The organism is Deltaproteobacteria bacterium (assembly GCA_019310525.1).
GTDB lineage: Bacteria > Desulfobacterota > DSM-4660 > Desulfatiglandales > HGW-15 > JAFDEE01.
In genome coordinates this window covers 1-57,671 of sequence record JAFDEE010000003.1, presented here as the reverse complement: position 1 = coordinate 57,671, position 57,671 = coordinate 1, and the positions used below count along the sequence as shown (strand labels likewise).

The 57,671-nt window shown below is 53.6% G+C and carries 54 protein-coding genes (1 of these 54 running past the window's edge); 19 read left to right on the top strand and 35 right to left on the bottom strand.

Annotation, left to right across the window (positions count from 1 at the left end; genetic code table 11):
- The 14 genes from smpB to JRF57_00760 all read right to left on the bottom strand — a co-directional run.
- Positions 1-403, bottom strand: partial view of an SsrA-binding protein SmpB gene (smpB, locus tag JRF57_00825; protein MBW2302234.1) — the 5' portion only. 59 nt of this gene lie to the left of the window's left edge; 403 of the gene's 462 nt are visible here — the first part of the coding sequence; the start codon lies at positions 401-403; its stop codon lies off the left edge, out of view.
- Positions 404-466: 63 nt separating this feature from the next.
- Positions 467-2,257, bottom strand: a complete 1,791-nt coding sequence (gene ptsP / locus JRF57_00820) for a phosphoenolpyruvate--protein phosphotransferase (protein ID MBW2302233.1) — start codon at positions 2,255-2,257, stop codon at positions 467-469.
- The gene (locus JRF57_00815; protein MBW2302232.1) at positions 2,254-2,547 is read right to left on the bottom strand and encodes an HPr family phosphocarrier protein; all 294 of its coding nucleotides are present in this window, start codon (positions 2,545-2,547) and stop codon (positions 2,254-2,256) included. The genes ptsP and JRF57_00815 overlap by 4 nt, the downstream gene beginning before the upstream one ends.
- 82 nt (positions 2,548-2,629) lie before the next feature.
- Complete coding sequence (rsmI, locus tag JRF57_00810) at positions 2,630-3,517, bottom strand: 16S rRNA (cytidine(1402)-2'-O)-methyltransferase (protein MBW2302231.1); 888 nt, start codon at positions 3,515-3,517, stop codon at positions 2,630-2,632.
- 78 nt (positions 3,518-3,595) lie between these two features.
- Positions 3,596-3,964 (bottom strand): YraN family protein, encoded by a 369-nt coding sequence (locus JRF57_00805; protein ID MBW2302230.1) that lies wholly within the window; start codon positions 3,962-3,964, stop codon positions 3,596-3,598.
- A 1-nt stretch (position 3,965) separates the two neighbouring features.
- Positions 3,966-4,535 (bottom strand): ribonuclease HII, encoded by a 570-nt coding sequence (locus JRF57_00800; protein ID MBW2302229.1) that lies wholly within the window; start codon positions 4,533-4,535, stop codon positions 3,966-3,968.
- Between the two features lie 100 nt (positions 4,536-4,635).
- A complete protein-coding gene (gene rplS / locus JRF57_00795) occupies positions 4,636-4,986 on the bottom strand; it encodes a 50S ribosomal protein L19 (protein ID MBW2302228.1) in 351 nt (116 codons plus the stop codon).
- A 31-nt stretch (positions 4,987-5,017) separates the two neighbouring features.
- Positions 5,018-5,623 (bottom strand): RNA methyltransferase, encoded by a 606-nt coding sequence (locus JRF57_00790; protein MBW2302227.1) that lies wholly within the window; start codon positions 5,621-5,623, stop codon positions 5,018-5,020.
- 351 nt (positions 5,624-5,974) lie between these two features.
- A complete protein-coding gene (gene trmD, locus JRF57_00785; GenBank protein MBW2302226.1) occupies positions 5,975-6,739 on the bottom strand; it encodes a tRNA (guanosine(37)-N1)-methyltransferase TrmD in 765 nt (254 codons plus the stop codon).
- Entirely contained in the window at positions 6,729-7,265 is a 537-nt protein-coding gene (rimM, locus tag JRF57_00780; GenBank protein ID MBW2302225.1) for a 16S rRNA processing protein RimM, read from the bottom strand. Before rimM ends, trmD begins: the two co-directional genes overlap by 11 nt.
- Before the next feature lie 2 nt (positions 7,266-7,267).
- Entirely contained in the window at positions 7,268-7,498 is a 231-nt protein-coding gene (locus JRF57_00775; protein ID MBW2302224.1) for a KH domain-containing protein, read from the bottom strand.
- Between the two features lie 63 nt (positions 7,499-7,561).
- Entirely contained in the window at positions 7,562-7,804 is a 243-nt protein-coding gene (gene rpsP, locus JRF57_00770; GenBank protein ID MBW2302223.1) for a 30S ribosomal protein S16, read from the bottom strand.
- Positions 7,805-7,841: 37 nt separating this feature from the next.
- Positions 7,842-9,167, bottom strand: a complete 1,326-nt coding sequence (ffh, locus tag JRF57_00765) for a signal recognition particle protein (protein MBW2302222.1) — start codon at positions 9,165-9,167, stop codon at positions 7,842-7,844.
- A gap of 60 nt (positions 9,168-9,227) precedes the next feature.
- Entirely contained in the window at positions 9,228-9,371 is a 144-nt protein-coding gene (locus JRF57_00760) for a hypothetical protein (GenBank protein ID MBW2302221.1), read from the bottom strand.
- A 64-nt stretch (positions 9,372-9,435) separates the two neighbouring features.
- Between JRF57_00760 and JRF57_00755 the strand changes: the two genes are divergently transcribed.
- The 4 genes from JRF57_00755 to JRF57_00740 all read left to right on the top strand — a co-directional run bounded on the left by JRF57_00755 (position 9,436) and on the right by JRF57_00740 (position 13,787).
- Positions 9,436-10,209 (top strand): nucleoside phosphorylase, encoded by a 774-nt coding sequence (locus JRF57_00755; protein MBW2302220.1) that lies wholly within the window; start codon positions 9,436-9,438, stop codon positions 10,207-10,209.
- Positions 10,210-10,250: 41 nt separating this feature from the next.
- Entirely contained in the window at positions 10,251-12,269 is a 2,019-nt protein-coding gene (gene ligA / locus JRF57_00750) for an NAD-dependent DNA ligase LigA (GenBank protein MBW2302219.1), read from the top strand.
- Positions 12,270-12,449: 180 nt separating this feature from the next.
- Positions 12,450-12,728, top strand: a complete 279-nt coding sequence (locus tag JRF57_00745) for an acylphosphatase (GenBank protein ID MBW2302218.1) — start codon at positions 12,450-12,452, stop codon at positions 12,726-12,728.
- An 81-nt stretch (positions 12,729-12,809) separates the two neighbouring features.
- On the top strand, positions 12,810-13,787 hold the full coding sequence (locus JRF57_00740; protein MBW2302217.1) for a hypothetical protein: 978 nt from the start codon (positions 12,810-12,812) through the stop codon (positions 13,785-13,787).
- 78 nt (positions 13,788-13,865) lie between these two features.
- Here JRF57_00740 and recN read toward each other — a convergent pair whose 3' ends face one another.
- The 8 genes from recN to JRF57_00700 all read right to left on the bottom strand — a co-directional run bounded on the left by recN (position 13,866) and on the right by JRF57_00700 (position 24,912).
- The gene (gene recN / locus JRF57_00735; GenBank protein MBW2302216.1) at positions 13,866-15,563 is read right to left on the bottom strand and encodes a DNA repair protein RecN; all 1,698 of its coding nucleotides are present in this window, start codon (positions 15,561-15,563) and stop codon (positions 13,866-13,868) included.
- Positions 15,564-15,865: 302 nt separating this feature from the next.
- The gene (locus JRF57_00730; GenBank protein ID MBW2302215.1) at positions 15,866-17,695 is read right to left on the bottom strand and encodes a type II/IV secretion system protein; all 1,830 of its coding nucleotides are present in this window, start codon (positions 17,693-17,695) and stop codon (positions 15,866-15,868) included.
- 162 nt (positions 17,696-17,857) lie between these two features.
- Positions 17,858-18,241 (bottom strand): hypothetical protein, encoded by a 384-nt coding sequence (locus JRF57_00725; GenBank protein MBW2302214.1) that lies wholly within the window; start codon positions 18,239-18,241, stop codon positions 17,858-17,860.
- Between the two features lie 53 nt (positions 18,242-18,294).
- A complete protein-coding gene (locus JRF57_00720) occupies positions 18,295-22,662 on the bottom strand; it encodes a hypothetical protein (GenBank protein ID MBW2302213.1) in 4,368 nt (1,455 codons plus the stop codon).
- Between the two features lie 2 nt (positions 22,663-22,664).
- Entirely contained in the window at positions 22,665-23,231 is a 567-nt protein-coding gene (locus tag JRF57_00715; GenBank protein MBW2302212.1) for a hypothetical protein, read from the bottom strand.
- Positions 23,232-23,246: 15 nt separating this feature from the next.
- A complete protein-coding gene (locus JRF57_00710; protein ID MBW2302211.1) occupies positions 23,247-23,651 on the bottom strand; it encodes a prepilin-type N-terminal cleavage/methylation domain-containing protein in 405 nt (134 codons plus the stop codon).
- Between the two features lie 32 nt (positions 23,652-23,683).
- The gene (locus JRF57_00705) at positions 23,684-24,328 is read right to left on the bottom strand and encodes a prepilin-type N-terminal cleavage/methylation domain-containing protein (GenBank protein ID MBW2302210.1); all 645 of its coding nucleotides are present in this window, start codon (positions 24,326-24,328) and stop codon (positions 23,684-23,686) included.
- Between the two features lie 56 nt (positions 24,329-24,384).
- Positions 24,385-24,912, bottom strand: a complete 528-nt coding sequence (locus JRF57_00700; GenBank protein MBW2302209.1) for a GspH/FimT family pseudopilin — start codon at positions 24,910-24,912, stop codon at positions 24,385-24,387.
- A 352-nt stretch (positions 24,913-25,264) separates the two neighbouring features.
- On the opposite strand from JRF57_00700, the gene rlmD reads away from it, so the two are divergent.
- The 7 genes from rlmD to JRF57_00665 all read left to right on the top strand — a co-directional run bounded on the left by rlmD (position 25,265) and on the right by JRF57_00665 (position 33,384).
- Positions 25,265-26,659: a 23S rRNA (uracil(1939)-C(5))-methyltransferase RlmD gene (rlmD, locus tag JRF57_00695; protein ID MBW2302208.1), complete on the top strand. Its 1,395-nt coding sequence runs from the start codon at positions 25,265-25,267 to the stop codon at positions 26,657-26,659.
- 577 nt (positions 26,660-27,236) lie between these two features.
- On the top strand, positions 27,237-27,425 hold the full coding sequence (locus tag JRF57_00690; GenBank protein ID MBW2302207.1) for a 30S ribosomal protein S21: 189 nt from the start codon (positions 27,237-27,239) through the stop codon (positions 27,423-27,425).
- A 314-nt stretch (positions 27,426-27,739) separates the two neighbouring features.
- The gene (locus JRF57_00685; protein MBW2302206.1) at positions 27,740-28,465 is read left to right on the top strand and encodes a cytochrome c3 family protein; all 726 of its coding nucleotides are present in this window, start codon (positions 27,740-27,742) and stop codon (positions 28,463-28,465) included.
- A 15-nt stretch (positions 28,466-28,480) separates the two neighbouring features.
- Positions 28,481-30,970: a molybdopterin-dependent oxidoreductase gene (locus JRF57_00680; protein ID MBW2302205.1), complete on the top strand. Its 2,490-nt coding sequence runs from the start codon at positions 28,481-28,483 to the stop codon at positions 30,968-30,970.
- Positions 30,971-31,016: 46 nt separating this feature from the next.
- The gene (locus JRF57_00675) at positions 31,017-31,787 is read left to right on the top strand and encodes a 4Fe-4S dicluster domain-containing protein (protein MBW2302204.1); all 771 of its coding nucleotides are present in this window, start codon (positions 31,017-31,019) and stop codon (positions 31,785-31,787) included.
- A 67-nt stretch (positions 31,788-31,854) separates the two neighbouring features.
- The gene (gene nrfD / locus JRF57_00670; GenBank protein MBW2302203.1) at positions 31,855-33,093 is read left to right on the top strand and encodes a polysulfide reductase NrfD; all 1,239 of its coding nucleotides are present in this window, start codon (positions 31,855-31,857) and stop codon (positions 33,091-33,093) included.
- An 81-nt stretch (positions 33,094-33,174) separates the two neighbouring features.
- Complete coding sequence (locus JRF57_00665) at positions 33,175-33,384, top strand: hypothetical protein (GenBank protein MBW2302202.1); 210 nt, start codon at positions 33,175-33,177, stop codon at positions 33,382-33,384.
- A 42-nt stretch (positions 33,385-33,426) separates the two neighbouring features.
- On the opposite strand, the gene nadB is transcribed toward JRF57_00665, so the two are convergent.
- Positions 33,427-35,067 carry an L-aspartate oxidase gene (gene nadB / locus JRF57_00660; GenBank protein MBW2302201.1) on the bottom strand — a complete coding sequence of 547 codons (1,641 nt, stop codon included), beginning with the start codon at positions 35,065-35,067 and terminating at the stop codon, positions 33,427-33,429.
- 166 nt (positions 35,068-35,233) lie between these two features.
- Here nadB and JRF57_00655 point away from each other — a divergent pair, with 166 nt between their 5' ends.
- On the top strand, positions 35,234-35,884 hold the full coding sequence (locus tag JRF57_00655; GenBank protein ID MBW2302200.1) for an HAD family hydrolase: 651 nt from the start codon (positions 35,234-35,236) through the stop codon (positions 35,882-35,884).
- Here JRF57_00655 and pilQ read toward each other — a convergent pair.
- The 6 genes from pilQ to JRF57_00625 form a co-directional block, all read right to left on the bottom strand.
- Positions 35,868-38,216 carry a type IV pilus secretin PilQ gene (gene pilQ / locus JRF57_00650; protein MBW2302199.1) on the bottom strand — a complete coding sequence of 783 codons (2,349 nt, stop codon included), beginning with the start codon at positions 38,214-38,216 and terminating at the stop codon, positions 35,868-35,870. The two genes, JRF57_00655 and pilQ, sit on opposite strands and share 17 nt — an antisense overlap.
- Positions 38,217-38,305: 89 nt before the next feature.
- Positions 38,306-38,716: a pilus assembly protein PilP gene (locus JRF57_00645; GenBank protein MBW2302198.1), complete on the bottom strand. Its 411-nt coding sequence runs from the start codon at positions 38,714-38,716 to the stop codon at positions 38,306-38,308.
- 82 nt (positions 38,717-38,798) lie between these two features.
- Complete coding sequence (locus JRF57_00640; GenBank protein MBW2302197.1) at positions 38,799-39,395, bottom strand: type 4a pilus biogenesis protein PilO; 597 nt, start codon at positions 39,393-39,395, stop codon at positions 38,799-38,801.
- 36 nt (positions 39,396-39,431) lie between these two features.
- Positions 39,432-40,031: a PilN domain-containing protein gene (locus JRF57_00635; protein ID MBW2302196.1), complete on the bottom strand. Its 600-nt coding sequence runs from the start codon at positions 40,029-40,031 to the stop codon at positions 39,432-39,434.
- Positions 40,028-41,110: a type IV pilus assembly protein PilM gene (pilM, locus tag JRF57_00630; protein MBW2302195.1), complete on the bottom strand. Its 1,083-nt coding sequence runs from the start codon at positions 41,108-41,110 to the stop codon at positions 40,028-40,030. Before pilM ends, JRF57_00635 begins: the two co-directional genes overlap by 4 nt.
- Before the next feature lie 12 nt (positions 41,111-41,122).
- Positions 41,123-41,368 (bottom strand): helix-turn-helix domain-containing protein, encoded by a 246-nt coding sequence (locus tag JRF57_00625; GenBank protein MBW2302194.1) that lies wholly within the window; start codon positions 41,366-41,368, stop codon positions 41,123-41,125.
- A 477-nt stretch (positions 41,369-41,845) separates the two neighbouring features.
- Between JRF57_00625 and lepB the strand changes: the two genes are divergently transcribed.
- Positions 41,846-42,481, top strand: a complete 636-nt coding sequence (lepB, locus tag JRF57_00620) for a signal peptidase I (GenBank protein MBW2302193.1) — start codon at positions 41,846-41,848, stop codon at positions 42,479-42,481.
- Between the two features lie 20 nt (positions 42,482-42,501).
- Here the strand turns inward: lepB and JRF57_00615 are convergent, their stop codons facing one another.
- Positions 42,502-42,957 carry an NUDIX hydrolase gene (locus JRF57_00615; GenBank protein MBW2302192.1) on the bottom strand — a complete coding sequence of 152 codons (456 nt, stop codon included), beginning with the start codon at positions 42,955-42,957 and terminating at the stop codon, positions 42,502-42,504.
- Positions 42,958-43,878: 921 nt separating this feature from the next.
- Between JRF57_00615 and nifJ the strand changes: the two genes are divergently transcribed.
- Positions 43,879-47,403 (top strand): pyruvate:ferredoxin (flavodoxin) oxidoreductase, encoded by a 3,525-nt coding sequence (nifJ, locus tag JRF57_00610; GenBank protein ID MBW2302191.1) that lies wholly within the window; start codon positions 43,879-43,881, stop codon positions 47,401-47,403.
- 130 nt (positions 47,404-47,533) lie between these two features.
- Here nifJ and surE read toward each other — a convergent pair whose 3' ends face one another.
- Complete coding sequence (surE, locus tag JRF57_00605; GenBank protein MBW2302190.1) at positions 47,534-48,319, bottom strand: 5'/3'-nucleotidase SurE; 786 nt, start codon at positions 48,317-48,319, stop codon at positions 47,534-47,536.
- A 419-nt stretch (positions 48,320-48,738) separates the two neighbouring features.
- On the opposite strand from surE, the gene JRF57_00600 reads away from it, so the two are divergent.
- A complete protein-coding gene (locus tag JRF57_00600; GenBank protein ID MBW2302189.1) occupies positions 48,739-49,638 on the top strand; it encodes a hypothetical protein in 900 nt (299 codons plus the stop codon).
- A gap of 87 nt (positions 49,639-49,725) precedes the next feature.
- Here the strand turns inward: JRF57_00600 and JRF57_00595 are convergent, their stop codons facing one another.
- Positions 49,726-50,391 (bottom strand): SPOR domain-containing protein, encoded by a 666-nt coding sequence (locus tag JRF57_00595; GenBank protein MBW2302188.1) that lies wholly within the window; start codon positions 50,389-50,391, stop codon positions 49,726-49,728.
- Between the two features lie 1,107 nt (positions 50,392-51,498).
- Here JRF57_00595 and JRF57_00590 point away from each other — a divergent pair.
- The 4 genes from JRF57_00590 (at position 51,499) to JRF57_00575 (ending at position 54,311) form a co-directional block, all read left to right on the top strand.
- A complete protein-coding gene (locus JRF57_00590) occupies positions 51,499-52,209 on the top strand; it encodes a HEAT repeat domain-containing protein (GenBank protein MBW2302187.1) in 711 nt (236 codons plus the stop codon).
- 103 nt (positions 52,210-52,312) lie between these two features.
- Positions 52,313-53,698, top strand: a complete 1,386-nt coding sequence (locus JRF57_00585; GenBank protein ID MBW2302186.1) for a hydroxylamine oxidase — start codon at positions 52,313-52,315, stop codon at positions 53,696-53,698.
- 23 nt (positions 53,699-53,721) lie between these two features.
- Positions 53,722-53,976: a glutaredoxin family protein gene (locus JRF57_00580; protein ID MBW2302185.1), complete on the top strand. Its 255-nt coding sequence runs from the start codon at positions 53,722-53,724 to the stop codon at positions 53,974-53,976.
- Complete coding sequence (locus tag JRF57_00575; GenBank protein ID MBW2302184.1) at positions 53,973-54,311, top strand: ferredoxin:thioredoxin reductase; 339 nt, start codon at positions 53,973-53,975, stop codon at positions 54,309-54,311. Before JRF57_00580 ends, JRF57_00575 begins: the two co-directional genes overlap by 4 nt.
- Before the next feature lie 14 nt (positions 54,312-54,325).
- On the opposite strand, the gene JRF57_00570 is transcribed toward JRF57_00575, so the two are convergent.
- The 3 genes from JRF57_00570 to JRF57_00560 all read right to left on the bottom strand — a co-directional run bounded on the left by JRF57_00570 (position 54,326) and on the right by JRF57_00560 (position 57,508).
- Positions 54,326-55,192, bottom strand: coding sequence for a 4Fe-4S binding protein (locus tag JRF57_00570; GenBank protein MBW2302183.1), 867 nt, complete (start codon positions 55,190-55,192; stop codon positions 54,326-54,328).
- A gap of 17 nt (positions 55,193-55,209) precedes the next feature.
- Positions 55,210-56,046, bottom strand: coding sequence for an ATP-binding protein (locus JRF57_00565; GenBank protein ID MBW2302182.1), 837 nt, complete (start codon positions 56,044-56,046; stop codon positions 55,210-55,212).
- 196 nt (positions 56,047-56,242) lie between these two features.
- Complete coding sequence (locus JRF57_00560) at positions 56,243-57,508, bottom strand: P-loop NTPase (protein MBW2302181.1); 1,266 nt, start codon at positions 57,506-57,508, stop codon at positions 56,243-56,245.
- Between the last annotated feature and the right edge of the window lie 163 nt (positions 57,509-57,671).

The window sequence follows — 57,671 nt, the reverse complement described above, 5'->3', positions numbered from 1 at the left end:
TGGCCTGCCGCTTGTCGATTTTCCTTTTCCCCTTGGCCAGGGCCAGGTCCACCTTGGCCCAAGGGCCTGAAAAATACACCTCCAGAGGGATGAGGGAATAGCCCTTTTGTTCGGTCTTGCCGATCAGGCGCTTGATTTCCCTCTTGGTGAGAAGGAGCTTCCGGGTTCTCACAGGGTCCAGGTTCATGTACCGGGCATAGGGATAGGGGTTGATGTGCATATTGTAGAGGAAGACTTCCCCTTTCTTGACTTTGGCGTAACTGTCGACCAGGCTCGCCCTGCCTTCCCTGAGGGACTTGACCTCCGGTCCGAGCAAGACCAACCCTGCGTCATAGACCTCTTCGATAAAGTAGTCGTAAGGGGCCTTCTTGTTCTTGCATACGATTTTTTTACCCTTTTTCATTTTTCGGTCTCCAGGCCGTCACGATCCTGAAGGAATGGCCCCAAGGAAAGAGGCTCTATGTCCTCAGTGCATCAGGCGGTAAAAGGGTTTGTTCCCCAGTTCGGATTTGAAGGGCTCCATTCGCTTCAACATGTACTCACGCACCTCCTCGGCCGTATCCAGGAGAAAGATCTTTTGAAGATCCTTTCGGGCCTCGGACAGGGTCAGGGACCGGATGAGTTTCTTGATCAGGGGAATGCCTGCCGAATTCATGCTCAGCTCGTCGATGCCGAGTCCAAGCAGGCACACGGTACAAAAGGGGTCTTCGGCCATCTCCCCGCAAAGGGCCACAGGAATCCCCACCGTTTTGGCCCCTTCCACGACCTGGCGGATCATCCGGAGGATGGCGGGGTGAAAGGGCTGATACATGTACGCCACGTGCTCGTTGATCCTGTCGATGGCAAGGGCGTATTGGATCAGATCATTGGTTCCGATACTGAAAAAATCCACGTTTTTGGCCAGGATATCCGCAACGCTCACCGCGGAAGGGACCTCAATCATCAAGCCCAATTTGATGTTCCGATCATAAGGAATTCCCCGTTCATCGAGATCCGCTTTCACCTCGTTCAAGATCTGCTTGGTCTCCATCACCTCCTGGAGACCGGAAATCATGGGAATAAGGATTTTTATGTTCCCGAAGGCGCTTGCCCTCAGGATTGCCCGGAGCTGATCCTTGAAAATGTCCCTTTCCTTGAGGCAAAAACGGATTGCCCGAAGCCCAAGGGCGGGGTTTACTTCCTTTGCAGGGGTCATACCGGTCGAAAACTTGTCTCCTCCCAGATCCAGGGTTCGGATGGTGACCGGCGCGGGCGCCATGATTTCAACCACCTGTTTGTAAGCCTCAAACAGTTCTTCCTCTGAAGGAACCTTGTCTCCCCTGAGGTAATGGTACTCCGTTCGGTAAAGTCCGATCCCCTCGGCCCCGTGATCTTTGGCCATGACCACTTCTTCCACGAATTCGATGTTGGCCATGGTGGCCACGTGGTGTCCATCCTTTGTCCTTGCAGGGAGATGGCTGTCCCGGGCGATGCTCGATTCATACCTTTCGTGCTGGAACTGCCTTTCCTGGTAATGGATGATGGTTTCATCGTCCGGGTTTACGATGACTTCTCCACTGTTGCCGTCCACGATCAGGATCTCCCCGTCGTGTATCTTGAGGGTGGCCGATTCCAGTCCAACCACGGCCGGTATCTTCAGGGATTTGGCCATGATCGCGGTATGAGAGGTTCGGCCCCCGACGTCGGTGATGAATCCCATGATTTTCCCGGTATTAAGAGCGCTCGTATCCGCCGGGGAGAGATCGTGGGCCACAATAATGACCCGCTCGTTGATCTCGTTAAAGCTGTCCGGGTCCTTGCCCGAAAGGTATCTCAGGATTCTTTCCGCCACGTTTTCTACATCATTGAATCTTTCCTTGATATAGGCATCGTCGATCTGGTCAAAGAGCCGTCCGATACTTTGCACCGACTTTTTAAGGGCCCATTCGGCATTGATCTTCTCATCAAGAATCCTCTGGATCGTTGCATCGGCGAACATGGTATCCTCGAGGATCATCAGGTAGGCATCCAGTATGAAGGCATGCTGCTTAATGGAATCCGGCATCCGGTTCTTCAAGGTCGTTATCTGTTCCTTGGCGGCGTTGAGGGCCTCCTTGAACCGTTCGACCTCGTTTTTCACCTTTTCATCGCCGATAATGTACTGATAAAGGATTCTGACCCTGGATCGATCGATGATGTGGGCCTTCCCGATGACGATCCCCGGGGATACGGCGATTCCCCTGAGCTTGGTTATGTTTTGAGGATCCCCCTTTGTCACTTCAATTCACCGAATTTTTCCTTGAAAAGTTCACTCACTGCTTCCATCAGCGCAACCGACTCTTCCCCCACCGTTCGAACCTCGATTTCGGTACCCCTCGGACATGCCAGGGTCAGGATAGACAGGATACTGGATCCATCCACCTCCTGACCTTCCTTTTTGAAATATAGGTCCGCCTTGAACTGGTTGGCAAGGGCCACGATTTTGGCCGCCGAACGCGCATGTAAACCGAGCTCGTTTTCGATTCTCAGCGTCCTGATTTGCTCGTTATCATGCGATCGATTCTCCATGTCAACTAAACGAGCCTCCGATTATGACCCTCGGGGATCTGAGATCCTGTATTGTCGATCGTTGGTATCGTCCAGATCCCCTCTACTTCCTTTCCGTTTCCCTCTTGTTAGCCAGGCAGGCCCGATATACCCTGCGATAGGGGAGACCTTCCTCCCGGGCTATCCTCTCGGCAATGTCCCTTAGACTCCCTTCCCCCTTTTTCATCATTCGGTGGATTTTTTCCCCTATCCCCGGATCCTGAATGGATTCAGGTCGAAAAACCTCGGTCCCGGAAACAACGATGGTGCACTCTCCTTTGACACGGTCTTCGTCGAGGCGTTCCAGGACCTCACTCACGGTCCCCGTCATGATTTCCTCGTGGATTTTGGTCATCTCCCGGGCCAGCACGATCCTTCGGTCCCCAAGGACGGCCTTGAGGTCCACAAGCATCTCCCGAAGGCGATGGGGGGCTTCAAAAAACACCAGGGTCCGACCTTCGGAAGCGAGCCCCCTGAATTCCGTTTTCCTCTTATTGGAGCGGTTTGGAGGAAACCCCATGAAGAGAAATTTATCTCCCCTGAGCCCGGAAACGGATAGGGCCGCTGTAATGGATGAGGGCCCGGGAACGGGTGAGACCCTCAGGCCTTCCTCCAAGGCCTGGGCGGTCAATGCAACCCCTGGGTCGGAGACTCCAGGTGTTCCGGCGTTGGTGAGGAGGGCGATATCCTCGCCATTTTTCAATTTATCGATCAGTAAGGGCCCTCTGCTTCTTTGATTGTGCTGGTTGTATCGAATAATTTTTGTGCGGATCCCGTAATGACGGCAAAGCCCCCTGGTATGGTTCACACTCTCAGCAGCGATGAGATCCACCTGTTCCAGGACCTTGAGAGCGCGGAGGGTGATATCCTCCAGGTTTCCAATGGGCGTGGAAACAACGTAGAGGGTTCCCCTCCCTTTACCCCTGATTTCGTTCTGTTCATCCGGCTCCATTGTGTGCCGGCCCCTGCTTTAAATCGCAAATCCTGTTTTGTGAAAGAGTATGCGAAGCTTTCACCTTATGATCCTTTATCAGTAGGCCAGATCGAAGGCGTTCTTGATGATTTCGACCTCTTCCTTTCCGTTTGCAAGGTGGACGGCCACGACGTCAAACCGCGATTTGACATCGCAGCAATGATTGGCCTTCATGTAGGCCAGGGCGACCATAGAAATTCGTCTCTGCTTTCGAGAATCTACGGCCTCTTTGGCATACCCCAAGGATTTACCCTTCCTGGTTTTGATCTCGATGAAGACAAGGGTGTCGCCGTCCCTTGCAACCATATCGATTTCGCCCAAAGGGCACCTGTAATTGCGGGTGATACATCGATATCCCATGCTCTCCAGGGCCCGAAGGGCCACGTTTTCTCCCGCCTTTCCGAGTTCCTGCCTCGCCCTCGTCACCTCACCGAACCCCCCTGAAGGTCATCCTGTGGATGGGGCAGGGCCCGTAAATCCTCAAGGCCTCCCGGTGGACCGCTGTGCCGTACCCCTTGTTGGTATCGAATCCGTACATGGGATAGGAGGAGTGGAAGGAACACATGATACGGTCCCGGTAAACCTTGGCCATCACGGAGGCGGCCGAGATGCTCAGGCTCCTTTGATCCCCTTTTTTCAGGCACTTCTGCGGAATTGGAACAGGAACTTTTTGCAATCCATCCACAAGGAGAAAGTCGGGAGGCGGGTCCAGCGACAGTACGGCCCGCCGCATGGCCTCCAGGGAGGCCCTCAAGATATTATGTCGATCAATAAAGGCAGGGGATACTACTCCGAGGCTTACGGCGAGCGCATCGTGCGAAATAAGGGAAAAGGCCTCGGTCCGTGCCTTCTCGGTCATTTTTTTGGAATCAGTCACGCCTTCCAGGGGTACGCCTTCCCTGAGAATGACGGCCCCTGCCACAACAGGGCCCGCAAGAGGCCCTCGCCCCGCCTCGTCGACACCAGCAATCCGTTTGTATCCGGCCTTCCTCGCCATGGCCTCATAAAACAGCGTATCGGCACGTGCGGGGTCCTTGAGCTCGGGGAAAAGGGGAAAGTTTTTGCCTGCGGCAGCCAAAGAATTTCCAACAGGGAAATTAAGGTTTGACTCTCTTTTCTTTGATGCGTGCAGCCTTGCCTCGCAGCTTGCGCATGTAATACAGTCTCCCTTGTCGTACCTTTCCCCTGGTTACGACCTCAATTTTTTCAATAGAGGGGGAGTGCAAGGGAAATATCCTCTCGACGCCGATACCGTAAGAGACCTTTCGCACCGTGAAGGTTGCGCCGGTGTTTCCCTTTCTCTTCCGAATGACCACACCCTGGAATACCTGGATCCTTTCCTTGTCTCCCTCCTTGATCCTGGCATGGACCCGAATGGTATCACCGGCCTTGAAATCAGGGATATCGACCCGCATCTGTTCTTTTTCCAACATGTCAATAATATTCATATTCACTGTCTCCTTAAACTTGGTTTGCCCTCTATCTTACGCTCGGCTCGTGTCCCGGTGCACGAACCTGAGGGCTGTTCCCATAGGAACCCGTGAGTCGATCCAGAATGATCGCCGCAGCCGCCCGCACTGAGAGGTGATTGTAACCGGTCCGTCCGAGGATGGGATCGAGCACGAAATCCGAGTTCTCGATCACCTCTTGTGTCAACCCCCACGCGGTTCCGAAGACGAGAAAAACCACTTTCCCCTCCGTCAGGAGCCCGGAGGCTTCGGGATAGCTGATTGGTTTCCCGTTTCGAAACGAAGCGGCGGTGGCGATAAGAAGGGGGCGTTCTCCCTCCCGCCCTTCAATCTGTTCCATGGAGGAACCGATTGACTCCGAGATCGTGGCGAGGGCAAGGGCCTTTTTGCGGTCTGGATTGTATTCGGATCCGAATCCTTCCTCCCAGTGGCGGATAACCCGCTTGACCAATTCCTGCTGGTCCTTCAGCGGGGTCACGATAAAAAGCCCCTTCGCCCCGTATGTCTTCGCCAATCGCGACAGATCGTGGAGATCAAAGGTCGTGACCGCTGAGGCGATCGCCCGACGGTTCTTGTTGTAAACCGGAAAATGGACCAGCCCGAGATAAAGGCGCATGGAAGCCCCGATCCATCGTCAAGACCTTTGAAAAACGCCTATCTTAGTCCAATCTTCCGCCTCCGCCATGGCTAAGGCGTGACAAGCCCGCCAAACACCCGGCAGGCAAGCTGCGTCAGCCGCAAACCGGGGACCCACCCGTTGGGTGGGGAGTCCAAGTGAGGCGCGGACAAATTTCAATCCTTGAAATACTGCAAAGCATGAACGCCTCTTCCGCTCGGCGTCAGGCTCAAATTTTAATCCTCGAAATACTTCAATGTATTCCTGCGGTTAAAATTTTCACCTTCCTTGACCTTGAACAAAATTGAACGTTTTTCAAAGGCCTCCCATCCCCAATGCCCCCGGGGAAAATCACTCGGCATCGCCGGAACCGTTTTCACCCGGAATACGCCGCCCTTTCAAACCGGCCAGGACCTTTCGGTCTTCCTCGGAGAGTTCCGCCTTTTTCAAAAGATCCGGCCTTTTGAGGAGTGTTCTTTTAAGAGATTCCCTTCTTCGCCACCGTCGGATCTCTTCATGGTTCCCCGAGAGCAATACCTCTGGAACTTCCATTCCCCGGAAGACCCTGGGGCGCGTATAGTGAGGGTACTCCAGCAATCCCCCTTCAAAGGTGTCATCCAGGGCGGCCTCTTCGGAACCCAGTACACCAGGCAGGAGCCGGGAGATTGCGTCTATAACCACCATCGCGGGGAGTTCTCCGCCGCTCAATACGTAGTCCCCGATCGACAACTCCATCTCAACGGCGCCGGTCCTGATGCGCTCATCCACTCCCTCATAGCGCCCGCAGAGAAGAATTAAATGGTTCAGGCGGGACAACTCCCATGCGATGGACTGTTCAAACCTTTTGCCCTGGGGGGTGAGCAAGATCACCCTCGAATCCCGGGGATCCCTCTGGATCGATTCAAGGGCCCGGAACACCGGCCCCGGTTTCATCACCATGCCGCTGCCGCCCCCGTACGGGCGATCATCCGTGCTTTTGTGAGGCCCCCGAGCGAAAGACCGGATATTGATTATCCGGATATCCAGCACTCCCCGCTTGAGGGCCCGGCCCAGGATGCTCTCCTCCAGAAAGGAAGAAAAGAGGCCTGGGAAGAGGGTGAGAACGTCAAACCTCATTCAATTCCAACAATCCTTCCATCTCGGATACGATCATCTTCCGTTCGGCGAGATTGACTTCCTCCACAACATCACGGATTGCGGGGATCAAGATCTCTTTTCCCTCTTCCCGAACGACGTAAATGTCGTTGGCGCCGGTCGGGAGGATGTGATCCAGGGTGCCCAGGAATCGACCCCTATTAGAATACACTTTAAGGCCGATAAGCTCGTGCCAGTAAAACTCGTCGTTTCCTAATGATTTCAAGGTATCCTTTTTAATAAAGATACCCCATCCCTTGTATTTTTCGGCCTCCTCCCTGGAGGCCACCCCTTTTAAACGCAACAAATGGGCGTTTTTATGGGGCCTTATGGATATGAATTCGAATTCGTGGGGTTCTCCTGAGGGAGATTGTAGGAAGATGATGCCCGCTTTCATGAAGGTCCCTTCGGATTCAGCATAGGATATGATCCTCATGAGCCCTTCGATTCCGTGGGGCCGGACCACCTTCCCGATCAGGAGCAGTCTGTCAGGAGATAGATCCTTCAAATCTACTCGATTATCTCCAAAACGGATCTCTTGTTGATTTTGGTGGACGCCGCGCTCAGTATGGTCCGCATGGCCCTTGCCGTCCTGCCCTGCTTTCCGATAACCTTGCCCAAGTCCTCCTTTGCCACCTTCAACTCGATGACGGAAGTCTGCTCACCCTCTATCTCCGTGACGACAACCTCTTCTGGCTTGTCCACCAACGCCCTTGCAATGTAGCCAATCAGCTCCTTCATCTTGATCACCTCCATCCATGAGTTCACCACCACTCCAATTCACGCCATTTTCCCTGGAGATCCCTAAACCACCCCCTGTGCTTTCAGGATGGCCTTGGCCGATCCGGAAACGACGGCCCCCTTTTCAAGCCAATCCTTCACTTTCTCCTTATGGATCGATACTTGGGCCGGGTCTTTGGTCGGATCATAGGTTCCCAGTATTTCCAGGAACTTGCCATCACGAGGCGCTTCCGAATCGGCAGCAACCAGGCGATAAAACGGCCTCTTTTTGGCTCCCATTCTTGCCAGTCTGATTCTAACCGCCATGAACTCTATCACCCCCTTCTATTTCGGTTGTTCAGTGTTATCGAAATAACGCGGTCATGTCCGGAATGCCCTTCTTGGTGAATCGTTCCATCATCTTCTTTGTTTGAGCGAAGTTTTTAAGAAGCCGATTCACGTCCTGGACGGTCGTTCCACTTCCACGTGCTATCCGTTTTCTCCTGCTCCCATTTATGATTTTGAAATGTCGCCTCTCCTCTTTGGTCATGGAATTGATAATGGCCTCGATTTTGACCAATTCCTTCTCGTCGGGTTTCATCTTTTTCAGTTGTTTGAGTTGCCCCATCCCCGGGATCATGCCGATGATTTGCTCCAGTGAACCCAGCTTCTTAATCTGCTTCAATTGTTTTTGAAAGTCCTCTAAGTCGAATTCCCTTTTCTTTAGCCTTTTCTCTAACCTCCTGGCCTCTTTTTCGTCAAAGGCGCTTTGGGCCTTTTCGATCAGGGTGAGAACGTCGCCCATCCCCAGGATCCTGGAGGCCATTCGATCGGGAAAAAAGGGTTCGAGGGCATCGAGTTTCTCCCCCACTCCGATGAATTTGACGGGCTTGCCGGTCACTGCTCTCAGGGAAAGGGCCGCTCCACCCCTTGCATCTCCCTCCATCTTGGTGAGGATGACGCCGGTGATCCCCAAGGCTTCGTTGAACCGCTTGGCTACGTTGACCGCATCTTGACCGGTCATGGCATCAGCCACGAGCAGGATCTCCACGGGGTGAATACGCTCCCTGATCCTCTCCAGTTCTGCCATAAGTGCTTCGTCGATATGGAGTCGGCCCGCTGTGTCGATAAGAAGGACGTCCGCTCCCACACTCCCTGACCTGCTGAGGGCCTCGGTACAAAGATCCTCGGGCCTTTTTCCCGTCTCCGAAGGATGAACCGGCACCTGAAGCTGGGCTCCCAGCTTTGAAAGTTGGTCGATCGCAGCCGGGCGATAAACATCGGCCGGTACGAGGTAGGGATGCCTCCCCCTTTTCCGCAAGAAGAGGGCCATCTTGGCCGCCGTGGTGGTTTTACCCGAACCCTGGAGCCCCACCAGCATCAAGGGAAACGGAGTCCTCCCCGTAAGGTTGAGCTCTACCAGGCTCTCCCCCATCAAGCGGGTCAGTTCCCCATGGACGATCTTGATGACCTGCTGTCCCGGGGTCAGGCTCTCAAGGACTTCTTGCCCGAGGGCCTTGTGTCGGATATCCTCCACAAACTTCTTGACGACCTTGTAGTTGACATCCGCCTCAAGAAGTGCAAGCCTGACCTCTTTCAGGGCATCCTGGATGTTCTTCTCGGTTAGCCTCCCGTGCCCTCTCAGTTGCTTGAAGGTCTTGTTCAGTTTTTCTGAAAGACTTTCGAACATAGAGCCTACATTTTAGATCAAGATATAAACCTTTAAATTAATCCTAATAAAAAAATTATGTCAAGGAAAAAGATCCGCTCCATTCGTCTCCTTGCTTTTTTCTGTTACCGTTGAATCCAACTTTATCACATTATTATGGCCTGTTGTATAATCTTTTTTCCCTTTAGGCAGTATGACCCGCCCCGTTTCTTTAATTGTTGCCATCAGGGCCCTCCCTCTCTAATATATGGAGGTTCCGTTTCGGCCGGTTTCCTTAGGGGGAATGTGTATGATTACAACATCAGCTGAAGATGGCATTATCACCCCAAGGAAATCCAGGACCGATCCCTCCCTGGGGCAGGAGGTCCTCATGGCCTTGACAGGGCCGGACCTCAGAGCCTTCACCCGCCTTGAGGGAATCGAGGGCAGCGAATGTTTTCATCTGGATTTCTTTAAATTGTACCGTCATCGGATCAGGGGGAAAATCTTCCCCGTTGCAGGTCCCTTTTTAGGGGCTCCCCAGGCGGCCATGGGCCTTGAAAAGCTAATTGCCCTGGGGGCCCGGAGAATCTGGGTCCTTGGCTGGTGCGGCTCTCTTTGTCCGGAATTGCGTATCGGAGATCTTGTGGTTCCCGTTGAGGGGATCCCCGAGGAAGGTACATCCCAACACTATCCTGCGGGGGAGGGCGGCCCGAGGGCAGACCCGGAACTCACGGGATTGCTCACTGGAGCCCTGGAGGGAAGGGGATACCATTACAAAAAGGGTGCGGTCTGGAGTACGGATGCGCCTTTTAGGGAAACGCCTTCCAAGGTGAAGGCTTATGGCGAGATGGGTGTTCTTGCGGTTGACATGGAGATGACGGCCCTGATGAGTGTGGCCCTGTTTCGCGGCGTGCAGCTTGGGGGCCTGCTCGTGGTGTCGGATGAACTCTTTGCTCTTAAGTGGCACAGGGGATTTCACGAGCCGCGGTTCAAGGGGTCTTTGAAACTCGCCCGCGGCATGCTCTTGGAACTTTTGGAACGGCCCTCTGGGCTTGAAAAATCATTTGAAGTCTCTTTGTGAGACCTTGATAAGTAGGTCCCTGCCAGGGTTTTCGAGGAAATATGGACGAGATCCAAAAAGAGATCAAGGAACTGCGTGAGAAGATCCGGTATCACAACTACCGGTATTATGTTTTGGACGATCCGGAGATCTCCGATGCAGAATATGACCGCCTTTTCAGACGCCTACTGGAACTGGAAAAGGCCCACCCCGAATGGGTGACCCCGGATTCCCCCACCCAGCGGGTGGGAGCTGAACCCCAAAGGGCCTTTTCCCAGGTCAGGCACCGTCAACCCATGTTGAGCCTGGAGAACGGATTTTCCGATCAGGATATCCGGGACTTCGAGATCCGTATCAGGCGGTTCCTGGGTGGAGAAACGGGATTCACCTATACGGTTGAACCCAAGATGGACGGGCTGGCAGTCGAACTGGTTTACGAAGAGGGACACCTCGTAGCGGCTTCCACCAGGGGGGATGGTATTGTAGGAGAGGATGTCACAGCAAACGTGAAGACCATCATGAGTGTCCCCCTGGTACTCACTCCCAACCCGGGTGCGCCCCCTGTCCCTGAACTCCTGGAAGTCAGGGGAGAGGTCTACATGGAGATTGAGGCCTTTCACGAACTCAACCGCAAGAACCTCTCCCGGAATCTCCCTCCCTTCGCCAACCCGAGGAACGCGGCGGCCGGTTCCCTCAGGCAATTGGACCCGAGGGTTACAGCCAAGAGGCCTCTCAACATGTTCTGCTATGGAATCGGTGAATTGAGGGGCATCCGTTTTCAGACCCACCTGGAGTTGATGGCGGCCTTGCAACAATGGGGACTGAGGGTCAACCGGCCCTACCTTCGGGAATGCAAGGATATCGAAGAGGTGATCGACTACTGTCATGAACTTGAAAGAGTTCGGTCTCAGTTTCCTTTCGAGATCGACGGGGCGGTCATCAAGATCAATCAACTCGCCCTCCAGGCCCGCCTTGGAGAGAAATCCCGCACCCCTCGATGGGCTTTGGCCTATAAATTTAAACCCACCCAGGAGACGACCAGGATACGCAAGATCGTTGTTCAGGTGGGACGCACAGGCGCCCTCACCCCCGTGGCCCAGCTCGATCCGGTGGAAGTGGGCGGGGTTACGGTAAGGCGCGCAACCCTTCACAACCAGGAAGAGATCCAGAAAAAGGACATCCGGGAAGGCGATACGGTGATCGTTCAAAGGGCCGGTGACGTAATACCGGAAGTGGTCAAGGTCATTGCCTCGAAAAGGACGGGCAAGGAAAGACCCTTCAGAATGCCCACCCATTGTCCCGTGTGCGGGGCGGCCCTGGAAAAGACTCCGGGAGAGGTAGTCCTGCGGTGCCCGAATCTCGCCTGTCCGGCGCAGGTACGGGCATCTTTGCGGCATTTCGTCTCCAAGGGAGCCATGGACATTGAGGGGCTGGGGGAAAAGACTGTAAACCAGTTGATTCAAAGGCGAAAGGTGAAGGAGCCTGCGGATTTATATCAATTGACCATGGACGACCTCCTGGAACTGGATGGATTTGCGCGGAAATCCGCTGAAAACCTGTTGCGGGCCATCCGAAAAAGCAAGGTCACCACATTGGCCAGGTTCATTTATGCCTTGGGGATCAGGCACGTGGGGGAACACATCGCCCGCCGACTCGCAGAGGTCTTCGGATCCCTTGACCGTCTGATGGAAGCAAGTGAAGAGGACCTCATCGCAGTAAACGAAATCGGGCCCCATATCGCAGAAAGCGTTTCCTCTTATTTTGAAGATGAGGGCAACAGGCGTCACGTGGAGCGTCTGCTGCGGGCGGGTATCCGCTTCGAGGATGTTGCGGCCCGGGGCGCGGACCTTTCAGGAAAGACCTTTGTTCTTACCGGAACCCTTAAATCCATGATCCGCTCCGAGGCCAAGGAACGGATCCTGGAAAGGGGAGGGCGGGTTGCATCATCCGTAAGCCGCAACACCGACTACCTAGTTGCGGGAGAATCGCCCGGCTCCAAGCTCCAGAGGGCCCGGGAACTGGGGATTCCCCTTTTGAATGAGGAAGCCTTCCTCAGGCTCCTGGAAGGAAAGAATGGGTAACCCCCGGGAGAAAGCCTGACTTCAGGCGAGTACATCAATCCTAATATTATCTGATAACGGTTCGAGGGATAAGGGTTCCAGGGTATAAATTATGAAGCGGGTTTCATCTCTCAACCCTTTGATTCCTTGAACTTTCAAGCTATTCCGAATCGGAATGATCGTCGATTTCAGGAGAGAGGCATGGAAAACATCAGGATTCGACTTGTGATCGAAGGCCGTGTACAGGGGGTGTGGTTTCGGGATTCCACCCGCAGAAAGGCTGAGGCCCTGGGGGTGCGGGGATGGGTCAGGAACAGACCGGATGGAACTGTGGAGGTCCTGGCCGAAGGAGAAGCGGAAAAGGTGAGGGAATTAGTCTCATGGTGCCATCGTGGGCCGTCCCATGCCCGGGTCACCCGGGTTCATGAAACGGAAGAGCCCTGGCAGGGGGAATTTGACACCTTTGATATTGTCTTTTGATCCGGTGGATGTTAATAACCTCGGAACGCCCTATCTAAGCTATGATTTTTTGGCCACTGTTTCGGAGAAAGGATTCCCCCGATGAATACAGGCCGATTGAGGCAGGGTAGCCTATTTATCATCCTTTTTCTCATTCTTTGCTTGACGGGTTGCGGAACCGTCAAGGGCATTTACCGGAAGATTTCCCCTGAAAAAATCTATAAGAAGGTCACCTTTCAGGCCGGAAAGACGGATTCCTTGAAGAAAAGGGTCCTCATGCTGCCCATCCTGGATCAGGCCAGGCTTGGAAAGCAAAAATTGGAAAAAATCTCCCATACCTTTATTTCCATGCTTTCAAAGGATGAACGGCTTCTCATTTACCCTGCCAGGGACCCGATCCCCACGACCCTGAAATTGCGCAACCCGGAATTCGGCATTGTAACGGACCCGGACCGTGCCAGGAAGGCCGAAGAAATGGGGATGAATGTCCTGCTCACAGTAATCATCAATCCCTTAGAGTTCCGCCCCAAAAAGAAGAGTTTTTGGCCCTTGAGGGTGATATGGCCGTTTGGAGGGGCAAACCGCGAGGTAGAAATCTCCATGTTCGTGAATGCCCTGGACATCACGAACGGTACCCTGATCCTGTCCCATCTGGAGACCCGAAAATTGGATCTCATAGAGGACCTCATGGCATGGGAGGAAGAGGACGAGGCGGAACTGAGGAAGAGTATCGACGAAAAAGAACTGCAGAAGGCCTTTGCCGATATGCTTGAGGGCCATGTCGAGGCCCTCAGGGAGGCCCTGGACCGTCATCCGTGGTCCGGCCGGATTCTGTCCGTCAATGACGGTAAGGTGATCATCAGCGCGGGAAAGGATGTGGGGATAGAGGCTGGAGAGGTCTTTGAAGTATACGGGAGAGGGGATCCCGTCCGTTCGGCAAGCGGGAGGACCTATTATCTCCTTGGGCCGAAAATAGGAGAAGTGAAGGCGGAAAAGGTAATGGATTCCTATGCCTCGGCCGTGCCCTTGTCCGAGGGGAAGTTTCAGGCCGGCTACCTCGTAAGACCCGTAAAAAATTGAGCCTTTGTTTTAGGAGTAATGGAAGACCTGATCCACAAGGGGCGGGAATTCGCCTTTTTGTCACCTTCCATTCATTTTTCAATGGCCTTGATCCAGGAGTTCCCTCGCATGGGCCAAGGCCCTTGAAGATACGGTTTTCCCTCCGAGCATCCGGGCGATCTCCTTTACACGGCCCTCCTCGTCCAGTTCCGAGATCACGGTCTGGGTCCTGCCGGCCGTCACCTTTTTTTCCACCAGGAAATGGGTGGTCCCCTTGCTCGCGATCTGATGGAGGTGGCTGATGCAGAGCAGTTGATGGTACCGGGCCAGAGACTGCAGTTTTTCCCCCACGACCTCCGCGGTCGCTCCGCCGATACCGGCATCCACCTCATCGAAAATAATCGTTTCTACTGAGGCGCTCCGGGCTAGGATCGTCTTCAGGGCCAGCATGACCCTGGACAGTTCTCCTCCTGAAGCGATCTTGGACAGGGGCCTCAACTCCTCCCCGATATTCGGAGAGATGAGGAATTCGACCCTGTCCCAACCATCGGGCCCGATGGCTTCAATCCGACTTCCGGCTCCCGGATCTCCAATCTCTTTCAAGGTTTCGAAACCCACCTGGAAACGGGTGCCTTTCATGCCCAGCATGGCGAGTTCCCGTTTTACCGCTTTCTCGATTCCCATGGCGACCTTCTTCCTCTTTTCGGAAATGGAAGCAGCCCGGGAGAGAAGTTCCTGTTCCCTATCCGCCGATTCCCGGTGGATCTCCCGGAGTTCCTCTTTTTTTCGGGCAAGGTTTTCCTCGGAAAGGGAGATCCGCTCCCTGTGCCGCAACACGTCCCCGAGGGTGGGGCCGTATTTCCTCTTGAGCCTGTTGAGGATTTGCAGACGTTCTTCCACTTCCTCAAGGCGATGGGGATCGTTGAAGACCCTTTGCCGGAGTTCTCTCAGATCGAAAGCCGCTTCTTCGAGTTCCACGCTGGCAGAGGCAACGGCGTCTCTTATGGGTTCGAGCCTCCCGTCGATCTCGGATCCCTTTTCCAGTTCCTTGACGCAATGGGAAAGCCGGGAGATCACCGCATCTTTGTCTTCGTAAAGGATACGATAGGCCTCACCCATGGCATTCATGAGCTGTTCAGCGTAACGCAGGCGTTTTTTCTCCTCTTCAAGGTCCTGGTCCTCTCCTTCATGGATCTCCGCCCGATCGATTTCGGTAACCTGAAATCGGGCCAATTCCAGCTTTTCTTCTCCCAGCTCTATTTCCTTTTCGAGCAAATGGATGGTTTCTTTCAACCTTCGGTAATCCCCGAAAATTTCTCCAATGGCCTCCCTTTCATCCGTGAGCCCACCAAAGGCATCCAGGATGTAAAGATGATTTTCCGGTTTTAGGAGGGACTGGTGCTCATGTTGCCCGGAGATGCTGACCAAAAGGGATCCGATTCGACTCAGCATATGCAGGGTGGCCAGGGAGCCGTTGATCGCGATCCTGTTTCGGCCTTCTCGTGATATGATTCGCTTGACCAGAATTTCTTCATCAAAGGGAATTCCGAATTCCTTGAGAAGATCTCCAGCAGGATGGCTTCGGGGCAGGTGGAAGAGGGCTTCGACTCGGGCTTCAGGGGCACCGGTCCGGATGAGATCGCTTGATGCCCTCCCGCCCAGAATCAGGTTTACGGCATTGATGATAATGGATTTGCCGGCACCGGTCTCCCCGGAAAGGATATTGAGCCCCTCCTTGAAATGAATCTCCAGGTGATTGATGATGGCGAAATTTGAGATTGTCAGTTGAACGAGCATGCCTTGCCGTGGAGTAGGTCGGGGATCGGCACAGCCGACCAGCCTTGATTTGGTGGTGATCTCCCTTGTCGGTCAAGGGGGAACGGCCATCCATATTAAACCGCTCTCCCGTCGCCTTCAAGGGTTTTTAGACGCCTCCTGTCGTCTACTGGATTGTAGCAATATCTGTAAAGATCAGGGTAAGGGGAAGGTGGTATGGGTCTTCGACTATCCCAATGAAAGACGGATAATGCCGGTATGGTGTGAATAAGACATGGGGATCCCGAGACGGTGGGCGGCCCGGAGGTTCTTCTGGGACCCCCCTAGCTTCGCTCCCAGGTCACCCGCAGCACCTCCTGATAAGAGGTTACACCCGAGAGAAGTTTCTTCACGGCGTTTTCCCTGAGGGTTACCATCCCCTCCTTTCGAGCCAGGTTCCGCACGGATTCCACGTCGCATTGCGGGACGATGATTTTCCGAATGGATTCCGTGACAGGGAGCACTTCAAAGATGCCGGTTCTCCCGAGGTACCCGGTATTACGGCACTTCATGCAGCCCTTGCCCCGATGGAGCTCCAGGGGGCCCTTTTCCATTAATTCCAGGCCGAGGGAAGCCAACTCCCCTTGCTCGATCCGGAAGGCCTCCTTGCAGTGGGGACAGATCTTTCGGACCAGTCTCTGGGATACGATACCGATCAGGGTGGCCTGTATGAGGAATGCAGGGACCCCGAGATCCAGGAGACGCGTTACAGCGGAAGGGGCGTCGTTGGTATGCAGGGTGGAGAGGACCAGGTGGCCGGTCAAGGCGGCTTGGATGGCATTCTGGGCCGTTTCCAGGTCCCGCATTTCCCCTATCATGATGATATCGGGGTCTTGCCTGAGGATATTTCTCAGGATGGATCCAAAGGTGATGCCGACGGCGGGTTGGACCGCAATCTGGTTGAAGTCCTCGTGGACCATCTCGATCGGATCTTCCACGGTCGTAATGTTGATGGCGGGCGAAGAGAGGTAGCGGAGGGTGGAATAGAGGGTGGTGGATTTCCCGCTTCCCGTGGGTCCACATACCAGAACGATCCCGTGGGGCATGTCGATAAACCGGTGGTAACGGATAAGGTCAGTGGAGGAGAATCCGAGATTTTCCAGATCCTGGAAAAGGATCTCAGGATCCATGATTCTCATCACCAGTTTTTCTCCAAAGGCGACCGGCACGGAGGAGACCCGGATCTCGGATTCCACGCCCTGCCTGTCCATCTTGATGCGGCCGTCCTGGGGCCGTCTTTTCTCCGCCATATCCAGGCGGCTGAGGGTCTTGATGCGGCTCACTATGGCGGAATGGACGTTCTTGGGCAGTTCGTAGACCGTGTGGAGGACGCCGTCGATGCGTAGCCTCACCAGGCTCTTGTCCCTTTTGGGCTCGATGTGGATATCGCTTGCCCTTTGGTCAAAGGCGTAGCTGAAAAGATGGTCTACGGCATTAACAATGTGTTGGTCATTGGAAGGGAGCTCGTCGGAAACCCCCAGGCGCACGTATTGCTCCAGGTTGCCCAGATCTACGGCGGGACCTGAAAACTGGTGTTCCGCAGCCGCGATGGATCGCTTGAAACCGAAAAACTCGTTTATGAGTTTTATGATATCCGTCTTGCAGCTTACGAGGGGGCGAACCCTGCAGTGACTCACCCGGCTGATATCTTCCATCACTTCCACGTTGAAGGGATTCGGGGTGGCCACGTGGAGCCACCCGTCCTTCATATCCACAGGAAGGACCAGGTGCTTTTTTGCAAAGGAATGGGGGATGGTACTGGTCACCAAATTGAGATCCAGTTTCAAGGGATCGATCTTCTTGTAAGGGATCCCCCAGTCCCTTGCGAGGGTCTGGAAGATGGTCTCTTCGTCCAAGGTCTTGGACGGATCGTCCGCTCGGGCGATCCGCAGGGAGGTGATGACATCAATGATGGTCACCGGGTTGGGAACTTTCCCTTTCTCAGTCCCATGATTCCCGCGTGGGGGGCGGACCTGCTCAAGTTTTTTTTGGATATGGGATCGGCGCTTGAGGATCTGCGCCCTTTGCCCCTCCGAGATCAACCCGTATTCCAAGAGTACCCTGGTAACCCTGTCAGGGGAAAAGGGGTCAGAAGGGGTTTCTTTTTGAAGCATCCGGTTTTCCTCTCGCGATGAAGGGCGCTGTGAGTGTCGGCTTCGGGGACTGTCCACCAGCAGGAGACAATAACCTCCCTCGGCCCATCCGCCCCCTGGTATCCGAAAATGCGACGGGAGTCCATCTTCCCGTGAGTAGGCGAAAGGGCCGAGATCCAGGTCCTATTCGGGAGTCGGGGGCTGAAAATAGGTGACGGCCCCGGGAAGCGCCTTTATAAGCTTGACGCTGCGGGCCTCCGGGTCTCCCAGGCCGGATTCGTAAGAAATCTCGGCCTTGCAAGGGACCGGGAGGAGCGAGAATGACATTTTTTTCCCATCTTCATCATAGAATACCGTCATTTCATCCACCCGGAAGATCCCGCGGTCCGTCAGGAGATTGTCGGTCGTCTTGGAATCGATCCTGACCGTTGCGGTATTACCCGTATCTCCCTGGATCTCTTCCCCCGGATCCTCCGAAAGGGCGGTCCCGGAAGCGGCGAAGACAAGACAGATTACGATCAATGGGAAAAAGACCGTTCCTCCTGTTTTTCTCAGCCATTTCCACATCTTTTCACTCCTGTCATGTTTGGAGGGGGTGTGAACAAACCGATCGGCTTCATCTAAGGTTGCCTCCAGTTGATAAGCCCACTCTTTATATTGAATGCCGGATTGGTATCCACATCGAGAACCGTTCCGGTACTTTGCTGAATGAAGGCCTTTGTCCCCTCTTCCTGCCCGACGTGGAATCCGAGGGAAGAGGACTTTCCCGATCCCAGGCTGACCTTGTCCAGGACCTGCTGATAGGTTTCAGACCCCACAGTGAAATCCTGGGTCTGACCGGGGAAGACAGGCTCGTAATAGGCCGTTCCCGTCTCAAAGTATAGGGCATAGAGGTAACTGTCCCCGCCGAACCCACAGATATCGTCGTTGGGGACGAATGTGGGGAAGAAGACGATGCCGCCGAAGACGCTGGGCTTAGTGATCGCCCGCTCCCGGGTGGTGAGCAGGGTCCTGTACCAGCCGTCGTAATTCCTGGCCTCTACGAGGAGGTCGTTCCAGTTCCCGAATTCCGTGGATCCCACGAAGACCGTTCCTCCTGAGGTTATCACGTAATCGTCGGCCTCGAAAAGGTCACTCCGGCTCAATTCCTTGTTGTAAGCATAGCTGTGATAATAACCCCCGGAGCCCGAATCGTAGTAACTGTTGAAGAAGGGATCCACTAGACCGTAAAGGTACTGGGTATCGGTGGTGGACTTGTCGGAATCAGAGAGGTATCGGCCGGTCCCGAAATATACCCATACGTTGTCAAAGAAATCGATCGATAGGGAGAGCGGAGAGGTGATGGGCCTGTCGGAGGTAAAGAGGGGTTTGAATTTCCATTCATTTCCGGAGTGAATGGGGTTGTCTTCATAAGAGGAGACGTCGCTCCAGTCCCAGGGGATCATGACTTTGTATATTTTCCCCTTCCATGAACTCCCCTGCTTATAAGTTTCTCCTAAATAGATGGCGTCTACGTTGTAGTTGAGGTTCTTGTCAAGGGACACTGGGGAATTCATGAAGGCGTTATTCTCGCTTCCCGAGAAGAGCCAGGCGTCCGTGGTGCCTGAAGCGAAAGAGGATATGTCGGGATAGGCATCTCCGGTCTTAAGGTCCACAACGTATACATGGGCCTTCTGGGTGCTCTCACCGTCAAAGGTCTCGGGTCCTGAACCGAACACCGCAAACCACTTGTCTTTCACCTTCACGATCGCGGGTATGGAGGTGGTCAGACCGAGATCCTGGTAAGTCCTTTCCCAGAGCAACCTGGGGTTCCTCGGGTCTGTGACATCCATGCAGAAGTAACTGGGATAGAAGTGGCGGGTTTCGGATACGGTAACCCCGGAACCGTCATCAAAGTCACCTTCCGCCCAGATGTGTTTTCCACCAAGATTCAACCCGGCCAGGAGGATGGTCCCCCAGTTGTCATCCCCGTCCGCGTCCACGTAATGGGTGTCATCCGGAAGGATCTTGGCGTCGAAGATCTTCGGCTTGAGGTCCACGTAATAGACATGCGAGTAGTCTTCCTTTGGGAGCCACTTTAGATGGGGGAGCAGGGCCTGTGGAATGTATGCCCAGAGCTCCTCACCTATATGTTCGCCGCTCGGGGCAGCGCTTGGTTTCGTATACTGTTTCGAAGTCCCGCTGTAACACCAGGAAGTAAAGGCATGAAGCATTCCGTCGTTGGCTCCCACGTAGACCACCGTCTCCCTGTTGGATACCCCGGAGAGGTAATCCATATAAGATTCGTCTGCGTAAATGATGTGGTAGTTGTCCGGAGGCTTGGCGATGGAAACCGGGGTGGAATGTACTATGTCGCCCAGTTTCCATACGTTCCCGTTCAGGGTCCGGGATCTCACCTGTAAGGTCGTGGTTCCTGAAAGTCCTGTGTCTTTGCCCCGTATGTACTCGATAAGGGTCTTTGCCCGATCGTCATGGTACCACCCGAGGTAGTTCCAGGCGCTGAAATCCTTCACACCCAGGTAGGGTTTGATCTTGGTGACCCCCGAAAGATCAAAGGCGACCACCTCCCCGTCATCATCAAAGGGATCGTCGTCTCCCACGGGTTCATCGACCTGCTGGTCCTTGTCCATATCCAGGTAGGTGAAGATCTTTCGCTCATCCGGATCACGGGTGGACAGGATCTCCCCCGCCTCCCACAGGGGGTTGATGTCCTCAAGGTCCAGGATCTCGTAAGCGTCACTGCCAACATCCGGGTACGGAGTAGTCCCACTGGGGACAAAGTCGGTAAAGCGCCGGATCTTTGAGTCGCCGGTCGCGGAATCGAAGTAATACTCCACGACTTTGTCGTTCGCCGGATCAAGGGCCCGGTCGCCGTCGGTGTCTTCGTGGAGGTTCCCGTAAGAGTCCACCCACAGGGACTGTAAATACCCCACCCACTTGACGTCCGTGACACCGCTGGTCACGGTCGGGCGAAAGTAGGCCTGGACCAGATTGCCTTCTCCCTCCCCGGAGGTGGCGAGGACCGACACCGCAGTCCCTGCCGCCGCCCTTTTCAGGATATCAGTGATGGCCCTTAGGAGTTGGGCCTCGAGCTGGTAGCCGTTAGGCGCCTCGAAATATGTGTCAGGCGTCCCGTCTCCGTCCGAGTCCCATTCCGAGGTCAGGTTCGGCCGGTCGTCCCCGTCCCTGTCCTCAAAGCCCCCGTTCTTCGCTGCATCCTGGAGGAGAGTGGAGCCTTGACCGAAGGCGAAGACCGTATAGAAAATGATGTTTTGGTCTCCATCGAGATCGCTTCTAAGGTCGTTTGTCCGTGCCCACAGGGCCACGTCGTCCAGATAGTCGGAGCCGTTGTAATCATAAGATCCCGGGTCGTTCTCGTCACCGTCATAGTCCCGAAGACCTGTAGGGATATTTTTATCCTGGGTGCTTTCTCCGTCCGTGATGAGGAGGATAAAACTCTTGCCGCACTCCACAAAATCTCCCCGATCATCCCAGTAGTAAGGGTCTTTCTGGTGGTTGGTCTGGTAGTCTCCGTTGAAATAATAGGGGCTGACCTGCTGGAAATACCTCACACCCTCGTAAAAGGCCTCCGCCAGGGGGGTCCATGTATCGGCCTTCATGTTTTCGATCTGGGTGACCATATTGGTCATGCTCCCGGCCTTTACGGCCACTTGTATCCTGCCCCCCTCATCGTTGTTATAGAACTCGAGACCGAACCGGGCCCGGCTTCCCACCCTCTGGATGACCCCTGCGATGTTCCCGTCCAGGAACTCATCCGGCTCGTCTGCTTCGTCCTTTTTGACCGCGATCTTGTATCGTTCGATGTATCCGCTGAAGGGGTTGCTGTCATCGTCCACGTATATATAGCCTCCCTTTATGCCGTACCAGTAATTTCCGTTGTAAGGTGTGACGCTCACGCCGGATAGGGAGGAATCGAATTGACGCTTCCAGTACCGGCTGGGCTGGGCGTTGTGATCATCCCCGTAAAGGGTGGTGTTGCCACCTCCAGTCCTGGACGTGGCAAGCCCTCCCACCAGGACCTTCTTGGCTACATCGATCCTTCGCATACTGAGCCAGTTGAGCCAATTCCCGTTCCATTCACCGTTCGGATCCCTCACGAACTTATTGGATGAATATTTGTACTGGGCATCCGGGTCAAAGAGCCCGTAGTAAAGGGTCCGTTCGGCCGGAGTGAACTCGATGTGGAGGAGAGGGGCTTCGGAATGGGAGTTGTCATAGGATTTGGCGTCCCTTTTCCCCGTGCCCGAGAAGATGAAGACCATGGAGTTGCCCTTGACCCATCCGGTGCGGTTCACGATCTCCTGAACGATCTCCTTGATGTCCGGGGTTTGGTAGGTCGTATCATGGGTCCATGCGGACACGTTGCTCCAGGCCACCGAAGCGGCGGTCCTAGGGCGTGAATCTATGTTGTTGAGGGTTGCGGAAAATTGATCTGTATCGTCATCGAGTTGCCCCCTGATGGTGAAGTTGGTATTGGCCGGGGCAGTGGATGAATCTGCTTTGGCAGTAAACTCAATGTATGCATTTGTGATGGTTGCTCCCTGAGGCACGTTTACGTTCTGGAAACGGATCCCGACAATGGCGTCGTTGCTGGTGGTGGAATATCCTCCCAGGTCCAGGTCACTGCTGTTATACCACGCCGTGTCGTCAGTCGGCCGTTCCTCCGCGTCGTCCCGGCTTTGTGAGACCCGTACAGTGGTAGAATTGGAATAGGGGGTGTTGCCCGAATATAATTCATCGGTGATCTCCGCCCCGTTATCCCCGGCCCAGGTTCCGTAAGCCGCATAGTTCATGCTCCCGGAATTGTCCAGGATGATCAGGATGTTGGGGGTTATGGAGGTGGTCATGAAAATAGGGGTGGCGGTATAATCGGACATGCTGGGCTCGGAAGAATGGGCAGGTTCTCCACCAGGAAACAAACCCAGGAAAAGGGTGGAAATGACCAGTAGAATCGTTGTCTTTTTCATGGTTAAAGTCCTCCTGCAATTCCGGGCACCAGCCGGTATTCGGCCAGGACCTCGGACTGGGAAGATCTGGGCCCGGTTCCAACGGAATCCAGGGCGTAGATCACGGCAACCCCGCCGGTCATACCACTTCCGGCACCTTCCGCCCCGCTGGCAAACTCGGCACCGCCGCCGGCGATGCTTTCCTGTCGGTTTCGCTGGGTGTCTACCTGCACGGTGTATCCACCGAGGGTAAACTGGATGTCCTTATCACTGTCATAAGAGTCAAATCCCATGATCTGGCGAAAAAAGGCGTCCGGAGGCTGGGTGTCGAGGTATGTGATGGTTGAGTAAGAGGGCTGGAGCCCCTGCTCCACGCAGGAACGTATTATTTTTGGTGTCGTGTAGACTCCCGCATCCGCGTGATAAAAGGCTGTCTTGTGGGCCTGTTCGTTGCCTGCCACCTGTATCTCGATCTCTGTCGTGGTGCTTGCGGAGATTCCTATAAGGGTCAGGAAGACCAGGAGCAGCAAAGCGACAACCAGAACCGATCCATCCTGTTCCGTCCATTTGTTTTCACTGGATACCTTCATGGCCGCCTCCGCGTACTAAATGATCCTTGGAATGATTTGTTGAAGAGTGGCCGTTTTCTGAACGCCGTGGTCCGTCCATGTCACGGTCACGGTCACTGTCTTGGTATCGGTGATCGGGGAGTCGTCTGTCACGTTCCAGGTGACGGTATACCCGGAAGGTGGTGAGGGGTCTGTGTGGGTCCCTGCGGTAAGATCTGAATGGGTGTATGACCGGCTCATTAATTCCTCCATTCGGTCGCAGGCCAACTGGGTTCCTTCCGTCAGCCGTCCCGCCATGCCGTTTCCACGGATGGAAGAGACCTGCATGGAGGCCACGGCCAAGATTCCGAAGGAAAGGATGAAGATGGCTATCAGTATTTCAAGGAGGGTGAACCCTTCGGTTCTTCGGTTCCCTGTCATATACGTTTGTTTCCTCTTCATTCTCGCTCCCCATTTTTACGAGCTTCGCGCCCTTAGTGGAGACCTAGGTTCCGGCACCGAATCTCCGTTGAGAGGGCCCGGCGGCGTAGATTATCGTTACGGGCCGGCAAAATAACGGTTCCCTGCTGATTGCTGAAGGAATCGGTGTTCACATAGCCGGGATCGCCGCGGCCCACTGTGGCCACCAAGGTGACCTGGATCGAGCGGATGCTTCCAAGGGTGGACGTCACGTTTCGGTCACCATCCAGGTATACGAAATTAAGGGCCTCGATATTGTCGGCAACGGGCGAGTTGGGTCCTCCTCCGGATGACTTTCCAAGCCTTGTTACTCCGGAGGAAACGTAGAGGGAATAGGTGATCGTCTCGTTCGTGTCACTGGTATCCCCATCCCCGTTCAGGTCCATTGTAATCTGCATGGTATCACTCCCGGCGTTTGCGATTCCGGCCCCTGCCATCATTGTGGGATCATATCCGGCCATCCGGATGTCCCGTTCCAGATGGAAGAGGGCGTTTCGCAGGTTCTGCTGCATCGTCGCCACCTGTTCCTGGGCTATATAGGACTTTTGCTGGGAATAATAACTGGAATAAACCGAGGCCATCACGATCCCTGAAATGGCCACCGCCACCAGCAGTTCGACCAGCGTGAATCCCTCATTCGTGGGTATCCTGGCATTCATCGTTTCAATCCTTTTTCATCCCTTGTTTTCAGCCCCATAGGTTCTTCACCAACGACTTATTCCCAGTCGGCCCCGTTCCATTTCCGCAGAACCACGGCCCCGGCGGTGATCGTTCCAACGGCGTAAGATGTACTTCTCTCGTTGGTAAGGTATACGTAACCCATGCCTCCCGTACCCCTCGGGTTGAAGGTCGCTGAGTCTCCCGCATAGCTTACGGTGTCGATCGGGACCCCGCCGGGCACTGTCTTGGTTGCGTTCCCGAAACCGTAACTGACGCCGCTCCCGTAATTGGAAAGGTTCACGGTCTTTACCACCGTCACGCCGCTGTCAAGGACCTGATAGAGCCCGGCCCCGGTATTGAAGGAAACGGTATGATCCCGATTGGTCCGTACCGCCTGCATCTTGGCCAGTTGGATATTGGAGTATAGGTCCCTGGCCGCTTTCTTGAGTCGATATTCGGGCAGCCAGACCGAGAAGGTCGGGATAGCGATAGTGGCAAGGATGGCCAGGATGACCATTGTCATGATCAGCTCAAGTAAAGTGAACCCTTCCTGTTTTTTGAAAAACCGCATCCGTTGCTGCATGCCCATCCTCCAACGACCGCTTGTTCTCCAATTCTGGTTTGGCTACCAGAAATAAAGCAAGATGTGTGCCAGGAACAGGTTTTGAAGAAATTCCCAGGATTTCAGGGGGGTTGGGCCGGCCGGGGTGTTGGTTGGAGTGGTTTGGACGGGAAATATTGTAAAATTTTCTATCACTTGTAAAATAAGCTATCACTTGAGTCATGCAAACCGCGGGTTTGTCGACGATGCAAGGCATCGACCGCTGGGGTTCTTCAATCCCTCACTCCGATATCGTAATCAAGGGATTGATTTTCTGTTACAGTGTTTATTCCTACGTGGTGAAATCCTTTTAGATCCTTTTGGAGACTTCAATATGAATATCAAGAAAGGCGCCCTGCTGGAACTTGCTATCGAGAACATGGCCTTCGGAGGGCACGGAGTAGCCAGGGTTGAAGGTTTTGTCCTTTTTGTTCGGGGGGGCGTGCGCGGAGATCGGCTTCTTGCCAGAGTAATCCGAAAAAAGAAGGATTACGCCGAGGCCCGAGTGGTGGAACTCATTGAGCCGTCCCCGGACAGGATCGCAGCCCCATGCCCTTACCACGGACACTGCGGGGGGTGCCAGTGGCAGCATGTGCAGTACGGGCGCCAACTCGATTTCAAGCGCCAACAGGTAATGGAGGCCGTGGCGCGGATCGGTGGTCTTCCCCACGTCCCCGTTCATGCCACCATTCCATCTGAAAACATCTATTCCTACCGCAATAAAATGGAGTTTTCTTTTTCCGACAGAAGATGGCTCCTGCCCCATGAGATGGGAGTGGAAGGCCTGGAGACGGATTTCGCCCTCGGGCTTCACGCCCCTGGTACATTTTACAAGGTGATTGATATCGAGGCATGTCTTCTCCAGCACGATACCGGGAACCGGATTCTTCGGAAGGTCAGGGAGATCGTCAGAGAAACCGGCCTTCCTCCTTACGGCATTCGAAGCCATCAAGGTTTTTGGAGGTACCTGACCCTCAGGTACTCCTCGGCCTTTGACGAGTGGATGGTGAACGTTGTGACATCAAGCGAGAATCTACCCGTTTTGAATCATATCGCCGATGTGCTGGGCCGTTCATTTCCCGCCGTTCGCACCGTGGTGAACAATATCAACAGCAGGAAAGCCGGAATCGCCGTCGGAGAAAAAGAACTCTGCATCTCCGGGCCCGGCTTCATACGGGACCGGATCGGCCCATATACTTTCCAGGTCTCGGCCAATTCTTTTTTTCAGACCAACACATCCGGAGCTGATCGTCTTTACAGGAAGGTTGCGGAATATGCAGAGCTTACGGGTTCTGAAAAGGTCCTTGACCTTTACAGTGGAACGGGAACCATTCCCATCTATCTTTCTAAGGAGGCCGAGTCTGTGGTCGGAATGGAGATCGCCGAGAGTGCGGTTATGGATGCTGTGAAGAACTGCCGGGACAACGATGTCCATTGTTGTCGTTTCATCCTCGGGGACATCAAGGAGAATCTGAAGAATTTGGATTGGAGTCCGGATGTATTGATCATTGATCCTCCGAGGGCGGGTATGCATAAGAAGGTGGCCGCCAGGGTGATGGAACTGGGGGCCGAGAGGGTGGTTTATGTCAGTTGCAACCCCGGCACGATGGCACGGGACCTTTCCCTGCTGGCGGACAGGTACGAAGTGCTTGAAATCCAACCGGTCGACATGTTTCCCCATACCTACCATGTGGAATCCGTGGCCAAGCTCGTGGTCCGCAAGAGTTGATCCCGATCCCTTGATAGACTGGGGAATAATGAGTCCTTTCGACCGGGTTTTCCAAATAGGGTTGACAATCCGGGGGAGCTTTATATATAGGTGAATCCTGTGATTTTACCGGCCCATGTTATTGCGGGTTTGAGATACTGAAGGCTGGTTGCGAAATAAGGAACAGGGTATGAAAAGGGGGTGATCGCTGTGACCAAAGGGAACGACCGACTTGACCGGTGGAAAAGACCCTGCGGTTTTATCAAGCCGTCCACCACACGGGAGAAATGCTTCTCGGCCCTTAAGAGGGCGAAAGCGGAACCGCCCCTTTCGATCCCAAGGAGAGTGTAATCGGTATGGTCTAGGAAGACACCGTTACAATCGTTGAGGCAAGGTCCGGGAAAGCATCTCTGGGATAGAGATGCTTTTCTGTTTGTGCCTTTGGGATCGGGTCTCGGATGCAGAGATTCATCATGGGTTTTAAAAACGTACCCATTTTCAGCCTCCGGCCGGTGCCGCAGAAATACCGGATGGAACAGATGTAAAAGAATGGATCCGGTGTCCGTCAAACAGATTTTAGAATGAAAGAGATTGCACCATGAAAGTAATCGTACAGGATAATCAGATAGAAAAGGCTATCAGAGATCTTAAGAAAAAATTGACAAAGGAGGGGTTTTTCTCCGAGATAAAGGAACGACGCTTCTACGACAAGCCAAGTGTCCAGAGGAAGAAGAAGCAGGCCAAGGCAGCGAAAAGAAGGCGGAAACGTATGAGGAAATTCTCTTGATTGACATTTGCCTATGGGAGGTCGTTGAGGCGCCAAAGGAAAGGAGAGTCTGACAACTCACCCCACAAATGCCCGTGAGATGACTGGTGCCCGGGCTCCCTGCCGAACCGGGACGAAATCCAACAAAAGCGGCGGTGGAAAGGCTGCTGCTGGGCGGCCTCCTCCGATGAGCAGTGGAATCTCCTTATTTGTTTGATTTTCCAGGTTTATTCATGGCTTTTTCCTTGACAAAGGATTGGTGAATGGGTAAATACGCAAGGATTGCTGACCCACCCGTTGAGCAATAACCTTTTCTGCCTGTGAGGACTAACCCAATGGAAAACAAAAAAGTGCCCTCTGACGGATCTTCAAAGGGGGGGTGGATCTCTACGCTTGTTCACGTGGTCTTGTCTTATTATTCGAATCTCGTCACCCATCCTTTGCGGAGCGGATTGGTTTACTTCTTGGCCGGCCTCGTCCCCGCCCTCCTGATAGGATGGGTGGTTTTCCCCATGGCTCTTTATTCGAAGGAGTTCCAACCTCTTCGTTTCAGCCATGCAATCCATTCCATGCCGGATATCGGGATCGAAGGTGAGACCGAAATCGAAAGGTGCCTTTATTGCCACGGTTTTCGCGAGGACGGGACCTTCGAGGGAATCCCAAAGATCGGGAAATGCATGGAATGCCACGACGATCCGGAGTCCCCCTTGGGTGAGGACCCGGAGGAGGCGAGATTCCTCAAGGAATACGTGGCTGAGGGGAAAGAGGTCCCTTGGCTTTCTTATTACAGGCAACCTGATTGCGTTTATTTTTCCCATATCGCACACGTCAAGATGGGGAAAGTGGAGTGTCGCGAATGCCATGGGGATCATGGAAAGAGCGATGATTTGCCCCCCTATCGACGGAATAGGCTAACGGGGTACAGCATCAACATCTGGGGTAAAAATATCGCTGGTTACAAGTCTAATCCGTGGGACAGCATGAAGATGGACGACTGTGCCGAATGTCATACCAGGAAGGGCCAGGAACAGAACAACGCCTGTTTTGTCTGCCACAAATAAATAGGGATGGGAATTATGGAATCGAAGGATAAAAAGCTCACCGATAGGATCGCTCTCAACCGGAGAAATTTTATCAAATTGCTCGTCGGCGGCGCTGTAGGGATCAACCTGACTCCGCTTCCCTGGAAACTCACTGATGATGTGGCCATCTGGACGCAGAACTGGCCCTGGGTCCCTGTCCCGCCGGTAGGGGAAGTCACCCTGGAGAGCACCTTTTGCACCCTTTGCCCCGGGGGGTGCGGGATCGAGGTTCGCAAGGTGGAGGAGCGGGCCGTCAAGATCGAAGGACGGACGGATTATCCAGTTAATCCCGGTGGGATTTGCCCTTTGGGTGCCGGGGGTCTCCAACTTCTTTACAATGAGAACATTCGGTTCACCAGCCCCATGAAACGCGTGGGGTCCCGGGGATCCGGAGATTTTGTGCCCATATCCTGGGATGAGGCCCTTCGGGAAGTCCTAGATCGCATCAGGGATTTGAGAAAAAACGGAAGACCGGAGGCCCTGGCGGCTGTGAACGGTTACCCCAGGGAATCAACCATGGCCCATCTGGTGGAAAGATTTATTCGATCTGTGGGGAGTCCCAATTACCTCCGGATTCCTGATGCCGACGATACCTGCAGGATTGCCAACAGGCTCATGACGGGTTCATCAAGGTCCATGGCCTATGACCTGGAAAACTCAGATTTCGTTCTCAGTTTCGGATGCGGACTCATCGAAGGCTGGGGGGCCCCGGGGCGGATGATTCACGCATGGGGCATCTGGCACGACCGGGAGGCTGGGAACCGTAAAGTGAAGGTCGTGCAGGTGGAATCCAAGGCTTCCCTGACAGCCTCCAAGGCTGATCAGTGGGTGGCCGTAAGGCCGGGAACTGAGACCGCCCTGGCGCTGGGTCTGGCCCATGTCATGGTGAAGAAAGGTCTTTATCACCGGGACTTCATTGACCACTATGCTTTCGGTTTCGAGGATTGGCTTGACGATGACGGGACGAGACACCAGGGATTCAAGACCCTTGTGTTACATAAATACACGCCTGAAAAGGTCTCGGCTATCACGGGAGTTGATGCGGGGCGGATCGTGGCCCTTGCAGAAGATTTCGCAAGGGCAAAAAAACCGGTGGCCTTATTCGGCAAAGGGAAGGGGGATGTGAACGGAAACCTGCTCGAATGTATGGCCGTCCAGGCATTGAACGCCCTTGCCGGGCGTATAAACCGCCCCGGAGGCGTCATTCTCCAGGACCCTGTGCCCCTGGGAGGCTGGCCCGAGATCGAGGCGGATGCGGTCACGGAGGCGGGATGGGCGAAAGGGCGCCTCGATCAGGCAGGAGAGAGATACCCCTTTACCGATTCCCTGATCAACGGTTTTTCCGAAGCCCTTCTTCAAGATCCCTCAGCTGTTGATATGTTACTCGTTTTCGGGGCAAATCCCGTGTTTACCCTGCCAGATGGAGGTCTTTTCAGGCGGGCATTGGAAAAGATTCCTTTTATCGTGAGCTTTTCTCCTTTCCGGGATGATACCGCCCTGATGGCGGACTTGATCCTCCCTGATCATTCTCCTCTGGAAAAAGTAGAGGATATCCCCCGGCCCAGGGGTCTTCAGTATCCCCTCTATGGGGTGACGAAACCGGTCGTGAAGCCGCTTTACGATACCAGGCATAGCGGGGATGTGGTGATCGAACTCGCCCGAAGGCTGGGCGGGAAAATGAAGGATTCCTTTCCCTGGAAGAATTTCGAAGAGGCTCTCCAGGCCCGGGTGAGGGGGCTTTACGAGTCCGGTCCGGGACTTACCCGCTATGACGGGGGGAAACCGGTTTGGAAGAGCCTTACCCGGCCGGCCATTTACAAGGCGGATTATGGGTCCTTCCAGGACTTTTGGAAGGGCCTTAGAAAGGGAGGATTCTGGTATAGACCTTTGGTTAGATACGGCGGTTGGGCCGATTTATTCAAAACCCCTTCTGGGAAGTTTGAATTCTACTGTACCTCCCTTCAGGAGGCCTTCCCGGGTAACGGCGGGAAGACGTCTATAGAAGAGGCCTTGAAGAGTGCGGACGTCACTTCGACGGGAGACGAGGCCTTTATGCCCCATTTCGAGTCCGCAGAGGTTTCCGGGGACTATCCCCTTTTATTAGTGCCTTACGAATTGATCAACCTATCGAGCGGCCCCTGGCCCAACCCGCACTTTTTGAACAAAACCCTCTTCGACTACCAGCTGAGTGAGAATGAATCCTTTGCAGAGATCCACCCCGGGACCGCCTCGACATACCATCTCAAGGAGGGTGATCGAATATACGTGGACTCTCCTGCTGGCAGGGTCCGGGTACGGGTGCATCTTTTTGAAGGAGCGATGCCGGGAGTCGTGTTTCTTCCCCTCGGATTCGGTCACCATGCCTACGACGAGTACCAGAAAGGCAAGGGCGTCAATCCGAACGATCTTATCAGCCCGCGGAGGGATCCTCTTAGCGGCCTGCCAGCCTGGTGGAATACTCGCGTGAAGATCTCCAGGGCGTAATCGTGGACACGGAAAAATTAAGGTTCGCTTGAGGACGGGGTAAAGGATGAAAGAGGAGCACGGAAAACACAAGTACGGAATGGTGATCGATCTGGACAAATGTACCGGATGCGGGGCCTGTGTAGTGGCCTGTGCGGCCGAGAATAACGTCACCACCAGACCTGATGAATCCGACAAGTCGCGGAACATCACCTGGATGTGTGTATACGAGATAACCAACGGGAAGCCTTTTCCCGAGACAGAGGTCTGTTATCTTCCGAGACCTTGTATGCATTGCCACCATCATACGCCCTGCGTGTCGGTTTGTCCGGCTACCGCTACGAGAATGGATTACAACACCGGCATCGTCAGCCAGATCTATACAAGGTGTATAGGGTGCCGGTACTGCCAGGCCGCCTGTCCTTACCATGCAAGGTACTTCAACTGGTGGGACGGTGTGTTTCCCAAAGGGATGGAACGCTACCTTTCACCGGAGGTGTCTCCGAGGATGAGGGGTGTTATCGAGAAATGCACCTTCTGCCATCATCGCCTCATGCGGGCCAAAAACCAGGCATACGCGGAGGGGAGGCGGGAATTGGAAGAAGGGGAATACGTGACTGCTTGTGCTGAGGTTTGCCCTGCACAGGCTATTACCTTCGGTGATCTGAACAATCCCGAACACAAGGTCACTAAGCTGAGCAAGAGCCCCCGTGCCTTCCGGCTTCTCGAACGACTCGGCACGGATCCGAAGGTGTACTACCTTTCGAGCAAGGATTGGGTCCGGAAGATGGGGGATAACTATTTGCCCGGAGAGTTCAAACCTGTAATGAAGGCTTGAAGGCTGAGCAGCTTCAAACCCCTTCCTCAATACGATCATTTGACCGTTTTCTTTGGAGGATGGATGAATGGATTCCGCACTTTTACCTGACGGCGTAAAGCGATGTTCCCCAGGGACCTTTTTCCTCTGGACCTTGCCCTGGCTTGCCCTCCTCGCCTGGGGCGGCGTTTCTGCTTTCCTGGTTCTTTGGAAAGGTCTCAACCAGACCAATATGAGCAATATCTTCGCCTTTGCCCTTTGGATTGTGTTTGATCTGGCGGTTATCGCCCTTGGGGCTGGGGCCTTTTTCACGGGTTTCCTGACTTACATTATCGGTCGTAAGGAACTTCGCAATATCATCAATGCAGCGGTTATCATAGGGTTCATCTGCTATTCGGGCGCTGTGGCGATGTTGGGGATAGATATCGGACAGCCGATCCGGGGTTGGTTCATTTTCTGGCATGCCAATGTACACTCCATGCTCACGGAGGTCTCCTTTTGTATCACCTGCTATCTGGGGGTTCTCGCCATCGAATTTCTCCCTCTCATCCTGGAAAACAGAAAGCTCGATAAGATCAAAGAATTCCATTTTTTCGGGCACAACCTCCACCACATCATGGCCCTGTTTGCCGCAACGGGGACCTTTCTTTCCTTCTTCCACCAGGGATCTTTAGGTGGGATGTTCGGAGTAATGTATGCCAGGCCCTTTGCAGATCGATGGGGATTTTACGTTTGGCCCAGCACGTTTTTCCTCTTTGTCTTTTCCGCCATAGCAGCAGGGCCGAGTTTTACGATTCTTTGCACCAAACTGACCGAGGCCATTGCCAGGAAAAAACTCGTTCCGGACAATGCTGTTCAGCTTTTGGCCAAGATTTCCGGATGGCTCCTGAGCGGATACCTGATCCTGAAATTCATCGATACTCTGGGTTGGGCTAAAGGTATCGTCCCCTCTGCCGGTCTCACCTTTATGGATTTTTTTAAGGAAGGGCCTTACGGCGCCTGGCTTCTCGTGGCGGAATTGTTGTTGTTCGGCGTGGTCCCAGCGGTGATCCTGATAACACCTAAAGCGAGACAGAACGGGAAATGGCTGATAACCGGTTGCCTCCTGAATTGCACCGGGATCGTTTTCAACCGGTTCTTTTTCGTCATCGTCACCCTTGCCATCCCCGTGATGCCCTTTGATCGATTCTGGAGTTACCTCCCAAGCTGGCAGGAGTGGGGGATTGCGATGGCGGTGATCGGTTACGGGTTTTTGCTCTTCAGCGCCGCATACCGGTACTTGCCGGTCTTTCCGATGGAAAGAACCTTGAACCCGGACCATTCCTAAACCTGAAATAGAGACGTGTCCCGGATCCCGGGTTCTCTTGAACCATAGGGACGGAACGCGCGATCAGGGAGACGAGAAGATATGACCCCGTTTTCATTTGAATGGCAATGGAATATTGACTATCTGATCTTCATGGGCTTTCTATACCTCGCCCTGACGGTGGTGGTATGCGGGCTCATCGTGGCCTATATCAAGTCCTGGATGGATGTCGAGACCGGAGAGGTACATGACCACGGGGAGGAAAAGGCTTCTTCCCCATTGGCCTCCCGGAGAAGGTATGCCGAATATTGATTGAGTCATTATCGGACCAAAAAGGATCGGCCCGGGGGTGCGCTAGCGCCAGATGACCGTATCCCTTTTCCAGTGCACGTCGTCTTGCGCAGGATAGTCCAGGTTGTATTGCAGCCCTCGGCTTTCTTTCCTGAGGGAAGCGCAGGTGATGATGAGTTCGGCTACCTGGGCGAGGTTTCTCAACTCCAGGAGATCCCTTGTAACGGTAAAGTTCCAATAGTATTCTCTGATCTCATTCTGAATGATTTCCACCCGGCTTCTCGCCCTCGCCAACCGATTGTTCGACCTTACAATGCCCACATAGTTCCACATGAACCGCCTGATTTCGTCCCAGTTGTGGGTCACGATCACCAGTTCTTCGCTGTCGGTGGCCGTACCGGGATCCCACAGGGGCGCTTTGGGCAACGGTTTATCCCGCTTTTCCTCCAGCGTCCGGGAGGCCTTGTCTGCGGCCCTCCTGGCAAAAACCAGGGCCTCCAGAAGAGAATTGCTGGCCAGGCGGTTCGCTCCGTGCAAACCAGTGCAGGCCACTTCCCCGATCGCATATAGATTGTCGATATTAGTAAGGCCGTCCTTGTCCGTCAAAAGACCGCCACACATGTAATGGGCAGCGGGGACCACCGGGATCGGTTCCTTAGTGATATCGATCCCGAAGTTGAGACAGGTGTTGTATATATGGGGGAACCGCTTCTTTATGAAATCCGCCGGCCGGTGGCTGATGTCCAGGTAGACACATTCCTCACCGCTCTTTTTCAATTCCATATCAATCGATCGGGCCACTACGTCCCGGAAGGCCAAATCCTTGAGCGGATGGTATTTCTCCATGAAAGGATTCCCCTTTTTATCCAGGAGGATTCCGCCTTCCCCACGTACGGCTTCCGAGATAAGGAAATTTTTGGCCTCGGGATGGTAAAGGCAAGTGGGGTGAAACTGGACAAATTCCATGTTGGCGACCTTTACTCCCGCCCGATATCCCATTGCCACACCATCCCCTGAGGCAATGTCTGGATTGCTGGTATAAAGATATACCTTCCCGGCACCCCCTGTGGCCATGACCGTTGTGCGGGCAAGGACGGTGATGACTCGTTTGCCTATCGCATCAAATACGTATGCGCCCCAGCAGGTCTCCCTGGATTCGGAGTTGACGATGCCCCGTTTCAATATCTTGGAGGTGGTGATGAGATCGATGGCCATGTGGTTTTCGTAAATCGTGACGTTGTCATTTTCCCGGACCCTTTCCAAAAGCACCCGCTCCACTTCATGGCCGGTGAGATCCTTTGTATGGACGATCCGCCTCCTGCTGTGTCCCCCTTCCATCCCGAGGTCGAGTGTATAGCTGTCTCCCTCCTGCCTGGAGAAGGCGACACCCAGGTCGATCAGGTCCTGAATCCTTGCGGGTCCATCCTCCACAACCATCCTTACGACGTCTTCATGGCAGAGACCGCACCCTGATTCAAGGGTGTCCTTGATGTGAAGCTCGGGGCTGTCCTCGGGATCCAGGACCGAGGCTATGCCCCCCTGGGCGTAATTGGTGGAGGCATCCATCACCTCCTTCTTGGTTACGATGGCCACCGTTCCGGTCCGGGCGGCATGAAGGGCGAAAAACAAGCCTGCAATCCCACTGCCGATGACTAGGTAATCGGTTTCAATCTCGGATGTTGAAGATTTTCTTTCAGAAGCCATGTGTCTCCTCTCGTCCACTGGTCTGGGCTTTTGGAACTGGTCAGATACCCGGGAATGGGATTCAGAGATCACCTTCTCCGCCCTTGATACCGATTGACAGGATCACCCATTTCCCTTAAGGTGCCTCATTATTGAAAATTCTTCGGGGGTCCGTCAACAGATCATCATGAAAAAAAGATGCGCGGTGATATTCGATTGTGACGGCGTGATGTTTGATTCCCGCCGTGCCAATATTAATTTCTACAACCACCTCCTGGCCCACTTCGGCCTCCCGCCAATGACGGAGGACAAGATCGCTTTTGTGCACATGGCGACGGCCGATGAATCCGTTCGATCCATCTTTGAGGGAACACCTTACCTGGAAGCGGCCCTGACTTACAGGATGGAGATGGACTACGGCCCGTTCATCAGGGACATGGAGATGGAGCCGGGACTGAGGGAATTGCTTGGTAGGCTCAAGGGCCGTTTCGGCCTGGCCGTCGCGACCAACCGGAGTAACACCATCGGTCGGGTCCTTGAGAGTAATGGGCTGGAGGACTTTTTCGATATCGTGGTCTCATCCCTGGACGTGAAGCGCCCGAAACCCCACCCCGAATGCCTCCAAAAAATCTTGAATCATTTTGGAATAGGCTCCCGGCAGGCACTCTATGTGGGCGATTCTGCGGTGGACCAGGAAACGGCAAGGGCGGCGGGAGTTCCCTTCGTGGCATATAAGAACAGGCAACTTGATGCCGACCACCACGTAAACCGCCTCTTGGAGATCATCGATGTTGCCGATTCCCTGTACAGGGGGGACTTTTTTACGTCTGGTTCGTGACTACAGTCGGCGTAAGGAATATGAGAAGCTCTGTTTTCTGGGTAGTTTTCTTCCTGGCATTGAAGAGCCACCCGAGGATCGGGATTCGCCGCAGACCTGGGATGCCCCCTTCATGCAAGGAACTGTCCTCTGTGTAAATACCTCCGATCACGATGGTCTCTCCGCTTTTGACCATCAGTTGGGTCTCCAGCTCTTTTCCGGTCTTTGATGACAATCCCGTTTGCTGTTCGTCTTTAAGGGCGATCTTCATTGTGATGTAATTATTGTAACTCACTACCGGAGTGACTTCCAGCCTCAGGGTGGCAACTACTTCCTTGGGCTCCACGTTCTCTGCGGCCTGTAAGTAAAACGTGTCTCCCCGGCTGATGACGGCCTTTTCCCCGTTGCTTGCCAGGACCTTGGGAGCGGAGATGGTCCTGGATTTCCCTTCAGTTTCCGCCAAAGCGAGCTTGGCGTCGAGAATGGTAGCTGTGTAACCAAGGGCGCTCAGGTTGGCAAAGGCCAGGCCCATGTTAGGACTCCATGTTGAAGGAGCAGGGCTGGTGAAGGTGGGGCTGTATAGCTTACCCCCGTGGGGCCATTGGATCGTCGCATCGTCGGGATTGGGATCAGTTGGCGTCACCGAGCCGGGTGTTCCCCCGAAGCTCGCGAAAAGGGCGTCAAGGGAGTTCCGGTTCTGGAACTGGAACTTATCCCACTTGATCCCCAGATCCCGGGCGAAATCCGTCGTGGCGTCCACGATACGGGCCTCGATCATGACCTGTTTTACGGGGGTGTCAAATTTTTCGGCCAGTTCCTTGGCCTTTTCTATGACCGGTTTGATATCCTGAACGATCACCGTGCTCGTCCGATTGTCCACGCTCACCTTGCCCCGTTCGGTCAAGATGGCCTCAATGTGGGACTTGATATCATCCACGGATGCAAAGTCAACACCGATATAGGCCGTCTCTATGGGCGCCAGTTTCTTTTTCTTTTCCTTCAGCCTTAACTCTTCTTCCTCCCTTCGCTTCTTCTCGGCCTCGTATTCCTTGCGTTTTCGTTTTTCCTCTGCTTCGATCTGAGCCATCTGTGCCCTGGTGGTGATCCATACCACGTTCCCCGATTCCCTTTTGGCCAGGTTGTTGTTGGCCAGGATGAGGTCAAGGGCCTGGTCCCAGGGAACGTTTTTAAGGCGCATGGAGACCGTACCCTGGACCTCGGGACCCCACACTATGTTCAGGTTGCTCACCTCCGCGATCAACCGGAGTACGTTGGTGACATCGGCGTTCACAAAGTCCATGGTCATGGGTGTGCCCGTATAGGCCTTTTTAAGGAAACCGGGCATCGCCTCAGGTTCCCCGGGAGTTATCGCTTCAGAGGCCTGCCTGGCCGTCTTTCCTTCTGTGTCCCCATTCCCTGGAGAGGCTTGGGTCAATTTCAAGGGCACGATTTTTTTCTCGGCGGGAAGGATGTTGGACCGTTCAAAGTCGATTTGAATCTCGTCATCCTTTTGATCGATGTGGTATGGGACTCTTTCCCTCAGGGTGATTGCGATATCGACTTTCTTTTCCTTCTCGGAATAAGAAGGTCGGATCTTTGTGACGGCGCTCTTAAACTGGGAAGAATCGATCTCCCTTAAGAGCTGGGGAGGGATTGTCGCATTTTCCAGCCTCAAAAGAAGATCCAGAGGGGCCACACTGTCTAAGTGATAGGGAACTTTTTTATCCGTAGTGACAACGATCCTGGATTTTCCCCGCTCGAGCATGACAAAATCGATTCCGAGGATCTGGTTCAAAGGGGATTTTTTTGCGCTTACAAAGATCCTAGGGGAGGCGGGCTCCCTTTCTTTTTCTTCTTCAGTGGGGGTTGGTGTGACCGGGAGGGTAGCCATGGTGCCCGGTGAAACGGTCCGTTTCGGCGCAAGGGAGACCCGGATCAGGTTGTCCGAGGATTCCACCCTGTAATCGACGGGTTCTTTGAGGTCGATTTGGACTCGTGTGGTCATGCTCTGGGATTCGCTCTTCATGGTTTCAATGCTCTTTATCACGCCTTTTCCTACGTCCATTCGGCTGGGTAGGCCATCCCCCTTGACTCCCCGGATGTCCACAATCACCTTGGGAGGGTTTGCCAGGTGAAAGGCCGTGAACCGCGCATCCCCGGAGTTCTGAATCTGGACGAGGGTTTTCCCTTCAGGGGTGACAACGTCGATCGACTTGACCACAGGCACTGCAGGGCCTTCAGCGGCTTTTTTCTTGGTCCCGGTCGAGGCGCAGGAATTCAGGACCACGAGGCATATAATTAGGCCCATGAGACAAGATGATCTCACTTTACGCAGGCACATTATGTTTCCCATGGACGATCTCCTTCAAATTGGAAATGGCTGAAAATTTTCCGAACTGCTTCCCCATGATCATATATCAAGGGGTTTATTCGGATTAAGAACTATCGTATTTCGGGAACCTTCTTGGCTATTTCCCGGTATTTCGTGTTCCCTCTGAAATCCCTGTATTTTTCCCGGATTACGACTCCCCTGTCAGTTATCAGGGCAACCTTTCCCCCGTTGGTTCCGATCGGTGTCCCTTCCCGGATCACGTGACCTGTTCCCTTGGAATCACGTACCATGGCCCATTTCCCCTTAGAGCTCACGATGACGGCTATAAGCTCCAATTGGGACAGGTCGACTGTTTCGAGATAAGTTTTAGGCCTTTGTTTCTTTTCGGCGGCAACCTCTTCCTTTTCGGCAATAAAAGGCTTGAAAGGATCCGTTTTCCCCCTCGGATCATAGAAGTAGGCAACGTGTTTTTTCGGTTCCTCCACCTTGGCCGTAATCCCGGTATCTCCCGCATTTTTCATCGGCCGGGGTGGCTTGTAGATGACCTGAGCGGCCTTAACCTGTAGAAGGGGCACGATACATAATATTAAAAGAAGTAAAACTTTATTTGCCCTTTTTCTTTTTTTCATTGACCTTACCCGTGAACCGATAGGTTACCGCATCACAAGTCGTAAGAAGGGTGGTCGACAGTTTTTTGACCGGCTTCATGGATACGTTAAGTATGTTGACGATTCTGTCCATCCGTCCCACTTTGTCAAAGAATACTGCTACATCGTGATAGGATCCACTCACTTCAATGGAGACGGGAATTTCCATGTAAAAGCCCTTTGAGGTTTCTTTTCGCGGGCTGAAGAGGCGGAACTGCAACCTGGAATCACTTCCCAGTTGGGTGATAGTCTTAAGGAGGCTCGGTATCTCCTTCTCCTTGGGAAGGAGCCGCAAGGCTTCCTGGAACCGGGCCTCGGCACGCGCAAATTCAGCCTCGAATTCTTTAATTTTTTTCGCCTTGATCAAGGTTTTTCGTAACTTGTTTTCAAGACTCCTGATCTCCTGCTCGCCCTTTTTTATGTCTTCCTTCATGGGAAAGTAGAAAAGCATGAGGAAGGCACCTGTGAGCAGCACGAGGGTGCCCAGGAAGATGCCCACCCGTATCGGCATCTTAATGTTTCCGATTTTTTCTATGATACCACCAGAGTCCATCGTGCCCATATCCTCAGCTTTTACACAATGCCTTTTCTATTTTCTTCTTTTTCTTTTGCTTTTCTTCGCTACTTTTTGTTCTTCTTTAAAAATATAAGTTTTACATTTCAGTTCGAATTCCGAGACTCTCAGGCCGTACTTGGGGAGATCTTTCATGCGAGTGGTATTCAGGTCCACGTCCAGGATGTGATCCATTGCCTTCAGCCTGGTCATGAAAAGGGCGACGGTTTCATTGTCCATGGCCGTCCCCGAAAGGGTTAGAATCCCTTTGGATTCCTTGAGAGAAGTGAGGAACAATTTTCCTTTCGGCACGGCAGATGCAATCTCGTCGAGGAGCATGACCGGTCCGGTCTTGGCCTTTTCCAGATCCCGGATGACATTCAGCATCTGCTTCAGCTCTTTGGTTTTCTTTTCAAGTTGGGTGATCTTCTTCAAGGTGGCCTGGTGTTTTGAAAGCTCCGCCTGAAGTCCGTCCCTTTTTTTCTGTAAATCCGATATTTCACCCCTCAATCCCAGGTAAAAATAGGTGAACCCGCACAGGACCAAGACCACGCAAAGGATGAAGACCGTGATCTGTCTCTTGATATTTTCCCTTTTTCTGGCGGCCCTGAAGGGCAACAGGTTGATTCGTATCATTTGTCCCCCACACTCCTCAACGCGAGACCAACTGCAACGGCGGCTTGGGGAGCCACGTAAGTCAGGTATTTGGGATCGAAGTTTTTTTCTTTGATGCTGAGATTGACAAAGGGATTGAATTCCTCCACGGGGATTTCAGTTTCTATGGCCAAGTATTTTCGAAAACCCGGCAATCGACAGGAACCGCCGCAAAGAAAAATTTTTTCTATGGATTCGTCCGGATAGGTTGTGGAGAGAAAATCAAGGGCGCGCTTTATTTCACTAACCCATTCGGCGGTAACTGATGTAAATATTTCTTCTAAGGCCTCCAGGTCAAGGTCTTCTCTTTGCTCGCCTAATTTGATCCTTTCAGCTTCTTCGTACGTGACATCAAATTTCTCCATAATGGCCTGATTGATCTGAAAGCCTCCATAAGAGGAATCCCTGGTAAAGAGAGAAATGCCGTCCTTAATGGCATTGATTCCCAATTCTTCAGCTCCGACATTCACGATGGCATAACAACCCGTGATGTCCTCGTAACTCGCCTCGAAGGCGTTTTGAAGGGAGAAAGCGTCCACATCGAGCACGGCGGGATTTAATCCAGCCAAGTGAAGGAGGCCCACATAGTCATCTACAATGTCTTTCTTGGCAGCCACCAGCATTATGTCCATGAGGTCGCCTTTTTCACCCTCTTCTTTGTCTTCAGGGGATTCCTCAGAAACCGACAGGATGTCATAATCGAGGTTGACATCGTTGATATCAAAAGGAATGTATTGTTCCGCCTCGTCCTGTATTGTGGATTCCAGTTCCGTTTCTTCCCTCTTGGGAATACTGATTCTCTTCACGATCACGGAATAACCGGAAATAGAGGTGGCTACATTTTTATTTTTGATTTTTAAATTTTTATACAGGGTCTTGATGGAGGAGGCCACGATCTCCATTTCCTTGATCGTGCCTTCTGATATGGCGTCCTCGGGCAGGCCGATCACACCGAAGTTTTTCAGGACCATGCCCTTCTTGGTGTGGTCGATCTCGACCAGCTTGATGGAGTGGGATCCGATGTCAAGGCCGATGAGCTGATTGCGCTTGGAGATAGGCATTGTGGTTCCTTCTTACGGTTCGGGAAAGATCTTGTCCTTGTCGGAGAGGTCATATCCGAGGGCCAGGATAACCTTTCTCCTGGTTTCCATCCGGCAATTCTTCCCCTTCTCTATCCGGTCTATGGTTAGAGGAGAAACCCCCGCCTTTCTGGCCAATTCCGCCTTGCTCATCAAGAGCCTCTCTCTGAGTTCTTTCACTCTGTTCCTGCCCAATGCTCCCTCCAAAGGGTAAATTCGACTGCTAATACTTTCTTCCATTTGAGTTATTTTTGAATAAGTGTGCAATTTTGTCAAGATATTTTTTATAAATTAACTCTATTTTATATAATTTATATATAAAAGTGTATATTTGGGTAATGTTTGTCCGGATTTTTTGTGGAATTTTCCATTTTTAATGCTAAATCTATGCCAATACGGCCGCGGATAGGCCTGATCAGGCTATTTTTTTGGGGATGCATGAAATTTTTCTTTACAATGTTTGTGTATAGCGATTATATTCACCCTCGCCTTCGGCTTTGCGGTTTTTTGGTCAGGCCTGCAGAGTGTTTCGAAGACTTTTCATGTTTTTCGCTGGATAAAAAGTTTTACTACCTCATGTCCATCCATAAAGCAGGAAATTTTTATTCGCAGGAACAGACTGAAGTATTTCGAGGATTAAAATTTCTCCACGCCTGGCGGCCTCCCTACCCTTCTGGCAGGCCCCCGGTTTGAGTTTGACCCGGAGAAGGGCTGTTTATGGATGGGCACTACCTTGGGAGTGTGGCATTGGAAAGACCCAGAGACAGTCGTCCTATCAAAAAGAAGAGTACTTTCAGGGAATATTTCGAGGCGGCGGCAATCGCTGTTTTGCTCGCACTGCTTATTCGGACTTTCGTGGTCCAGCCTTTCAAGATCCCATCCGGTTCCATGAAGCCCACGCTCCTGGTGGGAGACCGTATCCTTGTCAACAAGTTTATTTATGGGGTGAAGCTCCCCTTGCTCCGCACAACGATCATCCCTGTAAGCAAGCCTAAGAGAAATGACGTGATTGTGTTTATTTTCCCAAAAGACAGGAGCATGGATTTTATAAAAAGGGTTATAGGCCTTCCCGGAGAAACGGTGAAGATCGAAGGAACTCGTATCCTGATCGATGGGAAACCTATAAAAGATGAGCATGGCTATTACGCCATCAAAGAAGGACAAGGTGAAAGGCCAGGATATGGACCGGTCACTGTTCCTCCAGGGCATTACTTCGTAATGGGTGACAATCGTGATAACAGTAATGACAGCCGGTTCTGGGGATTTGTTCCGGAAAGGGACATCAAGGGAAAGGCCTTCATCGTTTACTGGTCATGGCCCCACTGGAATAGATTTCTTCATTTGATTCATTAGTGCCCATCTATAAACGGCCATTAATTTTCCACACGATCTCCTCTTCCTGTGTTTCTCTTTTTTATGGCCTGGAAAATCGTGTCCTTCACCTCTTTATGGATGTCGAGGACGTCGAGTTCCGTCACGTCCACGAAGCGGATCTGGCTTGCGTCCGAACCCGCCCGCGGGCTTCCCCCCCGAACCCAGCCCCAGTAATCCACCAAGACATAGTGAAACCGAACCGCACCCTTTTCATCACGCATGATTCTATCTAGGACCCTGACCAAACCCCCGATTCGGATTTCAAGGGCTGTTTCTTCGAGGATCTCACGCTTCAGGGCCTCTTCCAGGGTTTCACCGAGTTCGACACCTCCCCCGGGGAGACTCCATGTCCCTTTGCCGGGATCCTTACTCCTTTTGGCCAGGAGTACCCTTGGCCCTTGAAAGATGACCCCTGCCACACCAACCACTGGGTGAGAGGGATATTCCCTTTTCATGATCATTCCCAAGGTCTTGATAATAAAACCTAAACTGAGCATTTCAAAATTTTGATGAGATCCTTTTATTTAGATGTATCAAAAGGGTACATAGTAGTGTCCCGATAAGGTATCAAACCTGTAAGGTCAAGGGCATGCCCGCCGGTTGTTTGGCGCGGCTCGCGCACCTTGCAGTTGCCCGCCAGCCGTTTAGCGGGTTTGCCTGCCTCAGGCAGGTCTCCTAAAAACTCGGAAATCGCTCAATTTAGGTAGTGTCCATCCATAAATAGGCAATTTTGTTCAACGTCAAGGAAGGCGAAGATTTTAACCACAGGAATACATTAAACTATTTCGAGGATTAAAATCTGAGCCTGACGCAGAGATTGGGTAAAAGGGCCATTTATGGATGGACACTAGGTAAAAGTTATGACCGTTTCCTATCATGTTTTTCCGTATTGTGGCAAGTAAAGGAGGAAGGTCGGTCCGGGACAAAGGTTGCCTCCTCCTTCAAGCACCGGACGTTGAGAAGTGCAAAAGGTGTTGACAGGCCAGAGCTAGTGGGGCAAAATTTTTCGTTTAGTGGAACTTCGGGGAATTGGAGATTTTTGTGCCGGTTACATCGGGTCATGCGGTCCTTTTTACTATGCGGGTGATGAAATAATCCTGGTCCTGCCCTCTCATCTGTGACCTAATAATCTCTTCAGCTCTCCCGACATGATACCCTTTAGGCCCCGGGCAAGAAGGGATTTTGCTTCGGGCGCCTGTTTTTTCGTATTCAGTATTCACCCTGACCGGGTGATGAAGCAGGATGCCCGGTTTTATGATTTACCCTCAGGGCAACCCCTGGAATCGGGCGGGAGACCGGACACCCCGAGTCTCTTGTCGTTTCAGTGAAGAATAACGAAGTTGTGAAACCGGAACTCAAAGAAAGGAAATTGGATTATGACAGGGAAAATGAAGACCATAGAAGGAAACGAAGCCGCCGCCCATGTGGCCTATGCCTTGAGCGACGTGGCGGCGATCTACCCGATCACGCCATCCAGCAGTATGGGAGAATACTGCGATGAATGGGCCGCCCATGGACGGAAAAATATCTTCGGGCAGGTTTTGAAGGTAGTTGAAATGCAATCCGAGGCCGGTGCCGCGGGCGCTGTTCACGGAGCTTTGGCGGCAGGCGCCCTTTCGACGACCTTTACGGCCTCCCAGGGCCTTTTGCTTATGATTCCCAATATGTACAAGATTGCGGGTGAAATCATGCCCGCCGTCTTTCACGTCTCGGCAAGGGCCATTGCAAGCCATGCCCTCAGCATCTTCGGAGACCATTCCGATATCAACGCAGTCCGGCAAACAGGGTTTTCCCTCCTTGCCTCCGCTTCGGTCCAGGAAGTCATGGATTTGGCCCTGGTAGCACACCTGGCCAGTATTCGTGCAAGTCTGCCCTTTGTTCACTTCTTCGACGGATTCCGGACTTCCATGGAGATCCAGAAGATAGAGATGATCGATTACGAGGACATGGCGGGTCTTGTCGATTGGGAAGCCATTGAAGATTTCAGGAGCCGGTGCATGAATCCCGAGTACCCTCAACTCAGGGGGACTAATCAGAATCCGGATATCTTCTTCCAAAGCAGGGAGGCATCCAATCCCTACTATGAAAGGATCCCTTACATCGTCCAGGAAGAAATGGAGAAAGTGGGCGACTTGACGGGTCGATCTTACGGCCTTTTTGACTATGTGGGAGATCCGGAAGCGGATCGGGTGCTGGTTACCATGGCCTCCAGTTGTGATGTTGCCGAGGAGACCGTCAACTATTTGACGCAACAGGGCGAAAAAGTTGGGCTTGTCAAAGTAAGGTTGTATCTGCCCTTCTCTAGGGAACACTTTCTCAGGGCCCTGCCCGCCACGGCCCGAAGGATTGCGGTCCTGGACCGCACCAAGGCCCCCGGGAGCCTTGGGGAACCCTTGTACCAGGATGTATGCACGATTTTCAAGGAAAGGGATGATCAACCCCTCGTTGTTGGCGGGCGGTACGGACTCGGAAGCAAGGATTTTACACCCGCCATGGTAAAGGCCGTTCTGGATAATCTTCGCTCAACAGCCCCGAAGAACCACTTCACGGTGGGTATCGTGGATGATGTTTCCCACACCTCTCTGGAAGTGACCGATGAGTTTGAATCGGAACCCGAGGGCACGGTCCGGTGTAAATTCTGGGGACTCGGCTCGGACGGAACTGTCGGCGCCAACAAGGACGGCATAAAGATCATTGGTGAAAACACCGATATGTACGCCCAGGCCTATTTTGCCTATGACGCGAAGAAATCCGGTGGAATCACCATGAGTCATCTGCGATTCTCTCCCCACCGGATTCGTTCTTCTTATCTGTTGACCCATGCCGACTTCATTGCCTGCCATAACCCAGCCTTTGTCAAGCAGTACGACATCCTTGATGGAATCCGTGAGGGAGGATCCTTCCTGCTTAACTCCCCCTGGAACCTGGAGGAACTTGAAAAGAATCTACCTGACTCCATGAAGAGGACAATCGCCCAGAAAAAGATCAATTTCTATAACATCGATGCAGTCAAGATCGCCCAGGAGATTGGACTTGGGGGGCGAATCAACATGATCATGCAGGCCTCTTTTTTCAAAATCGCCAATGTGATTCCGCCCGAGGAAGCCATCGATCACATCAAGGAAGCCATCAAAAAGACTTACGGTAAGAAGGGTGAAAAGATCGTCCAAATGAATATCGAGGCCGTGGACCGGGCCCTTGGGTCCCTTGAAAAGATCGATGTCCCCGAGACTTGGCTCACGGCCGGACAGGAAGCTTATATGGAGAGGGATGAGCCGGATTTCGTAAGAGAGGTCATGCGCCCCATGCTTGCCATGAAGGGGGATAAACTGCCGGTGAGCGCTTTGCCTCCTGACGGGATCTTCCCCACGGCGACCACCCAGTACGAAAAGAGGGGAATCGCTATCAATATACCCGAATGGCAGCCCGAGCACTGCATCCAATGCAACCAGTGTGCTTTCGTCTGTCCTCACGCGGTGATCCGTCCGGTCCTGGCCAGGGAAGAAGACCTGGAAGGGGCGCCCGAGGGTTTTGTCACCCTTGAGGCGAAGGGAAAGGAGTTGAAGGGCCTTCGTTTCAGGATCCAGGTGAGCCCCCTGGACTGCACCGGGTGCGGAAACTGCGCCCATGTCTGCCCCGCCAAGACCAAGGCCTTGGTCATGAAACCCCTCGAGACCCAGACCGAGACCCAAGTTCCGAATCATGTCTTCTCCATGGATCTCCCGGACCTCGGAGACGTGATGCCGGCCACCTCAGTGAAGGGGAGCCAGTTTCGGCGGCCCCTCTTTGAATTTTCCGGTGCCTGCGCGGGGTGCGGTGAAACCCCTTATATCAAGTTGATCACCCAGCTCTTCGGTGACCGCATGCTTATCGCCAATGCCACCGGCTGTTCTTCCATATACGGGGGAACGGCTCCCGTGTGCCCTTACTGCGTGAATGAAGAAGGTCATGGTCCGGCCTGGGCCAATTCCCTTTTCGAGGACAACGCGGAATACGGCTTCGGGATGGAACTGGGCGTAAGCCAGAGAAGGGAGAAGCTGGCTGATCTCGTTCGCGAAGCCTTGGAGACGGATGTCTCGAAGGAATTGAAGGACGCCTTTCAGGGCTGGCTGGATCATTTTGACGACGGAGAGCAGTCAAAGGATTTCGGACGCCGCATCGTGGACTTGATCCAGGAGGAATTCATCAAGACCGAAGGGCGGACCATCGAATTGCTTCTCGAAATTCTGGATAGGAGTGACTACCTGACCAAAAAATCCATCTGGGTTTTCGGAGGGGACGGCTGGGCTTACGATATCGGCTACGGGGGCCTGGATCATGTACTGGCCATGAATCACGATGTCAACGTCCTGGTACTGGATACCGAGGTATATTCCAATACGGGAGGCCAGTCTTCCAAATCGACCCCGTTGGGTTCCGTGGCCAAATTCGCGGCCAAGGGAAAGCCGACCCGGAAAAAGGAACTCGGTCTCATGGCGGCGACTTACGGCTATGTTTATGTAGCCTCGGTGTGCATGGGAGCCAACAAGAACCAACTCCTTAAGGCCCTCATCGAGGCCGAGAGCTACAAAGGACCTTCCCTCATCATCGCCTACGCCCCCTGCATCAACCACGGCATCAACATGGGTTTGAGCCAGGAAGAGGGAAAGAAGGCTGTGGAGGCCGGGTATTGGCCGCTCTACCGTTTTGATCCCAGGCTTAAGGCCCAGGGAAAGAACCCCTTCATCCTGGATTCCAAGGAGCCGAAAGGGGATTTCAAGGCCTTTCTCATGGGAGAAGTGAGGTATTCCAGCCTGACCCGGACCTTTCCGGATGAGGCGGAAAGGCTGTTCAAGCTGGCAGAAGAAGACATGCGAGAGCGTTACGAGCGTTACAGGAAAATGGCCGGTCAGGAGGAATGATCCCGTTCTTCCGGCAGGGGGCTCCCCTGGGAGATGCCCCTGCCGGAACCCTGGCGGGATCTGTAGATATTCGGAAGCCTCTGTTGCGGGATCGACCCGCTTCGGGGGCTTCTTTTTGGAGAGAGATCTTCTATTCTTTACCTGCATCCCGGGAATGAAGGGATGGGGGAGCGCAAGCCTTCAGCCTCTCAAGTTCCTGGTGTGAGGTAAGGTCGTAGCTTATTGGTGTGATAGTGATTCGGTTTTCTCTGAGGAGCCGGGCATCCGTATCTATTGCATTGTTGGTGATGGGGGTCTCTTCCGAAAGCCAATAATAGATATTTCCTCTGGGGTCGACACGACGTTCAAATCTCTCCAGGTGTCTCCCTATTCCCTGCCTTGTAATAACGACCCCCTCGATTTTTTCGGGAGGAAGGGCTGGTATGTTGACGTTAAGCGCGACTCCCTGAGATAATTCGTTTTCAAAGGCGAAACGGATGATCTCCCGGCTGAAGCGGGCGGCGAACCGAAAATCGGGATTCTCCCTGGTGGCAAGGGAAATGGCCGCCGAACGGATTCCGAGAAAAGCCCCTTCGGTGGCTGCAGAGACGGTACCGGAATAAAGCACATTGACACCGACATTGGCGCCCAGGTTAATACCTGAAAGGACCATGTCGGGAGGGTTGTTCAGGATTTCTTGCAGCGCGATCTTGACACAGTCTGCCGGGGTCCCGGAGACGGCATAACCGTAGAACATGCCGTTCCTTGAAACCGGCTTGACCCTCAGGGGCCTGGTAAGGGTGATGGCATGCCCCACAGCGCTTCTCTCGGATTCCGGAGCAACGATATGGATTTCGTGCTCCGAACTCAGTTCATCGTATAGGGCCTTCAATCCCGGGGCATAGATGCCGTCGTCGTTGGTCAAGAGGATTCTCAATTCTTTTCCTTCTCGAGGGATACCTCTTCATATCATTCGGAAGGGAAAGTTTGAAGGCCTTTTCTTCCGCCGGATCCTGGGTCTCCGTGGTTTTCGTTGCTTCTCGACGGGATCTGCAGTATAAACCTATCAGCGGCCTGCGGTTTACGGGAAAGGAGGTCCAGTGTGACTTTGGTGTTGGTTCGAAACCCGAGAGGGCGTTTTTCAAAGGTCTCCTCCCGGTCCGTAAGGCTTATACCCCTCACCTTCCGGGAGGATTCCCGGTTTGAGGTTGACCTGTCTGCAGGCGGGCACGGACAGGGAGGCGCTGAGATTGGGCAAAGTCAGGCGTTTTGCAAGGGTCTCAGGGCAATGTTGCCACGGGGCCGTGTCTTCTCCCCACGCCGTTTTATTCATTGCTTGAGATGACAGGAGTCAAAATGAGGAAGAAAAAGATCGGGTCCATTTGGTCGCGGCTGCTCCTCCTCGTTCTGGTCTTGGCCGCAATTTTCGGGGCTTACTACCTGGGATTTCAGAGGGCCTTGAATGAAAAGGGCAGGGGATTCGAAAACATGGTTTCCTCTTCGGAATCCGGAGTATCGCCTGCTTCCAAAGGCGAGGTCAAGGCGCCGATAGTAGAGAGTGCGGAGACTTCCCAGGGCCGATTGGAAAATGAATCTTCTGTGGAAGGGGTCCTTGGCACACGGGAAGAACGTTGTGAAGAAATCGAAAGGGACGTACGTGAATTTTTTAAGTACCTTGACGAGCGACCATATGTCCAGCACTTAGGGGAAGGTATATCTTCCTATACGCGTTTTCGGCGGATCCTCAAAAGGCTTTCCGCCAGCCCACCTATCCCGGCCGGTGAAGGGATCGATTCGATAACCCTGGCGAAAAATATCTTTCACTTTTTCCGGGTTCTCGACAAAGAGGATCTCCGGTTGATCAAGGAAATCATGAGGAACGAAGGAGACACCCTGGAGATGAACCTGGATCTCTTCTATCGTTGGCTCATGCTTGGAAACCGTTGCCCGGATCCCAAAGGAATCAGACCCTCCTTGGGGGTTCTTTACAAATACGCCGGTTTTTTCTTGAATACGATCGGTGGAAGGGCCTATCTGTTCCGGAGGCCTTCCGCAGTCAGGATCCTGGTCAGTTATTACTCACTCCTGATTATTCATGAAGCTGATAAGAAAGGAATCAACAATTACGGAGTAGATGTCTTTCCATACATCGCCCCCTTGAAAGAGGAGATGAGTTTTTATCCCGGATTTCTTTTTCAGAAGGAATACCTCACCAAGTTGGACGAACTGACCACCTTTTACCTTAAGCGGAGGTAAAGACATTTTTAAACCCACAAGTTTTCGTGAAGAGCCTTCTCGAACCAGGAAAGGGCAACTCTGGAAAGGGAATGCAACTGTGCAGGATTACTGAGTGTCCTTGGCGAGGACCTTTTTGTCTATTGTGAGGGGCTTGAAGTAGCCGATTACGCCTTTTTTCTTGAGGTATTCTCCTTCCTTCCGTGCTTCCTTCTCATTTCGGAATTTACCGATATAGACACGGTACCACCTTTTGCCTGATACGATCTCCGGAACCCAAACGGCTTTGACCCCTTCGGAGACCAACAGGCTTACCATCCTTTCGGCGTTTTCTTTCTCCATGAAGGAGCCGACATGGAGAAAGGTGACCCTGTCCATGTCTTTCCCGGGGGAAGCCCGCAGAGGAGCATGATCTTCAGGGGCCTTCACCGTGAAGTCGGCGATAAGCCCGAGGTTCTTTAAAATCCTGCCTTCCCTCAGGGCCTCCCTCCTGCTCCTGAATCGCTCGATGTACACCCTGTAAAACTTGACACCTCCCCGTCCGGTTTCTTCTCGGTAAAAGGCATCGTGTCCCAGCCGCCGGAGATCAGCGACCATGCGCTTCGCACCTTTCTCCTCATGATAGGCGCCCACCTGGATGGAAAAATATTTCCCTTCCGGATAGGATGCCCTTGCAGGTAGAAGCAGAAGGAGCGCTGACACCAGCACAACGGCCGGGAGGTTGAATGTGGACGTGGAAGAGAGAGCAAATCGTCTATTGGGAGGTAAAGGCAAGATAAACCACCCCCTCCTTTTGGTAATCCGCCGGAAAATATGCAGCCGCAAAGAACTTTTCCCTGGGGTAAAAAACGGCCCGTTTACAGAAAACCTAAATTGAGCGATTTTCGAGTTTTCAGGAGACCTGCCTGAGGCAGACAAGTGCAAAGCGCGCGAGGATTCAGGAATGAGACGTACCTGTCCCGTTGGGACGGCAGACAGGCACCGCACAGGCAGGCAACGCAGCAGATCCTGTAAAATCGGAAATCCCGAAGGGTTTCAAAATTTGATGATTTGAAAAAGATACATATGGCATGCCCTTGACCTTACAGGTTATGATACCTTATAGGACACTACCATGTACTCTTTTGACATATCTAAATAAAAGAATCTCATCAAAATTTTGAAACCCTCAGTTTAGGGAAAAATTTGCTGTCTACGGCGATGTATAGAGCGGTCCGTTGTCCCTGAGCCTGGGGTGGGATTCTCGCCCCAAGACTATCTCCAAATGTAGCGCGACTGAGAAGGGAAATCAATCATTCGAATGGATTTTGCCTGAAGATTCGGGAAGCCCGGCCTGAGCGTAGCGGTCCGACCCGAAGATGGGCCCGTCTTTCTTGACATCGGACTGACCCGAAACCTATGATACTATATTAATGCCCCGATCTGGGAATGGGAGAGCCTTGGGCCTTCAGGCGAAGACTTTAATCGGATCGTTTTTATAACAGGGTTCAAGGATCCAAGGATTCAAGTGGCCGAGTGATTATTGTCCGCATTTGCAGAAGATCGCGGGTTTGGCCTTGAATGAATGTGCGAACAATTGTTGTGCTACGGCGAGATGTCTCCTAAAGCCTAAGGCGAGTAACTACGGGTTTACCCGTGGGGCTCCATAGACCCTGATATAAGCCCGCCTCAATGCTTTTCACTTGACCCCTTGGCCCCTCAGACCCTTGTATAAGTCAGGGTCCAGGGATCCTGGGGATCCGGGGTTCGAGTGAGAATCGGGATCTAAGGAAAGATGATATTAATTGTTGGGTCTTGGAATCGAGGATCGAGCCAATAATAATTCCGAGAGACAAACCGGTAACGGGGTTAGGCCCGGAACCATGCAGAAGGATTTTTCCCTTGACGGATACTCTACCGAAACCCCTAAGAGCAGGGGGGCGCGCCCTGAAAAGGCAGGTCTTCGATCTTCTGCACACCCTGGAGATTGATAGAGCCGTCGAGGAACTTTACGGATTCCCGCCCAAGCGAGTGATCAACCCTCTTTTCTCCCTCCTCAATCACAAGGACCCGGATATCCGTTGGGCCGCCGTGACCGCCTCGGGGGCCGTGGTGGCGCGTCTTGCGGAGCTGGATATTGAAGGGGCCCGAATCATCCTGCGCCGTATAATGTGGAACCTGAACGATGAGTCGGGGGGGATCGGCTGGGGATTACCGGAGGTGATGGGAGAGATCCTTGCCCGAGTCGACGTCCTGGCCGAGGAGTTTTCCCCTATCCTGCTCTCCTATGCAGATGAGAAAGGGAATTACCTGGAATATGACATGCTCCAGCGGGGACTCCTTTGGGGAATTGGGAGGCTGGCCCAAGTGAGGCCCGAACATATCCAGTCCCTTGAACCGCATCTGTTCCGCTATTTCGAATCCCCCGATGCCGGGGTGCGAGGGCATGCGGCATGGGTCGCCGGAATGGTCCCGTTTCCGAAAGTCCGATCCCACCTGGAGCGTCTCACAGGGGATGATTCAGAATTTCGGCTTTACGAGGGGCAGCGCCTTCAAACCAGGAAGGTGCGGGAAGTGGCCGCCCAGGCCCTGAAAGGGTTGGAGGCCGTATGATTAAAGGCATGGCCTTTTTTATGGCTTTGTTTCTGACTGCGCTTTGCCCGGCTCCTTCAATGGCTGGTGCACGGGTAAGCGACAGGACACAAGAGTGCCTGGAATGTCACACTGCAATCCATCCAGGGATAGTCAGGGCCTGGGAAAGGAGCCGGATGGCCCGGATGACCCCGGCAGGTGTGCCGTGGCCTTACCCGAAGAAGAGCGGAGGGTCTCTTTCAAGGGAGTCCCCGAGGCCCTGGGCCGGGTCGTGGTTGGGTGCGCGGAATGCCATACCCTTCACCCGGAAACCCACAAGGACACCTTCGAACACAACGGCCACCGGGTCCATGTCGTGGTGACCCCGACGGATTGTGCCACCTGCCACCCCGTGGAGATGTCACAGTTCAGGGAAAACCTGATGTCCCGGGCCTACGGGAATCTCCGGGAGAACTCCATCTACCGTAGCTTGTCGGATTCAGTTAACGGGCCCCATACGCTGAAGGGGGTGGAGATTGTCACCGGGAGGCCCGATCTGGGGACAGAGGCCGATTCCTGCCTTTATTGCCACGGGACAAAGGTGCTCGTGGAGGGGAAGGAGACCAGGGAAACGGAAATGGGGGAGATGACGTTCCCGGTCCTCCAGGGATGGCCTTCCCAGGGGGTCGGCCGGGTGAATCCCGACGGCAGCAAAGGGGCCTGCAGCGCTTGTCATACACGGCACACCTTCTCTATAGAAATGGCCCGAAAACCCCATACCTGTTCAGAGTGCCACAAAGGTCCGGATGTCCCGGCCTATAAGGTTTACAACGTGAGTAAGCACGGGAACACCTATTGTGCTCTCGGGAAAACCTGGAACTTCGATGCTGTTCCCTGGGTGGTGGGAAGGGACTTCACGGCGCCGACCTGCGCCGCCTGCCACGTGAGCGGGATCGCGGACGAGGATGGAAACGTAATTGCCGGGCGGACCCACCGGATGAACGATCGCCTGGCATGGCGGATCCTGGGCCTGATTTACGCCCACCCTCAACCCAGGTCTCCCGACACCACCGTGTTACGAAATCGCCTGGACTTGCCCTTGCCCACGGAACTCACCGGAGAGCCTGTCTCCAAAGGGCTTATCGACACCCGAACGATGGAGGCCAGGCAGGAGCGGATGGAGCGGATCTGCTTGTCCTGTCACGCCACCGGATGGGTGAAGGGGCATTTCGCCAGATTGGAAAACACCATTCGGACCACCAACGAGATAACCAGGACCGCCACCCGAATCCTCATGAACGCCTGGGAGGAGGGAGTAGCCGGGGGATTGGCCCAAGGGGACGGGATCTTCAACGAGGTCATCGAGAAGAAGTGGGTGGAGCAATGGCTCTTTTTCGCAAATTCTACGAGGTATGCCTCGGCCATGGCCGGAGCTGATTACGGTGTATTTTCAGGAGGACGTTGGCACCTGTCCCGGAATATCCATGAAATGATGGAGAGGTTCAACGACCTCATGGAGCAGAAAGAGTGACTGCGGAAAAGGAGATGAACGGAATGGCAGACAAAAAGGTGAAGATGTATACCCTCAGTACTTGCAGCCATTGCAAGGCCACAAAGAAATTCATGGATGACTGCAGGGTCGAGTACGAATTCACGGACGTCGATCTCCTCGAGGGGAAGGAACGGGAGGCGATCCTGGAAGAAGTGCGGAAGTTGAATCCCAACTGCTCCTTTCCCACGATCATTATTGGAGACAAGGTCATCGTGGGCTTCAGGGAGAATGAAATCAGAGAGGCCCTGGGATTATGAACAAGGTGGAAGAACTATACCAGAGACTCAGAAAGTTGCAGGAGCCTGAAGGTTATTTCTTCAATAACGACCGGGAGCGGGTTTTCGATCTCCTGGAGGCGCTCCTGTTGAACAAAGACCGCTACGGCTATATGAGTTGTCCCTGCAGGCTGGCTTCGGGCGATCGGGCGAAGGATACGGACATCATCTGTCCCTGCCGCTACCGGGAGCAGGATGTGAGGGAATACGGGAGCTGTTATTGCAATCTGTATGTATCCCGTGAATGGAACGAGGGTGGAATCCCCCATGTATACGTTCCCGAGAGGAGGCCGCCCGAGAAAGTCGGCTGGGCATGAGGACAGTGCGGCCCTCAGCGGTTCAAGGTCCTGAGCAGGTCTTCCCAGATCGTTCGCACGGTTTCACCCGTCCGGGAGGCCCCATCCAGTTCAAACAGGGTTTTCCCCTGGACCATGGCATGGGTGAACAACGGGTCGAAGGGAATTCTGCCCAGAATCGTGACGCCCTTAGCCTCTGCGTGTTCCTCGATGGCGCGGGCCTTTTCGGGATTGAGGTCAGCCTTGTTGACGCAGAGCAGGGCCGGTACCTTGAAAAAAGCAGCCAGGTCCGCCACCCGCTCCATGTCGTGCATCCCTGAAACCGTGGGTTCCGATACGATCAGAACGGCAGTGGCCCCGCCGATTGAGGCGATGACGGGGCATCCGACCCCCGGGGGGCCGTCCGTGAGGATCAAGTCACGGTGATCCTTTTCGGCGAGTTTTTTGGCCTCCTGCCGTACCAGGGTCACGAGTTTCCCCGAGTTTTCCTCCGCTATGCCCAGTCTCGCATGGACCATGGGACCGAACCGGGTCTCTGAGAGATACCATTCTCCGTTGGTACTAAGCGGGAAATCGATGGCCTTTTCCGGGCAGAAGTAGACGCATACCCCGCATCCCTCACATTCCAGCGGGTCAACCTGGAACTCCTCGCTTATGGCTTCCCACCGGCATAGTTCTCTGCAAAGGCCGCACTCGGTGCACTTCTCCCTGTTGATTTTCGCGAGGCTGCCTCCCTGAAAATCGTGGTGTTCCATGATTTCCGGCTTCGTGAGCAGGTGCAGGTCTGCGGCATCCACGTCGGCGTCACACAGCACCTTGTTCTCGGCCAGGTAAGCGAAGGCGCCGATCAGGCTTGTCTTTCCGGTTCCCCCCTTTCCGCTGATCACGACCAGTTCCTTCATTTCTGCTCCATCTCCCGTCAGTGGACGATTTTTTGAATCGATTGATAAAGGGCCCTGAATTTCTCCTTCCATTCGGGACGCTCTTCTACAAAGGGGATACCCCTGGAGTAGGCCTCGGCGATACCCCGATCAAAGGGTATTTCCATGAGCAGGGGGATCTGTTTCGTGCGGGCGAATTCCCTCACCCTGTCATCGCCCAGGTCCGAACGGTTGATGACCAAGCCGCAGGGAATCCCGAGGGTTTCGACCGCACCCACGGCCAGTTCGAGATCATGGAGCCCGAAGGGGGTGGGTTCGGTCACGAGGATCACGAAATCCGTTTGCTTCATGGATGTGATTACCGGGCAGGAAGTACCCGGCGGGGCATCGATGATGGTCAGGCCATCGGCTTTCTCGTAAGCCCGCACCTTCCGGATGAGGGGAGGGGCCATGGCCTCTCCAACCTTCAAACGCCCGTGGACGAACTCAACGCCGTCCCGCCGCCCTTCCTCGATGATCCCCAGTTCTCTCCCGGTCTCCGTAATGGCCTTTTCCGGGCACACCTCCACGCATCCACCGCAACTGTGGCACATCTCGGGAAAGGTCAGCACGGTTTGGCCGATCACCAGGATAGCCTTGAACTGGCAGATTTCCCCGCACTTCCCGCAAAGACTGCATTTCCCTTCGTCTACGGATGGAACGGGGGTGGTAACGGTATGGGATGCCTCAAACCGTGGTTTTAGGAAGAGATGGGCGTTCGGCTCCTCCACGTCACAGTCAAGCACCCGCACAGGGGGATCCAGGGACAGGGCCAGATTGGTCGCCACCGTGGTCTTTCCGGTCCCTCCCTTCCCGCTGGCAATACTGATAATCACCTTGGATTCTCCTCCCTTTGTTTTCTGGCGGCACTCCGGTACCGGAGAACCGCTCAAGATGAGATCGACCTGGATCCTGCCACCAAGGGATTCCCGGTTGAGCCCGACAAAAAGAGGCCGGCACCAAGGCTCCCTATTCCCGGTCCCCTTGATAGGGTATGGATGCCTACGGTCGGGATCCCTTGCCAATGCTGCGTCAGTGGTCGCAGATGTTGGCCCCGGTGATCAGGGAATCGGAGAGGTATTGCCCCACCAGGGTTTCGGGTGTTTCGGAGGGGGCCCCAATCACGACCTTGATGCCGTTTTCCTGGAAGAGTTGCTGGGCCCTTGCTCCCATGCCGCCTGCGATGATCACATCAGCACCAATCTCATGGAGCCATCGCGGCAACACACCCGGTTCATGGGGGGGAGGAGTCTCCAGGGTTTTTCCCTTGATTTCACCGTTTTCCGTGTCGATCAGGGCGAATTGCTCGCAATGCCCGAAATGGGCGCAGAGTTTTCCAGCCGCCAGAGGGATTGCAAACCTGAGTTTGTCAGCCGATTCGTTCATCTTATTCGTTTCCTCCTTTTTCGGGGGTTTTATTTCACGTTCCTCTCCCGCCGTGTGATCAGCAGCGATTTTCTTTGCCATTTCTTTGAATTCCAGGTTGAAGGGGGCTTTCTCGTTCCGATATTCGATCAGGTCTCCCCTATCGCCGTACCGGACGAACTCGGGATCGATCGGTAGACTGGCCAGTAGGGGTAATTGCTCCCTCTTTGCCAGTTCTTCTCCCCCTTGGGATGAGAAAAGATAGATTTTTTCGCCGCAGTGGGGACATCGTAATCCGCTCATGTTTTCGACCAACCCGAGAATGGACATCTTTACCTGTCGGCAGAAGTTTATGGATTTACGGACATCGGCCAAAGAGATCTCCTGGGGGGTGGTTACGATCAGGGCTTTGGCATCGGGTATGGTTTGGGCGATGGTCAAAGGTTCGTCTCCGGTCCCCGGGGGGGAGTCCACGATGAGATAGTCCAGGTCGGGCCATTGCACATCCGAGATGAACTGGCGGATGACGCCGATCTTGAGGGGCCCCCTCCAGATGGTCGCCGCATCCTTGTTTTCACCCATCAAAGGTTCGATGGAAATGACGTGTAGATTCGGAAGGGTCTCCAAGGGAAGGATCTTCCCTTCCTGGGGAGCGGGCCGGATCATTCCTTTGAGGTTGAGCAACCTGGGGATACTCGGGCCGTGAAGATCCACATCCATGAGACCCACCCGATACCCCATCTCGGCGAGGTGAATTGAGAGGTAAGCGGCGACACTGCTTTTACCTACCCCCCCCTTTCCGCTCATGACAAGTATTTTGTTTTTGATATGGGACAAGGTTTGTTTGATTTCAGCATTCTGTATCTCATGCTTGTCCTCCCGGGTCCCGCAACTTCCGCCGCAGCTTCCCGGTTCGTGATTTTGCTGGGTCATTGTTTCTAAAACCTCCTGTTTTATCGGTAACTCCAGGTTTGATTGTCTAGAGACCTTTGAAAAACGCCCCCTTTTGCCCAATCTCTGCGCCTGCCTGTGCCGGGCCTATCTGCCATTCCAAGGGGCAGGCAGGCACGGCAGACAGGTCAGACTCAAATTTTAA

Coding starts and splice junctions, on each gene's coding strand:
- JRF57_00725 (MBW2302214.1), bottom strand. CDS start 18,241: ATGTGGAAATGGCTGAGAAAAACAGGAGGAACGGTCTTTTTCCCATTG.
- JRF57_00700 (MBW2302209.1), bottom strand. CDS start 24,912: ATGCAGCAACGGATGCGGTTTTTCAAAAAACAGGAAGGGTTCACTTTA.
- JRF57_00740 (MBW2302217.1), top strand. CDS start 12,810: ATGAATACAGGCCGATTGAGGCAGGGTAGCCTATTTATCATCCTTTTT.
- JRF57_00560 (MBW2302181.1), bottom strand. CDS start 57,508: ATGACCCAGCAAAATCACGAACCGGGAAGCTGCGGCGGAAGTTGCGGG.
- trmD (MBW2302226.1), bottom strand. CDS start 6,739: ATGAGGTTTGACGTTCTCACCCTCTTCCCAGGCCTCTTTTCTTCCTTT.
- ligA (MBW2302219.1), top strand. CDS start 10,251: ATGGACGAGATCCAAAAAGAGATCAAGGAACTGCGTGAGAAGATCCGG.
- JRF57_00640 (MBW2302197.1), bottom strand. CDS start 39,395: ATGGACTCTGGTGGTATCATAGAAAAAATCGGAAACATTAAGATGCCG.
- rpsP (MBW2302223.1), bottom strand. CDS start 7,804: ATGGCGGTTAGAATCAGACTGGCAAGAATGGGAGCCAAAAAGAGGCCG.
- nadB (MBW2302201.1), bottom strand. CDS start 35,067: ATGGCTTCTGAAAGAAAATCTTCAACATCCGAGATTGAAACCGATTAC.
- JRF57_00715 (MBW2302212.1), bottom strand. CDS start 23,231: ATGAAGGTATCCAGTGAAAACAAATGGACGGAACAGGATGGATCGGTT.
- JRF57_00800 (MBW2302229.1), bottom strand. CDS start 4,535: ATGGCGAGGAAGGCCGGATACAAACGGATTGCTGGTGTCGACGAGGCG.
- nrfD (MBW2302203.1), top strand. CDS start 31,855: ATGGATTCCGCACTTTTACCTGACGGCGTAAAGCGATGTTCCCCAGGG.
- nifJ (MBW2302191.1), top strand. CDS start 43,879: ATGACAGGGAAAATGAAGACCATAGAAGGAAACGAAGCCGCCGCCCAT.
- rlmD (MBW2302208.1), top strand. CDS start 25,265: ATGAATATCAAGAAAGGCGCCCTGCTGGAACTTGCTATCGAGAACATG.
- JRF57_00615 (MBW2302192.1), bottom strand. CDS start 42,957: ATGAAAAGGGAATATCCCTCTCACCCAGTGGTTGGTGTGGCAGGGGTC.
- JRF57_00710 (MBW2302211.1), bottom strand. CDS start 23,651: ATGAAGAGGAAACAAACGTATATGACAGGGAACCGAAGAACCGAAGGG.
- JRF57_00655 (MBW2302200.1), top strand. CDS start 35,234: ATGAAAAAAAGATGCGCGGTGATATTCGATTGTGACGGCGTGATGTTT.
- JRF57_00760 (MBW2302221.1), bottom strand. CDS start 9,371: ATGGCAACAATTAAAGAAACGGGGCGGGTCATACTGCCTAAAGGGAAA.
- JRF57_00690 (MBW2302207.1), top strand. CDS start 27,237: ATGAAAGTAATCGTACAGGATAATCAGATAGAAAAGGCTATCAGAGAT.
- JRF57_00730 (MBW2302215.1), bottom strand. CDS start 17,695: ATGCTTCAAAAAGAAACCCCTTCTGACCCCTTTTCCCCTGACAGGGTT.
- JRF57_00600 (MBW2302189.1), top strand. CDS start 48,739: ATGAGGAAGAAAAAGATCGGGTCCATTTGGTCGCGGCTGCTCCTCCTC.
- JRF57_00585 (MBW2302186.1), top strand. CDS start 52,313: ATGTCACACTGCAATCCATCCAGGGATAGTCAGGGCCTGGGAAAGGAG.
- JRF57_00720 (MBW2302213.1), bottom strand. CDS start 22,662: ATGAAAAAGACAACGATTCTACTGGTCATTTCCACCCTTTTCCTGGGT.
- ffh (MBW2302222.1), bottom strand. CDS start 9,167: ATGTTCGAAAGTCTTTCAGAAAAACTGAACAAGACCTTCAAGCAACTG.
- JRF57_00685 (MBW2302206.1), top strand. CDS start 27,740: ATGGAAAACAAAAAAGTGCCCTCTGACGGATCTTCAAAGGGGGGGTGG.
- rplS (MBW2302228.1), bottom strand. CDS start 4,986: ATGAATATTATTGACATGTTGGAAAAAGAACAGATGCGGGTCGATATC.
- pilM (MBW2302195.1), bottom strand. CDS start 41,110: ATGCCTATCTCCAAGCGCAATCAGCTCATCGGCCTTGACATCGGATCC.
- JRF57_00625 (MBW2302194.1), bottom strand. CDS start 41,368: ATGGAAGAAAGTATTAGCAGTCGAATTTACCCTTTGGAGGGAGCATTG.
- JRF57_00580 (MBW2302185.1), top strand. CDS start 53,722: ATGGCAGACAAAAAGGTGAAGATGTATACCCTCAGTACTTGCAGCCAT.
- JRF57_00755 (MBW2302220.1), top strand. CDS start 9,436: ATGATTACAACATCAGCTGAAGATGGCATTATCACCCCAAGGAAATCC.
- JRF57_00665 (MBW2302202.1), top strand. CDS start 33,175: ATGACCCCGTTTTCATTTGAATGGCAATGGAATATTGACTATCTGATC.
- lepB (MBW2302193.1), top strand. CDS start 41,846: ATGGATGGGCACTACCTTGGGAGTGTGGCATTGGAAAGACCCAGAGAC.
- recN (MBW2302216.1), bottom strand. CDS start 15,563: ATGCTCGTTCAACTGACAATCTCAAATTTCGCCATCATCAATCACCTG.
- JRF57_00680 (MBW2302205.1), top strand. CDS start 28,481: ATGGAATCGAAGGATAAAAAGCTCACCGATAGGATCGCTCTCAACCGG.
- JRF57_00645 (MBW2302198.1), bottom strand. CDS start 38,716: ATGAAAAATGCGGGAGATACCGGGATTACGGCCAAGGTGGAGGAACCG.
- JRF57_00745 (MBW2302218.1), top strand. CDS start 12,450: ATGGAAAACATCAGGATTCGACTTGTGATCGAAGGCCGTGTACAGGGG.
- JRF57_00790 (MBW2302227.1), bottom strand. CDS start 5,623: ATGCGCCTTTATCTCGGGCTGGTCCATTTTCCGGTTTACAACAAGAAC.
- JRF57_00575 (MBW2302184.1), top strand. CDS start 53,973: ATGAACAAGGTGGAAGAACTATACCAGAGACTCAGAAAGTTGCAGGAG.
- pilQ (MBW2302199.1), bottom strand. CDS start 38,216: ATGGGAAACATAATGTGCCTGCGTAAAGTGAGATCATCTTGTCTCATG.
- JRF57_00635 (MBW2302196.1), bottom strand. CDS start 40,031: ATGATACGAATCAACCTGTTGCCCTTCAGGGCCGCCAGAAAAAGGGAA.
- JRF57_00705 (MBW2302210.1), bottom strand. CDS start 24,328: ATGAATGCCAGGATACCCACGAATGAGGGATTCACGCTGGTCGAACTG.
- JRF57_00675 (MBW2302204.1), top strand. CDS start 31,017: ATGAAAGAGGAGCACGGAAAACACAAGTACGGAATGGTGATCGATCTG.
- rsmI (MBW2302231.1), bottom strand. CDS start 3,517: ATGGAGCCGGATGAACAGAACGAAATCAGGGGTAAAGGGAGGGGAACC.
- JRF57_00775 (MBW2302224.1), bottom strand. CDS start 7,498: ATGAAGGAGCTGATTGGCTACATTGCAAGGGCGTTGGTGGACAAGCCA.
- JRF57_00570 (MBW2302183.1), bottom strand. CDS start 55,192: ATGAAGGAACTGGTCGTGATCAGCGGAAAGGGGGGAACCGGAAAGACA.
- JRF57_00815 (MBW2302232.1), bottom strand. CDS start 2,547: ATGGAGAATCGATCGCATGATAACGAGCAAATCAGGACGCTGAGAATC.